Origin of the sequence: Paraburkholderia sartisoli (assembly GCF_900107685.1) — a bacterium.
Classification (GTDB): domain Bacteria; phylum Pseudomonadota; class Gammaproteobacteria; order Burkholderiales; family Burkholderiaceae; genus Paraburkholderia; species Paraburkholderia sartisoli.
Genome location: NZ_FNRQ01000005.1, coordinates 229,662 through 287,332, shown reverse-complemented (window position 1 = coordinate 287,332; position 57,671 = coordinate 229,662). Strand labels below are relative to the sequence as shown.

Genomic DNA, 57,671 nt, shown 5'->3' with positions numbered 1-57,671 from the left:
TTTTTTTTCGTCCCGATGAAATCGCGGCTTCAGCCATGATTTCATCGGGCGTGGCCGGGCAGGAATTGAATTATCTGGCTGACGTGCCTGAGGCGTACGCATCCCACATCGCCTCGAAGGCATCTTCGAGGTTGCGCGCGAAGCGGGGCGCGTCGCACAGCGGCGAGGCCAGAACCTGTTGACGCAGGCCTGCGCGCAAGGCGCCCAGGCCTGTACGGTCTGCCGCAAATGCGGCGGCCTTCGCGACGTAGTCGTCATCATCTACCGCCACCCACGCCGGCAGACCCGCCGTGTTGACGATGCTTTCGCCGACATGCGAAAGAAACCGGTCGCCGCGTCGCGTCAGCACCGGTACGCCCATCCATAATCCTTCGACGCTCGTCGTGCCACCCGGATAAGGGAAAGGATCGAGCGCAATATCGACCTGGTTGAACGCGTCGAGATGCGCGTCCCGCGTCGTGCGTCCGATGAGTATCAGGCGTTCCGCTGCAATGCCGTGGCGCAGGAAACGATCTGCGATCCCGGTGCGAAGAACTGTCTGATCAAGCTGCGGCGCTTTCAGCAGCAGACGTGAATCAGGTACTGCATGCAGCACGCGCGACCAGAGCGCGACCACGTCATCGCCGATCTTGCCGATATTGTTCAGGCAGCCGAAGGTCACCACGCCGTTCGCCACCATGGGCAACGGGCCGATTATGATCTCGGGTTGTGGCGGCGTGAAGCAGAGATAGCTGTCGAGCAGTCGCCACGGCTTTTCGATGAAGTGAGCTTCTTCTTCAACCGGGAGCACGTGCCGGTCGCCGAGAACGTAGTCAATGGCGTCGATACCGGTCGTTGCGAAAAAGCCCAGCCAGGTCACTTGCACCGGTGCGGGTTTCCAGGCAAAAACGGGCAACCGGTTGTACAGCGTATGTCCTGACAGATCCACCAGAATGTGAACGCCATCCGCGTGGATCCTGCTCGCGGCTGCCTCGTCGCTCATACCGGTCGTATCGCACCAACTGGCGAAGTACTGCTTGATGTGCGCGGTCATTGCATCCTCGACTGGCTGCGTCGAGTAAGCGAACAGTTCGACGCGTGCCGGGTCGAGTTGCGCCACGACACTTTCCAGAAACGCTGAAACTGAATGCGCCCTGAAGTCGCCGGAAACGAAACCCACCCGTAATGGACCGGTGACCTGCTCCGGTGCCGCGCGATGCCGGTAAGGCCGTGCGCGGGCAGCCACCAGCCGGCCATATTGCCGTGCATCCGCGACGAGCATCGTAACGTCACAATACACGGAGCCAGCTGTTGTGAAGATCACGCACTGACAGGCCGCCTCCAGGCCCGGATTGAGTTCAAGCGCCCGACGATAGGCCGCGATTCCCTCTCCGTGATCGCCGAGCGCACGCAGCACGTCGGCAAGTGCGAGATGCATCCGCGCGTCGTTTTCCGCCAGCGCAACTGCACGGCGACAGCTGACCAGCGCTTCGGCGGGCCTCTCGCAGGCCATGAATACGCAGGCGAGATTGTTATGCGCAGCCGCGTTGTCGGGATCGAGTTCGATCGCGTACTGGTGGCTCAGAATAGCGGCGTCGAAATTCTTCAGTCCAAGGTAGGCGATGCCAAGGACGTTGTAGGCCTCGGCGAATGTCGGCGCGAGTTCAATTGCCCGGACACAGCTTTCCACCGACTCCTCGAAACGGTTCAGGCGCCGCATCACACCGCCACGATTGCAGTGTGCCTCCGCAAAGTCCGGTTTTAACGCAATCGCCGTGTCGAAGTGCTTCAGCGCAGCATCCAGATCGTTGATGTCGCACAGCGCGGTGCCGATGCTGTTGTGCGCATTCGCGTCCGTCGGATCCAGTGCGCGGCGCAGGCTCGCGATCGCCTCAGTCGTCTCACCGCGCATCCGCAACATCAGGCCCAGACTCTGATGTGCCGTCCGCAATTCAGGCTTGAGCGCGATCGCCGTCCGAAAACTCGCGATCGCTGCATCCGCTTTATCCAGCACGCGCAACACGTTGCCGAGGTTATTGTGTGCCTCTGCGTAGTCGGAACGGAATTCGATCGCCCTGTTGTAGCTCGCGACCGCAGCGTCGAGATCGCCCATGTCGTGCAGCGCGTTACCAAGGTTGTTGTACGCCTCGGCATATCCCGGATACAAGGCGATCGCCTGCGCGCAACTGCGCATCGCGGCGTCTGGTTGCTTCGCCTCGCGTTGCGCGTTGCCCAGGTTGTTCCAGGCCTCGGCATATCCGGGCGACAGCGCAACGGCGTGCCGGTAGCCATCGATCGCTTCGGCAAGCCGCCCTTTCTCGCGCAGCATGTTGCCGAAGTTGTTGTAGTAGATCGCGCTCGGATGCGCGGCGATCGACTGCTCGATCAATGCAAGACCCGCATCGTGCTGATCGAGTTGACACGCGAGCAGCCCCAGAAAATGTAGCGCGTCCGGGTTTCCCGGCTCGCTCTGCAGAATCTGCGCATACAGTACCCGGGCTTCAGCCAGTTGGCCTGCCTGATGATGTGCAAGTGCCGCCGCGATCAACGAGGCGTTGCTCTGCGTCGTCGGTTCAATCTGCATCATGTGTCACGCTTTCCACGCTTTCGACATATCGCGCCCACATTCCATGAAACGCGTCCTCAAGATTCTTCGCGAAACGCGGCGCATCGCACAGCGGCGACGCCAGCACATGCTCGCGAAGACCCGCGCGCAGGGCGGCCAGCTTCGTCGGATCGGATGCGAACGCGATGGCTTTGGCGAGATAGTCTTCCTCATCGACGGCAATCCAGTCAGCAAGGTTCGCGGTCTGCAGCAGGCTTTCGCAGATGTGCGTGAGGAAGCGGTCGCCCTTCATGCACAGCACCGGCACGCCCATCCACAAACCTTCCGCCGTCGTCGTGCCCCCCGGATATGGAAACGGACTCAGCACAATGTCGACGCGGTTATACGTCGCGAGATACTCGGGACGAAGCGACGCGCCTTCAAGAATCAGCCGTGAACTGTCGATACCGTGTGCCGCGAACCGCTTGTGCGTGGTCAGTTGCGCACCCTTCGTGTCCAGACCATGCGACTTCAGGAACAACCGCGAACCTGGCACGGCATGCAGCAGACGCGACCATAGCGCGACGACGTCGTCGCTGATCTTCATCAGTTTGCCGAAGCAGCCGAACGTGACCGCGCCGCCGTTTGCCAGCATGGGCAGCGGACCGACCTTCACGTCATCGACAGGCGGCGTGAAGCACAGATAGCTGTCCGGCAGGCGCCACGGCTTTTCGACGAATTGTGCCTCTTCGCCCGGCGGCAGCACGTAGCGGTCGCCAACAAAGTAATCGATCGACTCGCTGCCCGTCGACGCAAAAAAGCCGAGGTAGCTGACCTGAACCGGCGCCGGCTTCCACGCAAAAATCGGCAGACCCGTGTACGCCGTGTGACCCGACAGGTCGACCAGCACGTCGATGTTATCGTCGCGGATCACGCGTGCCGCTTCTTCGGTCTTCAACCCGTCGAGCATGCGCCACGTGCTGAAGTGCGGCTTGAGGCGCGCGGTGACGTCGTCTTCGAGCGTATAGGTCGCGTAGGCGACCAGCTCCACGTGCGCCGGGTTCACATACCGGAACACGCTCTCCAGGAAAATGCCCGCCGGGTGCGCGCGCAGATCGCCTGACACGATACCGACACGCAGACGCGAGCCGTCATGCGACGGTGCGTGTGCATACGGCTTCACGCCCATCGACATCAATTCGCCGAAGCGGCGCGCATGTATCAGATACGCGTCGGTATCGAACTTCGCGGAACCCGCCAGACTGAATAGCAGGCGGTTGTATGTCTGCACCGGATCGGGATCGAGCGGCAACGCCTTCAGGTACGCGTCGATGGCGCCGTCGAGATCGCCAAGCGCACGCAGGATATCGCCGAGACTGATGTACATCGGCGCGGAGACGTCGGCGAGCTCGAGCGCCTTGTGGCAGCTTTCCAGCGCCTCATACGGCTTGTCGTGCTTCAGGAGAACAACGCCGAGATTGTGATACGCGTCCGCATTGTTCGGGTCGAGTTCGATGGCGTGCTGGTGGCTTAGCGTCGCCGCTTCCAGCCGGTCGAGACCGTAGTACGCGATGCCGAGGCTGTTGTACGCCTCGGCGAGCGTCGGCGCGAGTTCGATCGCCCGGATGCAGCTCGCCACCGATTCCTCGAACCGGCCCTGTCGCCGCAGCACGCTGCCACGGTTGCAGTGCGCTTCGGCAAAGTCCGGCCGCAGCGCGATCGCGGTGTCGAAATGCGCGAGGGCGTCGTCCAGATCGCCGATGTCGCGCAACACCGCGCCGATGCTGTTGTGCGCGTTTGCATCGGCTGGGTCGAGCGCGTGACGCAAGCTCCTGATCGCAGCCTCCAGTTCACCGCGCGCTTTCAATAACAGACCGAGACTGTGATGCGCAATCCGAAGATCGGGTTTAAGTGCCACGGCCGCGCGAAAACTGGCGATCGCCTCATCCACCTTGCCCTGCGCGCGCAGCACGTTGCCGAGGTTGTTGTGTGCTTCTGCATAGTGCGGGCTCAGGCGGATCGCCTCGCGGTAGCTCGCGGCGGCCGCCACCAGTTCACCCACATCCTGCTGCGCGTTGCCGAGATTGTTGTGCGCTTCCGCGTAGCCCGGACGCTGCGCAATAGCCCGTGCGCAGCTCTCTATCGCCGCCTCGGGCTGCTTCGCCTCGCGCAGCGCGTTGCCGAGGTTGTTGTGCGCCTCGGGGTAGTCCGGCTTGAGCGCGACCGCGCGACGATAGGCTTCGATTGCGTCCTCAAGGCGGCCCTTCTGCCCCAGCATGTTGCCGATGTTGTTGTAGTAGATCGCGTTCGGATGCGCCGCGATCGACTTTTCCATCAGCCCAAGACCCGCATCGTGCTGGCCCAGCTGACACGCGAGCAGCCCCAGAAAATGCAGCGCATCCGGATTGCCCGGCTCGGTTTGCAGGATCTGTCCGTACAGCGCCCGCGCTTCGGCGAGCCGGCCCGCCTGATGATGCGCCAGCGCGTTCGCAAGAAATTGGGAGTTGTTCTGCATGGGTCTGGACTCGTGCGTCAGCAGGGGCGACGCATCGCGCGCCGCCCGGTTCAATCAATACGGATGCGATTCGGCGCCGAAATCCACCAGCGCGCCGTTGTGCTCGATCATCACGCTTTGCGCCGCGATGCCTTCGCGGGACATTTCCGCGATGATGTCGCGCGCGCGCCATTGCGTCGGAATCACGATGACGTCGACGCCGGATGCCTTCAGCACGTCGCGGAATTCGATCTTCTGGCCGGTGCCGGGCACGTAAGTGCCGGCTTTGTGCGGATCGGAGTCCACCACCAGTGGAAAGCGCTTTGCATCCGCGCCGAACTGATGAATGAAGGCCGCCGCCTTGCCCGTGCCGCCCCAGATCGCCACACGCTTGCCCGACGCCGCGAGACCCGAGAGTTGCTGCGCGATCGTCTCGCGGCTCTCGACCGTGCGCGCGGCAAAACGCGTCGCTGCTTCGGCACGCTCGCGCACATGCGCCGGCACGCCGAGCTTCACGAGTGCATAGACCACTTCGCCGTCGTAGCCGTGTTCGAGCGCGACGACCTCACCCGCGCGCGACATCAGCGCACGGAACGATTCCGTCGTGAAGTGCGACACGTGTTCGTAGAAGAAATCGGCCAGACGGTTCGTTTCAAAGACGCGGTCGATACACGGCACTTCGGCGAACAGCCAGCAATCCTTGCCCTTTTCACCTTGCATCGCGGCGCCCCACGCGAACTGCTCGATCAGCTTCGCGGGTTCGGTGAGATGTTCCAGGACGTGGCGGATCACAACCGCGTCCGGCGCGAATGCATTCATATCGACAAGCGGATCGAACAGACGCGCATGAAACTCGACGCCCTTGCCCGTCTCCGGGCTCGCGTTCGGATCGAAGCCGATAAAGCGGCCCGCTTCGCGCGCCTGCGCGAGGCCGCGCACGAAGTGACCTTCACCGCAGCCAATCTCGACGACGAGCGGCGCCGCGGGCAAATGATCCAGCAGCACGTCGCGCGTATCGGCAAGGTGGCCTTTCCAGATGCCGCCGCTGTTGAACATGCGGTTCGGGTTGCTTTCGTAGGGAATCGCGTCGTAACGGAACTTGTGGTTCCACACATGCGAGCACGACGGGCACTGCACGAAATCCTGCGCGTGACGCGGCAGCGCGCGCGCGGCTTCGGCCGATGCGGGCCACGCGAGCGTCGCGAGCGTCTGTTCGCCTGCCGGAAAGAAGCGCGCCGCGACCGAGTGGGCGCAAACGGGACAGGTCGTCCCCACAAGATCAAGACTCATGATTTCACCAGGTGTTTGAAGTACGCGATGGTCTCTTTCAGACCGTCTTCAAGGCCGACGCCAGGCTGCCAGTCGAGATGCTGGCGTGCCTTCGTGATATCGGGCCTGCGTTGGATGGGATCATCCTTCGGCAGCGGACGATACTCGACGCGACTCTTCGAACCCGTCAGCCGCAGCACCGTTTCCGCGAGATCGCGGATCGTGATTTCAAACGGATTGCCGATGTTGACCGGGCCGGTTTCGTCGTTCTGGTCCATCATCCGCAGCAGACCTTCGACGAGGTCGTCGACATAGCAGAACGAGCGCGTCTGGCTGCCGTCGCCGTATAGCGTGATCGGGTCACCGCGCAACGCCTGCATGATGAAGTTCGACACGACGCGGCCGTCATCCGGGCGCATCCGCGGGCCGTACGTGTTGAAGATCCGCACGACGCGAATATCCACGCCGTGCTGGCGGTGGTAATCGAAAAAGAGCGTTTCGGCGCAGCGCTTGCCTTCGTCGTAACAGGCGCGCGGGCCGGTCGGGTTCACGTTGCCCCAGTAGCTTTCCTGCTGCGGATGCTGCTGCGCGTCGCCGTAGACTTCGCTCGTGGATGCCTGCAGGATGCGCGCGCCGCAGCGCTTCGCGAGACCGAGCATGTTGATCGCGCCGAGCACGGCCGTCTTCACGGTCGAGACCGGATCGCTCTGGTAATGCACCGGGCTCGCGGGACACGCCATGTTGAAAACGCGGTCCGCTTCCACGTAGAGCGGCAGCCACACGTCGTGACGGATCAACTCGAAGTTCACGCGGCCGATCAGATGCTGGATGTTCTGCTTGCTGCCCGTGTGAAAGTTGTCGACGCACATCACGTCGTACCCCGATGCGACAAGGCGATCGCACAGATGCGAGCCCACGAAGCCGGCGCCGCCGGTAATCAGGGCGGACTGGTTGTTCATTCTGCGACCTCCTGGACAGCGGTAACGTGTTGCGCCCACATGTCATGCAAGGCGGCTTCGAGATTCCGGGCAAAGCGTGGCGCATCGCATAGTGGCGACGCGACCACCTGCTCGCGCAGGCCGGCGCGCAGCGCGGCGAGGCCCGCGCGGTCAGCGGCAAATGCAATCGCGCGGGCGAGATAGTCTTCGTCGTCGGTGGCGATCCATGTGTCGAGGCCGGCCGAATGCAGGAAGCTTTCACAGATATGCGACAGGAAACGGTCGCCGCGACGGCACAGCACGGGCACGCCCATCCACAGCGCTTCGGCTGTCGTCGTGCCGCCGGGATACGGAAACGGACTCAGCGCGATATCGACGCGGTTGTATGCGGCCAGATACTCCGCGCGCGGCGAGCGGCCTTCGAGAATCAGACGCGACGCGTCAATACGATGTGCTGCGAAGCGACGCAACGTGGTTTCACGAACATGAGCCGTATCGAGTTGCTCCGCCTTCAAAAACAGTTTCGCGTTCGGCACCGCATGCAGCAGACGCGCCCACAACGCGACGACCTGATCCGTCATCTTCGCCAACTGGCCGAAATAGCCGAACGTGACGTGGTCGTTGGTCAGCATCGGCAGCGGGCTAACCTGCGCGTCGTCCTGTGGCGGTGTAAAGCACAGATAGCTGTCCGGCAGCCGCCACGGTTTTTCGATGAAATGCGATTCTTCTTCAACGGGCAGGACATGACGATCGCCGAGCACGTAGTCGATCGTATCCAGACCCGTACACGCGAAAAAGCCAGGCCAGCTCACCTGCACCGGCGCGGGCTTCCACGCGAAAAGCGGCAGGCGGTTGTAGATCGTATGCCCGGCCCCATCGAGGAGCACATCGATACGATCGTTGCGGATGTGCTGCGCGGCGGCTTCGTCGCTCATGCCGGCAATGCTCGTCCACGCGCTGAAACACGGCTTGATGCGCGCGGTCAGATCGTCTTCGAGCGTGCGCGTCGGATACGCGATGAGTTCGATCCGCGTCGGATCGAGTTCGGCTACGACGCTTTCGATGAAGTAACCCACCGGATGCCTTTTCAGATCACCCGATACGATGCCGACGCGCAGTGGACGACCCGTGCGCGGCACGTCGTCGACGAGCCAGTCCTTCCACGGTTTCGCCCGTGTGCGGATTTGCGCTGCGAACCGGAGCGCTTCGTCCAGGTATTGTTGCGGCGTCGTGCTGGCGAGGTAGTTCAGCGCGAACAGCAGGTTGCTGTGCGGCTCGGCGAAGTCCGGACGCAGCGCGATTGCGCTTCGATACGCCTCGATGGCCGCGTCGAGTTCGTCGAGTTCCATCAGCGTATTCGCGAGATTGTTGTATGCCTGCGCGTGCTCCGGCGCCAGATTGATCGCGTTGCAGAACGACTGCATCGCCGCCTCGTGTTTTTTTAGCGCGCGCAACGCGTTACCGAGGTTGTTGTGCGCGTCGACGTGATCCGGCTGCATCGCGATGGCCTGCCGGAAGCACTCGGCGGCGGCAGCCGGCCGGTTGTTCGACTGCATCACGTTGCCGAGGTTGAAGTAATACAGCGCCTGCGGCTTGCGCGTGATCGCCGCCATGATCAGCTCGGTGGCCGTCTCGTACTGCCCTTGACGATTCGCGACGAGGCCAAGCAGGTGCATCGCATCGGTGTGCTCCGGATCGATTGCGAGCACGCGACGAAGGCGCGTCTGCGCTTCGGCCAGACGATCCGCCTCGTAGTGCGCGAGCGCTTCGGCCAGGGTGAGTTCGAGCGTCTGCGGCGTCGGCGTGAGTTGTCCGGAAACGCGCGCGTTTTCGGACATGGACAGGCCCTGGTTACCGGGGTCGTTCATGGGGCGATGCGTCCCGCGTGATTCGGGACGTTCTCAAGTGGATTTCGATGTGGGTTGACGGCAGATGGCGTGCCGGCTCCGGCGAGCGAATGCGCCTGTACATCGGCGACGTACTGCTGCCACATGCCGCGGAATGCCGCTTCGAGATTCCGCGCAAAGCGCGGCGCATCACAGAACGGCGAGGCGAGAAGTTGCTGGCGCAAACCGGCTCTCAAGCGCTTCAAATGATCGAGACCGGCGGCAAAGACGACAGCTTTCGCGACATAATCATCATCGTCGGCGGCGATCCATTGGGGCAGGCCTGCAGTGTGCAAAATGCTTTCGACGATATGTGGAAGGAAGCGGTTGCCGCGGCGGCACAACACCGGCACGCCCATCCACAACGCTTCTGCTGTCGTAGTGCCGCCTGGATAGGGGTAAGGGCTCAGCGCGATGTCGACGCTGTTGTATACGGACAGATAGTCGGCATGTGTTGACTGGCCTTCCAGCTTCAACCGCTCGGGGTCGATGCCGTGCACGGCAAACCGCACGCGGGTAGCCTGCTGGACGGACGGATCGCCGAGTTGCCTTGTCTTCATCAGCAACCGCGAGCCCGGTACCCCGTGCAGCACGCGGGCCCACAGCGCGACGACGTCGTCGTTGATCTTCACGAGATGGTTGAAGCTGCCAAATGTCACAACACCATTCGTAGCCATCGGTAGCGGACCGACTGCGACTTCCTGCGGTGGCGTGTAGCAGAGAAAGCTGTCCGGGAGTCGCCATGGACGCTCGACGAAATGCGACGCCTCGCTCTCCGGTAACACGTACCGATCGCCGATCACATAGTCGATCGCCGCCAGACCCGTCGTCGCGAAGTAGCCCAGCCAGCTCACCTGAATGGGCGCCGGTTTCCACGCAAACACCGGCAGCCTGTTGCGGGTCGTATGTCCTGAAAAATCGATCAGAATGTCAATGCCATCCGCGTGGATCCTGTGTGCGCAGGCTTCGTCCGTCAGATTCGCGAGCGAATGCCACGCGCTGAAATGCGGCTTGAGCCGTGCCGTTACTGCATCTTCATCCCGCCCGGTCGCGTAGGCGACCAGTTCGAGTCGCGCCGCATCGAGTTGCACGACGACGCTTTCGAGAAAGAATCCGACTGGATGGGCTCTCAGATCGCCGGAAACAAAACCGATTTTCAGACGCCGCCCCTTCTCGCTCACATCCGGTACACGGTGCGTAAGCGGCCGTGCGTGCGCGGCCAGTCGCTCGCCAAAACGACGAGCCTCGTCGATCTGCGCCTCGAGCGGCACCTGCAACGTGAAGTTGAGCTGCAACAGCAGATTGCTGCGCGCCGCGTGCAGGTCGTGATCGAGCGCGAACGCGCGACGAAAGCTGTCTACCGCGGCATCGAGATCGCACTGGTCCCGCAGTACGTTGCCCAGGTTGTTGTGGATCGTCGCGATGTCCGGCTTCAGTGTGAGAGCCTTGCGATAGCAGGCCGTCGCCTCGGCCAGCCGGTTCTGCTTCTCGTAGACGTTGCCAAGGTTGTTGTACGCTTCGGCGTAGTCCGGCCGAAGACTGAGCGCCTTCGTGTAGCTCTTCAGCGCGGCGTCTTCGTTGCCGTCATCCTTGAATGCGTTGCCCAGGTTGTTCCACGCTTCCACGTATTCGGGCGCGAGTGCGAGCGCGTTCGCGCAACTGTCGACGGCGGCGGCGTATTCGCCCGCCTCGCGCAGCGCATTGCCCAGATTGTTGTGGGCTTCGGCGTAGTCCGGCTTCAGCGCGAGCGCCTCACGATAGGAGGCGATCGCCGCATGATGCTCGCCCCGGCGGATCAGCACATTGCCGAGGTTGTTGTAGTAGATCGCGTTGGGATGCAGCTGGATCGACCGCCTGATCCATTCGACGCCAGTAGCAATGTCACCCGTATCGCAGACAAGCAATCCAGCAAAATGCACCGCGTCCGCGTGATCGGGCTCGCGGGAAAGAATCTGCTGATAGTGGGCAGCGGCATCGGTAAAGCGTCCCGCCTGATGGTGCGCGAAAGCCGCCTGCAGCGTGTCGCCGATGGAAAAAAGCGAAGATCCATCGGCGAGACCCGCCGCAGGAACGCGCACGTTCAGCGCCCCCCGGTTTCCGCCCTCCCCCGCTCGCTGCTCTTCGTCGCTCGCTTGTTTCATTGCGTTTTTTGAACTCTCTCCCCGATTCACTGCCACGTCCCGCTCATGGCACTCGCATGACGAGCGCAGTCCGTGTCGCTGGTCTAGCTCTGGTATTTCTGCAGATAGCGCTCGTAACCCTCGCGCCAGGTCGGCGTGCCGAACGCACCGCCACTCTCGTGGACCACGCTGATGGGATACGTGCCCATCGTCAGGCCCTTAAGCTCGGCCTGACGGCAGAAGTCCATGTCGTAGAAATGGAACATGAACTGCTCGTCGAAACGCACGCCAGCGGCATGCAGGCGTTCGCTATCCGCGATGAGCATCAGTCCGTCGAGTAGCTTGCATTCGCGTTCCGAGGGGCCGAACACACTGATGTTGTCGCAAGGAAAGCCCTTGCCGTGGCCGACGACGCCGCTCAGGTACTGCCGCTCATCCCACTGGAACTGCGCGTTGACGAATGCCCACGCCGGCTGGAACGGCACGCGACGCGTGTTGCCCGCGAGGCCGGCGATGTCGAACTTTGCCGCGGCTTCGTATATGCGCTCGACCCAGTAGAAGTCGACGAGCGAAATGTCGTCGTGGATGAAGACGAGGATTGCCGGGCTGTCTTTAGCGTGGTCGATCGCGGAGTTGTAGACGGTCGAGAGGCCGTATGAATTTTTCTCGTAGAGCAGGAATTCGGGCGGGGTTGCGTGTCTATAGATCGACAGCGAACGCCCGAGGGCCGACTCCGTGGCGAACTGCTCGCGCGAGTGCCGGGTGGCGCAGACGAGTCGGATGGGTTTCATGGCGTGTCGGAATTCAGGTGTTGAGGCAACGCAGCGCAACCACGCTCAGGCCACGAATGCCGGCGTCGTCTCTTTCGCGCGCAGCGCGGTCGCGCGAGCGTGGGCGAGGTCGGCCTGAAAGCGCGGTGAGTCGAAAAGTTCGTGAGCGGGAAGCTGCGTCAGCTCGTCCAGATTGCCCGGCCGCGTGGCGAACCCCGGAAAACTGTCCGCCCAGTTCGCATAGAGCGTGGCCAGCCGCTGCTTTGCGGCGTCGAGCGAGTCGGTGCTCAGGTGACCGGCCGCGGCTTCGCCGCGCACCATCATTTCCCATTCGATCAGACCCGCGCCGACGCCGGCGCCGACGAGAGCCGGTTTTTGCCACGCGTGCTGGCGGAACGCGCTCAGGTATCCGCCGACGGCGATGACCGGCGCCGATTCGGCGAGATTAAGATACATCGCCACGTTGGCGAGGAAATGCAGTTCGAACGCGCGATAGTTGAACGCGCCGGCGAAATCCGTCCGTTCGCGGTTCAACATGATGTTGCTCGGTTCGCCGATGAAGTTGTGCTGATGCGCGACCATCTGCTCGGCGAGAAACGCGCGGTCGAGAAGCACGCGTTCACCATCCTTGATCAGCGCGGGCGGGACCTGCGTCACCTGATCGTTTTCATCGATGATCACGCGATCATGAAAGGCCAGCGAGGATTCCGGATGGTCGCGCAGTGCCGCCGCCAGCGCCTCGACCGAGGTCGGCATCAGGACGTCGTCGCCGAACAGCCACTTCACGTATTTGCCAGCCGCGCGCGCCCACAACTGGCGGGCATTGTCCGAATCGCTCTTGAAACCGTGAAGAAAGTACTGCACGCGAGAATCGCCGACGCGGCGAACGATCGCTTCCAGATTCCCGCCTGGCGTGTTGTCGCCAACGAGGATCTCGATGTCAGCGAACGTTTGCTGCTGCGCGCTGATCAGCGCGCGCGCGAGGTACTGTGCATTGTTCGCCGGAATCAGAATACTGACAGTAGCCATTGACGCGAATCCTTTCTGTGATTGACCAGCCACCAACGCGACTCCCCAGCCAATGCGTTCGCTCAGCATCCGGATGGCGCGACGGGTCGTGGGCATTGCGGGCTCAGGCGCAACGCGGACTTTCGATGGCAGGATCGTAGCGTCCGGAGCGGCACTTCAATCAGGGGAACAAGGGCGCATTTAGGGGTTATTTCTCCCGCGGAGCCGCCACATGTCGGGATAAGGCATGGAGACAAAGGAGATCGGTGCGAAAGATGCCTGGATATCGATCTTGTGCGCTCAGCGGCACTGACCTTGTTCCTCAAAGCCGCATTGAACGTGGCATTGCGCGATCGATTGGTCGCAACTGACACAGGCTGAAAGTTCGCGAAGGACCGCGCACATGCGGTGGATTGACAGACGACTGCCCGATGTAATCTTGCGGGATCGCGATGACGGATGGCTTCCGTCGACGCATCAGGCTGTGCGTCTGGACGCTGGAACGTCAGTGAACACGCTCATGACCCGGGGCATGCGAAGGTACTCCGCGGGCCGTGCGAAACCTTCTCGCGAGTCCTTCGTTAGCTGGTGGCCGCGCTATGCCCCGGCACCGCAACCCACACCGCGACACCGCTCCCCTCACGCCCCAGAAGGCTTGTCAAGACCAAGCTTCTCCAAAGCCTCCTGCGCATCGATCACCATCATCGCAACCTCACCCACAGTCGCGCGCAGTTTGGTCGCACGCGAACGGATATGTTCATAAGCTTCGCTCTCGCTTAGCCGGTGCGTGTCGATCAGAATGCGCATCGCGCGCTCGATATGGCGGCGCGCCTTGATCGCGTCTTCCAGCTTGCCGATCTTGCTTTGCAGCCTCTGCTGATACCCCGACGAAGCACGCGCGAGCACCAGCGTGCTGAGGATGCCGGTCGAACGATACGGTTTCGTGATCACGCCATGCGCCTGGGTATCGACGAGCATCTTGAGCGCGGTCGGATTCTCATAGTTCGACAGCGCGATCAGCGTCGCCTGCGTATCGGCCGCGCACCAGTTCCCCGCGCTGCGCGTTTCCGGGCCGACCAGAAAAAAGACCGCATCCGCGTCGGCCGGCAATTGCGACGGAAACGGCCACAGCACATTGACGGGACAACCGATCCGGCGCAGCTGCTCGACGAGCACGTTGCGGTCGTCCCCCGGCGGATGAATCACCAGCACGCGCAGCGTGCGCAGATCATCGAAGAGCCGGTGCGCCCACGTGGTCATGCCTGTTCTCCGTCGAGCCAGAATTCCGCGAGTCCATACGAGATGAGGTAAGGATCCGGTTTGATCGGGTTGCGTCCTTCCCACACGATGTCGAACGCGCCGTCCGGCCGGCAGACCGCGATGCGGGGCGTGAGGATCGCGTGATTGTTTTCGCGGTCGATGCGCAGCACGCCTTCGGGCGAATCGAACTCGACTTCATGGACCGCTTCGACGAGCTTCGCGGTGTCGAGGTTCTGGGTGCGCGCCAACGCAAGCGCGAACAGGTGGACCTGGTTGTACGCCATCTCCGACCACATGCTCGCGGGCTGATCGCCGAAACGCGCGCGCCATGATTTCAAAAACCGCTTGTTGCCGTCGAGATTCAGCGTGTTCAGATAGCTGGCCGAGACGATATGGCTGCCGCACAGCTCGGGGCCGATCATATGTGTTTCGCCCTCGGTCATCGTCAGGCTCGCGATCGGAATGCGCGCGGGATCGATGCCGCGCTCGCGGTACAACTGATAGAACTTGCGCGCGCCGCGCCCGATCAGCGTCGAGAACACGACATCGGGCTGCGCGGCGCTGATCTGCCGCACGACTTCGTCGAGCGCGTCCGGCTCCGCATCGCTCGGCAAATAAACTTCATCGACGATTTCGCCGCCGTGCTGCTCGACCATGTCGCGCATGATCCGGTTCGACTCGCGCGGATAGATGTAATCGGCGCCAACCAGAAAGAAACGCCGGCCGTGGTTGCGCAGCAGATACGCGGCGAGCTGCATGCTGTTCTGATTCGGCACCGCGCCGGTATAGATCACGTTCGGCGAATACTCGAAGCCTTCGTAGATCGAGCAATACCAGAGCAGCGCGTTGTAGCGCTCGATCACGGGCAGCACCGCCTTGCGGCTCGACGACGTGGAGCAGCCGAAGATCACCGTCACGTCGTCGTCCTGCAGCATGCGCGACGCGAGCCGGTGATACTCGTCGGGATCGCTGCGCGCGTCGTAGGCAACCGGGTCGAGCAGGCGTCCGGCCACGCCGCCCGCTGCGTTGACTTCCTCGATCGCGAGCACGGTGCCGTAGAAATGTTCGGAGCCGGTCGCGGCCGTCACGCCCGTGCGCGAGTACAGCACGCCCACTCGCCATCCGGCTTCCGCGCCCGACTGTCTCGCCGGCTGGCGTGAATTCGACTGCATGGCGCTATCTCCTTTGATTTTGGTGGTTCGCTACGTGGCGAACGCGCGCCCGCTTGCGGCCGCGATCGCGCGCTCGACGAATGCAGCCGCGGCGAGGCAGCGCGCATCGTCCCCGTGCCGGCCGATCACCTGCACGCCGAGCGGCGCGCCGCGCGCGCCGAGCAGCCCCGGCACGTTCACGCAAGGTACACCGAGCAGGGTCCAGTTGCGGTTGAAAGCGGGGTCACCGGTCGACTCGAGGCCGTCGGGCGCTTCGTCCGGCGCGCCCGGCGTGAGCAGCGCGGTGATGCCGTCGAACCACCCGGGCAGCCGCTCGCGTGCGTGCTGCAGCGCGGCCAATGCATCGACGTAACGCGCCGTGCCGATGGTCCCCGCGCGCTCGAGAAACGCCGCGAGCATCGGCGTCAGCGCGGCTCGATGTCGATCGTACTCGAAACCCAGCGTCCGGTACGCTTCGTAGCTCTGGATCGTATCGTGCGCCGCGATCATCCGCGCCATCCACGGCGCGAAGCGCACGCGGCGAATCCGGCCGCCCGCCCGCTCGATCGCGCGAATCGCCGTCTCGAGGACCGCGTTCGCATTGTCCGTCGGCGCCGTCCACGGATAATCCTCCGGCACGCCGAACACCGGGGCTTCGAGCGCGTGCGCCCCGGACACCGCCAGTTCGCGGCCCGACAACGCCGCGCCGAAATACGCGGCGTCGCGCACCGTCGCGGCGAACAGGCCCACCGTGTCGATAGACCACGAGAAGCATTTCATGCCCGCCGTCGGCAGCATGCCGAAGGTCGGTTTATAGCCGGCGATCCCGCAAAACGACGCCGGGCGAATCGTCGAGCCGCCTGTCTGCGTGCCGATCGCAAATGGCGCAAAGCCCGCGGCGACCGCGGCGGCCGAGCCCGACGACGAACCGCCCGGCGTGCGCCCGAGGTCGCATGGGTTACGCGTGACGGTCGGAGCCATGTAGGCGAATTCGCACGTCACGGTCTTGCCGATCACGACACCGCCGAGACGCCGAAGCATCGTGACGATCGCCGCATCGCAGCCCGGGCGGTGTTGCGCGTAGATCGGCGAGCCATAGGAGGTCGCGAATTCGCTCGTGTCGAAAATGTCCTTGACCGCGACGGCGAGACCGGCGAGCGGTCCCGTCGCCGAGTCGGCCGCGGACAATGCCGCGTCGCGCGGCGCGAGTGCCGTCATCGCGCGCACCTGCGGCTCGGCCTCGTCGATCCGGTCGAGCGATTCGCGCATCGCGCGGCCTCGCTCGCGCGCGTCGCGCTCGATGGACGCGAGCAGATCGAGCGCTGCGCGCGGACGGTAAAAGCTGGGTTCGTTTTTCATGCGTCTGCCTTTGCGAAGATCCTGGCCTAAACGCGCAAATGCGAGAAGATCGATGTGGCCGCCGCTGCCTGCTTCGCGTCGCCCTCGTCGATGATCCCGCCTTGCTTGAGCACCGCATAGCGGTCGGCAACCTTCAGCGCGAACGGCACGTTCTGCTCGATCAGCAGCAGCGTCGTGCCGTGGCGCTGCCGCTCCCACAGCAGCGCGTCGGCGAGCCGGTCGATCACCGACGGCTGCAGGCCCTCGGTGATCTCATCGAGCAGGATCATCGACGGCCGCATCATCAGCGCACGCGCGACCAGCAGCATTTTCTGCTCGCCGCCGGACAGCGTACCCGCATACTGACGCAAACGGCTCTTGAACACCGGAAAGACGGGTTCGATTTCGGCAAAACGTTCGTCGAACGTCGACGCCTTCTCGAGCCCGAGCCGCAGGTTGTCGCGAATGCTCAGGTCGTGGAACAGCGCGTGTTCCTGCGGCGCGTACGCGATACCGGCGCGCGCGATCCGGTGCGGCGGCAGGCGCGTGATGTCCTGCCCCCGCGCGTGGATCGCGCCGCTCTTTTTCGGCAGATACCCCATGATGGTCTTGAGCAGGGTCGTCTTGCCCATGCCGTTCTTGCCGAGCAGCGCGACGGCTTCGCCGGCCGCGATGGTCATCGACAGCTTGCGCAACACGATCGAGTCCTTGTAGCCGCTCGTCACATCGCGCACGTCCAGTGCGATTCCGCTCATGTCGCCTCCCGCTGCGCGGTGGCCGCGTCGCCGTGCGCGCTGCCCGCATAGATCGTCTTCACCAGTTCCGAATTGACGACCTCGTCGAAATTGCCCTGCATGACGATGCGCCCTTGATGCAGCACGACGATGCGCGTCGCGACCTCGGCGACGAAATCGAGGTCGTGCTCGACCAGCAGGCAGCACAGGCCATACTCATGCGCGAGCGCGGCGAGCACGTTGCCGATCTGAGTGCGCTCGACTTTCGTCAGACCCGCGGTCGGCTCGTCGAGCAGCACGATGCGCGGCTCGAGCGCGAGCACCATCGCGAGTTCGAGCGCCTGCTGCTCGCCGTGCGACAGGTCCTTCGTCACCGCACCGAGCTTGCTGTCCAGATGCGTCGTGCGCACCACCTCCAGCGCGTACGGCGGCAACGAGAGCGTGGTCGCGCGCCGGAAAAACGACGGCCGCTCGACGATCGTGCCGGCGATTCGCAGGCATTCGGCCACCGTCAGCGTCTCGAACACGTTCGCGTTCTGGAACTTGCGGCCAAGACCGAGCCGCACGCACCGGTCGGGCGGAAATTCGCCGATGTCGCTGCCGCACAGCGCGACCGTCCCGGCCGAACGCTCGGCGCCGTCGCTCATGCAGCGCATCAGCGTCGTCTTGCCCGCGCCGTTCGGCCCGATCAGCCCGACGAGCTCGCCGCCGTTCGCGGTCAGGTCGATGCCCTGCAGCACCTTCAGGCTGCCGAAGTGCCGCGCGACGCCGCTCATTTGCAGCGCGGGCTCGTCGACGGCGAGTTCGTGCGACGCGCGCACCGCACGTTCGACCAGCATGGGTGCGGCGGCCGTGCCCGTGGTGAAACGCCTGAACGGCCTGATCAGCAGCGGCACGAGACCCTGCGGCAACAGCACGATCACGACGACAAACGCCGCGCCAAGAATCAGCTGCCACGCGAACGGCATGCTGCTGCTCAGATACGCGCTGGCGACATTGATCAGCAACGAGCCGATCACGGGCCCCCACAACGTGCCACGTCCGCCAAGCGCGACCCAGACGATCAACTGCGTGCCGAGCACGAAGCCCGACAGTTCGGGCGCGACCACGCCGCTGAACGATCCATAGCCGAAGCCCGCGAGGCCCGCGATCACTGCCGTCACAACCAGCAGCACGATCTTGATCAGCGACGTGTTGATGCCGAGATACGAGCAACGCGCTTCGTTGTCACGAATCGCGGCGAGCAGGCGGCCGCCGTCGCTGCGCACGAACAGCCACGCGAGCGTCGCGACGATCAGCAACGCCGCGCCCGCGATCCAGTACCACGCGTTCAGCGGCAGATCGAACGTGTCGAAACCGGTCAGCCCCGAACTCGAGCCGGTCCATGCGCCGCCCGACAGCAGCAGTTGGCTCAGCACGATCGGCAGCACGAGCGACATCACGGTCGCAAAAAACGGCGACGCGCCGCGGTAGAACGACAGCCAGCCAACGAGCCCACCGACCGCCGCGGTCGAGACGATCGCCACGCCGACTGCAAGCGCGACGCTCGCCGCCGAAAACCCGCCGTGCGTAAACACCAGGCCGGCCGCATAGGCGCCGAGGCCGAAGAACGCCGACTGGCCGAACGTCAGATAGCCGGTGTAGCCCCACAGGATGTCGACCGTGACGACGACGATCGAAAAGAAAAACGCCTGGATCAGGATGTTCAGCAGATACGAGCCGAATATAAACGGCCCGGCCGCGAGCAACACGACCGCGAGTCCGATAACCGTCGCGAAATCGCGCCACGGGTGCCTGCGCACGGCGATCCCGGCTGAACCGGCGTCGTGATGATCGAGCGACATGTTGACTTTAGCCACGAGCGAACCCCTCTGGACGAATCCGCAGCGTCAGCGCCGCGAGCACCGCGATCGTCAGGCCGCCGAGCACCGGGCTCACGAACGTGCTGACGAGCACCTGGCACGCGCCGAACACGATGCACGTGAGCAGCAGGCTGACCATCGAGTAGCCGGAGACCATCACCAGCATGAATGCGCTGATGATCCACGCGACGCCCATGTCTGGATCGACGCTCGAGAGCGGCGTGATCAGCGTGCCGGCAAGCGACCCTAGCGCGGCGCCGAGGCTGAACGTGATGAAGCGGATACGGCCCGAATGGATGCCGAGACCGCGCGCGAGGTCTTCGTTCATGATCACGGCGCGCGTCTTCACGCCGAAACGCGTACCCGACAACAGCAGCGTCATCGCCGCGCACAGTCCGAGCGCGACCGGCACCAGCAGCAGACGGTACGCGGAATATTCGGTGCCCACTATCGAGACCGCGCCCTTGACCGACGTCTGAACGAACTGCACTTCGCGGCCGAACGCCATCGTGATGATCTGGCCGATCACGATACCGAGGCCCCAGGTCGCGAGAATCGCATCGAGCGGCCGCTTGTAAAGCGGCTTGACGATGACCTGCTCGACGAGCATGCCGACCGCCGTGCCGACCACGATCGCGAGCGGCACGCTAAACCACGGATTGAGGTGGAGCTGCGTGACGACGAAGCTCGCGTACGCGCCGATCGTCAACAATGCGCCGTGTGCGAAGTTGACGATTTTCATCACGCCGAAAATCACCATCAGGCCCGCGGTCACGATGAACAGCACGGCCGCCGTTGTGAAAATATCCAGTGTCAGTACCATGTCTTCTCCATGCTCGTCTGCCCTGTGCCCTCTGCCTGCTGTCGCCGGCGGGCGGGCACAGCGGTGTTGCCGGCGACGACTACTTGATGTTCGGGCACTGCATCCCAGGGTCGACGTCCGGGAACGTCTGCAGCACCTTCACCGAGCCGTCTTTCTGGATCTGCCCGAGGCGCATCGCGAGCGGCGCGTGGCGGCTTTTGTTCATACTGACCGGGCCGCGCGGGCCGTCGAACGATACCTCGTCGAGCGCCTTGACGACCTTCGCCGAATCGGTCGAGCCCGCCTTCTCGACGGCCGCCTTGTACAGGAAGAACGCTTCGTACTGCGGCTCGGACAATTCATTGGGCGTCTTCACGTCCTTGCCGAATTTCCTGTCGAGCGATGCGATGAATTTTTTGTTCTCCGGCGAATCGATGCTGGTGAGGTATGAGGCCGTCATGTAGACGCCCGTCGCGACGTCGCCCATGCCCTTCGCCGTGCCTTCGTCGATCGCGAGGTTGCCGTACGGCAGCGTGAGGCCGCTGCTCTTCAGCTGCTTCACGAGCGCGACGTTCGGCGCGCCGCCGGCCGTCGCGCTGATCAGCGCATCGGGCCTCGCCGAGCGGATCTTCGAGAGTATCGGTGTCCAGTCGCTGCCGTCGATCGGCAGATACTCCTCGCCGATCACCTTGCCGCCGTGCTGCTCGATGTACTTCTTCGTGAAGTCGAGCATGCCGCGGCCAAATGCATAGTCGTTGCCGACAAGGTAGAACGTCTTCGCACCCTTGCTCTTGTCGAAGTAGTCGACGATCGGCGCGACGACCTGCTCGGGCACCCAGCCGTTCACGTGCATCCACGGGCTGCACGAGCGGCCTTCATAGAACGACGTGTAGATGAACGGCTTCTTGCCGCGCGCGATGATCGGCAGCGCGGCGTTGCGCGCGGCGCTGGTTTCCATCGAGATGATCGCGTCGACGTTCTTCTGGAACACGAGCGTGTCGTAGGCCTTCTGCGCGCCGACTGCGCCCGATGCATCGTCGGCGATTTCGAGTTCGACCTGACGGCCGAGGATGCCGCCCGCGGCGTTGATCTCGGCGACCGCGAGTTGCGATGACTGAACCACCGCCGGCGCGACGACGCTGTTGGCGCCCGACAAGCCGACTGCGACGCCGATCCGGATCGGTTCCGCCGCCGACGCGGTCATGCAGGCGCCGAAGCTGGCGGCGGCCGCCGCGACGGTGACAGCGGCGATTGTTTTATTGAATGGCCTCATGATGCTTCCTCGCAGTTGTGGTGAGTTCATGGAACAAGTGGGACAACGCAGCCGGCACGAACGGCACGGTCCGCTTCACGATCGCGACGCCGGCCAGCCGGTGCCGAGCATCGGGTCGTACACATCCGCGCGCCGGTCGCGCAGCACGTGATTGTGCTGATTCAGCGCGCGCCCCGAGCGCGTGCGGTGAATATCGATCACGCCGTACAGGATCTCTTCGCGATCGACGCTTGCCGGGCCTGCGAGCGGCCAGCCGTCGCCGCCGACGATCAGGCTCTGGCCGATGAACGGCTGGCCGCGCTCGATGCCGACACGGTCCGCACAGGCAATCGCGATGCCGTTGCTGTGCGCGGCCGCCATCGTCAGCGTCGTGGCCATGCCCGGACGGTCGTCGGGCTGCGACGGCATCGGCACCCAGTTGGTCGGCACACAGACAAGATCGGCGCCTTGCATCGCCGCGAGGCGGAAGGTTTCGGGGAACCATGCGTCGTAGCAGATCGCGACCCCGATGCGTCCGAGCGGCGTGTCGAACACGGGAACACCCAGATCGCCGGGCTCGAAGAAGCGCTTTTCGTTGTCCCACAGATGCAGCTTGCGATAGACGCCGATGTGGCCGTCTGGTCCCGTAAAAAGCGCCGAGTTATAGAGGCGCTCGCCCGCGCGCTCGGCGATGCCGGTCACGATGTGGACGTTCAGACGGCGCGCGAGCGCGTTGAATGTCTGCGCCGTTGCGCCGTCGGGCAATGCGTCGGCGAGCGCGAAGGCTTCGTCGCGGTCCGCGAACACATAACCGCTACTTGCGAGCTCCGGCAGCACGATCAGCGATGCACCGTTGCTCGCCGCCGTCTCGATCCGCGCGATGGCGCGGGCGACGTTGTCGCGCGCTGCGCCAATGCGCGGTTCCATCTGCACACAGGCGACGACGAAGCCGCCGGGGCTTTGTTCTGCGAGGTCGTACTGCAACATCGTTTTGATCTCCTGAAAACAAAAAGCCCCCGAATCGGCGTTCATAAACGCAAATTCGGGGGCTACATAGCCATCCATATGTTGCACGGCAACGTTGCCGTGGAGACGTCATTCAGTCATTCAACATGACGCCTCAGTCGAAGCGACTCTACGAAGCCAAATTGGGCGTGTCAAGCGAATCGTTGATTTCATGGCGCGAGGGAAAGCTTTGCGCTTGCGTGGCGCGGCGCGCGGCAAGCACAGCGGGTGTTGCGTCGCGCTGTGCTTGCGTAGCGCCTGCAGGATTTGCTGACAGATCGGCGATTTCTTCGATACCGTTGCAGATGCTGAAGGAGCCTCGAGAATGCGGAACGATGGAGATAGTGCAGTGGTATGCGAACCCAGTCGCAGATCACCTGGCGCCACTGACTGCAATTGCATCACCGAAGCTGGCTGATATCTGGCTGCAACGAGAAGGCGGGTGAGAGAGGACGAATTGCCGAAATCCTTGTCAGGGTTGGTACGCCCGGCTGGGATCGAACCAGCAACCCCTGCTTTCGGCAGTTTTACCGACGCACTACATCCCTTTACAAATCAATACCGTGCGAAGCTCACGATCTGCAAAACCAAGGCTAAACAACGTTCATCAAGGCCAGTCACACCAAAACTGCAATTTAGCTGCACCCGCAAACAGGCACCAATCGCGCTGCACTGGCATCCGGGCGCCTCAGATGGCGTCGCGCCAGCGAACGAGCGGACTGCCTCGCAAAACGGATCTATAATCCCTCATTTGCCGAAGATTCCGACTATGTTAGTTACCAAGAATTCGCGACGGGCTTGGGAATCGGTCCGCGACGCCCGACACGATGCAGTCATTCGCGTCGGCGATAGCATGGGCCTAGTTCGCTCCATTCCAGATAGGTCGATCCATCTGACAGTTACCTCGCCCCCTTACTGCATGGGCAAGGAGTACGAAGGCAACAACGAGGTGGAAAGCTTCGTCGACGCTCATCTTGCGATGTTGCCCGAGATTGTCCGAGTGACAGCGCCGGGAGGCAGCATCTGCTGGCAAGTGGGTAATTACGTGCGCAAAAACGAGGTGATTCCACTGGACTATCTTGTCTACGACGTCATGCGAGCATTTCCAGACATGAAGCTGCGTAACCGAATAGTATGGATGTTTGGTCATGGTCTGCACTGTCAGACACGTTTCAGCGGCCGGCACGAGACGATCCTGTGGTTCACCAAAGGGGACGACTACCTGTTTGATCTTGATGCGGTGCGCGTGCGCCAGAAGTACCCTGGGAAGCGTTCGTCCAAGGGGCCGAATAAGGGTGAGCTGAGCGGAAACCCCAAGGGGAAAAACCCGTCTGACATCTGGGATATTCCGAACGTGAAGGCCAACCATATAGAGAAAACGGAACACCCGTGTCAGTTCCCGGTCGCGTTGGTTCAGCGCTTGGTGAAAGCGTTGTGCCCCGTCGACGGAATATTGCTGGATCCATATTGTGGTGTCGGCTCATCCGGAGTCGCAGCCATGCTTGAGAAGCGAAGATTTTTAGGCGGCGAGCTGTCGGAAAAATATGCGGACGTCGCGAAGGACAGAATTACAGAGGCGGTTTCGGGAATAGCCCGTGTTCGGCCATTGGACATGCCAGTGTATGAGCCAAGTCCAAACGAGAAGGTCGCGAAACGCCCAGATCATTTCTGGCAGCAAACTACCGACGACATTCTTGGATAACAATCGAGAACAGACATGACGACCAAGGTCAAAGAACACAGCTACGACTGCCTTGAGGCAGAGCAAAACGGACACAAGCTGCACCTCTTCTTCGCGTCAGCAAAGGAGATTTACGAATTTGTCTCGATCAATCAAAAGGAAGAGGATGCGAGCGAAGGATACCAACGCGCCGCATCACCTGCGCGGACGACGGCGATTTCAAAGTTCGTCGATGCGGGAAATGTCATCCCGCTCAGCATTCTGATCACATTGGAAAAGAAGGCTGCAACGTTTGACGGGAAACATATCAAAGTTAAGGTGGGAAAGAAGTCCGGCTGGGTGATTGATGGTCAGCATCGATTGATCGGTGCAATGAAAGCCCAGAAGGATGTGTTGTTGCCCGTTGTGGCCTTCATCGGCTTATCTCTTGACGAGCAGATTCAGCAATTCGTCACTGTCAACAAAGAGGCGAAAGGAGTTCCGACTTCGCTCTATTATTCGTTGCTAAAGAAGCTTCCGGCGAAACTATCCGCTGCGGAGTTAGCTAAGGAAAGAGCCGCGGATGTAGCATTGATGCTTCGCTCGGACGAAAACTCTCCGTTTGCTGGCCGTATCGTCTCGACCACCTCACCAAAGAACGGCCAACTATCACTAGTGAATTTTGTTCGAAAAGTCGCACCGCTTGTTCGGGAAGACACTGGTCTGCTTGGCACGTACAGTCTCGAAGACCAAGTTAAGATTATCGATAATTTTTATCTCGCTGTACGAAATGTCTTCCCCAAGGATTTTGCGGGCGCGGATCCAGTGTTTTTCCAAACTATTGGTTTCGGCGGCTTGTTCAACTTTTTCCCAACTTTGTTTAGCTATACATTGGGAGAGAAGCAATCCTTTACAGTCGCGGACGTCACCGATGTGTTGAGCACAATCGGCCACTTCGATGTTTCGCAGTGGAAAAAGGGAGGCACCGGCAGCGCGGCCGAATTGCAAGTCGGGAAGGACCTCGTCGAAGAGTTCCGTCAATACGCCACTGTTACAGGAAGCCATAGCGGTCTTAAGCTTTCCTGAGGCGTACATGTCCGCAAAACAAAAAAACCTCTCTCCTGCAAAAGCGCGGGAAGCAGCTGCTAAAAGCGCCCTCGCCGCGGCAAACGTCGAGGCAAAGGAGCCCAGTTGGTCGAAGTGGGAAAGCAAAATAGACCGGATACGCGGTCGAAGTTCCGACCACGTTCTGCGTGGTTGGCTGGCACATGTTCCCGATATTGATCCGCCCGGTAGCCCGCCCCGCGAGGGAATAAGTTCGATCTCCGCAATTGACGCGATACTTCCCCGTGTTCCGCGGACAGGCGAGATCGTTGAACCGATCTCCGGTGCCCGCAGCGGAGTACTGCACGAGGCTTATTACCTAGCACACAAGGCTGTGCATGTTGAAATTACATGCGCTAACTTTGTAAGTAGTGGTCGGCATACTTGGGCTGTTGTCGACGCTTATCAAGCATCACTGTTTGCGCTGGCAAGCATAATGTGCTTTCTTGGGATGACCGTTGAGCGTGCTGATAACGACTTCGTTCTCGTTGACGTTTGGGGAGCGACCCAAGATGAAGTCAACGGCAAACGCGGCCCCGCTAATCGCGAAACGGAAGCTTATCAGTTCTTGCGCTTCAAGACGTTAGACCACTTCCATAAGTGGGCAATTTTAAAACGCGTTCTCAGAACACTGGACACCGCCTCACCTCTGGTCGTTCTGCTTCGTGACGCTTTGAATGAACACGATGACAAGGAATTCGCGCGATATCGCAACACAGTCAATTATCAATCTGCTGGATGGATTGCAAATGATCTGTTGGAGGTGGATTTTCAAGGCCCGATTAAACAGGCTCAATCGTCCCAGGATCTCTTCAACGAGATATTTTCGGGAACTGCGTCGGGAGCTGTTTACCTCATGTGCGCACTGATCGAGCTGGTTTGTCAGTTTGCAACCGAGTTGGCGAAATCGGGAATGTTGGCGCCGGAACTTGCGCTCCTAGATCGCAGGTTACCTGCGCTGAAAACACTTACGAATTTCGACTGGAATACCCTCTGATAGGTGAGCCGAAGCGCCGCCTCGTTGCCGACAACCCGGCGGCCAAATTCAGCGCCGGACGAAGAAGCAAGGCAACAGTCCTGCCGCATTAGAATGCATCACTTTCATCGCACCAAAATCGCTCGTAACCCCGTGCAGTCAATTGGTTCGACCGGGTGCCCACAACTGCATCAAAAGCGTCGACCCAAGCAAAGCGCAGGCGCAGCAGGCAGCAAGCCCATGGCCATACCGCAACCGCCGACAGCTCTCGCGAAGGCAAATTCTTGCCTTCGCTTCGCGCCTTCCCGCGCAAAAAACGACAGATAATACGATTGTCCAGATTCGTGAACCTGGGCTGCCAACTACCAAAACACATCGAGAGAAAAATCATGGCGAGACCAACGGGCCCCATCACCGTCTGCGTAATCAACCTGAAAGGAGGCGTCGGGAAGTCAACTATCTCAACGCTTCTTGCCCGACACGCATTCAATTTCAAGAGAAGTGACGTCCTTGCGATCGATCTCGATCCGCAAGCGAATCTCAGCCAGGCTCTGATGCGAAACGGATATGGGGCCTTCCTCCGAGGAAAACGGCCATCGATTGTTGAGATATTTAATGGCTATCTACCACCGCACGCGGGTGCATCGAAGCCTGGCGCTTTGCCCGGTGCGGCCGCCATCGAAACGATCATAGAGGTAGATGGCCGCTCTCTACAACTGGTGCCTTCTCGCTTTGATTTTGCTGACAATCTGACGAATGCGTTGCGACCAGATCCGCGGGTGCTCGCCAAGTACCTAGCCGGGAATTTTGCTAACAAGGATCTAATCATCATCGATTGCGCCCCAACCGAATCTATTCTTACTCGGGCTGCATATCATGCCAGCGGAAAGGTGCTCGTCCCGGTGAAGCCGGAATTTTTCGCCACAATCGGATTTCCTTTGCTGAACCGCTCGCTTGAGGATTTCCGGCGGCAGAATTTAGGGCAAACCATTGAGGTTGCAGGCGTCGTTATCAACAACGCGTTTTACGATGGAGGAAATGGTGGAGGTCCCGAAAAAGGGGCCGCGATGGCCGACATAAAAACGGAGGCTGCAAAGAACAGTTGGCCCATCTTCAAAAACGAACTACCCTTTTCTCGAGGTTTCCCGAAGATGATGAGAGGGGATTACAGCTATCGAGGAAATTCCACTCAATTCAAATACTTTGCCGAAGAATTTTTTAACACTATCGGACTTTGACTGACGGCATGAATGCAGCGAACAATCGGCGCAATAAATTCTTGATGCAGCGGCTTCAGCTGCTAATCGACGAGTACGGCTTCGATACCGCTCTGTCGGCACTAGAAGGGCTCGCGCCAGAGCACAGTGTAGTGACCCGCTACGACAATCAGAAAAGAGAGAAAACCCCAAGTCGCAAGTCGCGACGTCCTGCTGGCATGGTTGGTTTGGTTGATGCCCTTGAGGGCAACGACAAAAAAAAGGCCTTACTGCTCGCACTGGCCTCGCGTTTCGACGAAAAGGCGTTTTTGCCCTCTGTAAGTGACGTTCGACTATTCATGGAAACGCGCGGCGAACATCCGCAGATGAAGCAACGGTCAGACGCAATGCGACCAATTTTGCAGTTGCTAGCGGAGATGTCGACGGAGAGCCTGGAGAAACTCAAGTCAACGGATACTAGTTGGGGGCTGTCGCGGCTCGGCCCGCTGGCAGACGCAATAAGGGAGAGGGGCGCGGAGATGAGATCTGACAGGCCCAAAAAGGACATCGTTTCCCAAACCGGGTCAGAGGATGGAAAAGAGAGTGATGGTGAGCCCAGAAATCGAAGCGACGCCTCTCCGGATAGTGATGCCGGCGCAATCAAGGAACCAGAAGGCGGCGGGACCGTTGGAGCTAATGGCTCACCCACAGCTCGCGATTGATCCCTCTTGACTCGAAAAAACTGCAACGCTGTGGACGTTCCGTGCGTCGGAACGTCCAGCATCGACACCAACGATTGCTATCGTTTCAATGACGATTTCGAAGAAAGCGGATCAACCGTTCAGGGTCGATCAGCGACATGCGAACGCATGCTTGGCGGCGTGTCTGGGGCGCCCAACTGCTGCCCTTTCCATGCACCCTTGGGACGAATCTTCTGTCACTTACACGGCGGCCTTCGGCGTCTTGATCGAACAGGTATTGAAGCGCACAACCTCGTCACCGAACCACTCATTGAGCTACGAGAATCGTCGTTGCAACTGCTCGATTTCCTTGCGGCCGAATACCTCGGCGGCCGTGTCGGCCGCCCCAAGCCCGCCAGTATTGCTCGGCGCGATTCCCATGAGCCGAGGCGGGATGCGATGCGTCGCGAGCAAATCGTCGCGCGTCACATTCTTGATGTTGAAAAGCTCATCTTTCGCCGTGACCTCGGAAACGGGAATGAGCTGGATACCGTCTTTCTTGCCGTTCGGCGCGTACATAAACAGGATTCGGAAATTGTCTGGGCCCTTGCTGTTTTTCAGCGCTGCTCGCATGTCGTCGACATCGGTTTGCGACTGCGCCGCATCCATCATGTACAGGATGAAACCCGCGTGCGCGCCATTCTCGTGATATCGCTGGCGAAAGAGCGTCGCCGACTCGTTCAACCATGCCGCGTGCAGGGCGCCGAGATATTCGGGCAAGCCGTACACCTCCTGATTAATGTCTGGTTCCATCAAGTGGTGCATGGTTCCGGTCGCGAACTCGTACGACGCCTGCCACCCATTGACCTGATAGAAGCGCTGCAGGTCCGTCGCGCGGCGCATGTACTTGGCCGGCTGCATGCTCGAACGCGAGCGGCCCGCCTAGCCGGTTCTTTCGCAGCTCAAGATACCCATTGCCGAACGTGGGGAAATCGAGCGCCTATCTATCGAACACCTCGCGCGTGAGCAACCTTTGCGGAATGAACGTGGCCGATAACACGTTGCGTTTGAAGTAGATCGCGAAGCCGTGATGGACGCTGGCGCGGAATGTCTTAGCCAGGCACGACCAGGACACCGGCGGTGCGGCGTGCATGTTGCGGTTTCGCTTGCTCAATTTGAGAACTCCATAAAGCCGGTATTGTTGGCGGTGACGCCCTCTAGCGGTTCATTGCCGAGCGCGTGCAGGCACGCCCGTGCAAGGTCCGCGTGTCCTGTTTCCTCGTTACGGCTCGCCTCATAGGTGACTCTCTTTCCGCTCGCCGTCATGGCTTTACGAATCGCCATGAACGATTGCGCCAGGTCAGTCCATTCGGCATCGAATTCGAGCCGGCCCTTGTCGATAACCGACAAGCCTTTGAGCACCAGGCGGTCTTTAACCTCTGGCGAATAGTTGAGCGCGATCGCGTTCGGATAAAACTGCCTGACGAGCTGATAGACGCCCTGGTCGATGCCTGTCGTATTAATCGCCATATAGACGACGTTGTATTGCTTTGTGATCGTGGGTATCGCCTCGGCCTGTGCATCGAAATCCATGCCGCGCCATTGGCACTTCTGCAGCACGCGAAACTTGCCACCAGGCACCGCCGGCGGTGCGACGACGATCAAGCCGGCCGAGTCACCGGATAGTGCAGGGTCATAGCCGACCCAAACAGCCCGAAAACCGAAAGGGCGGGGCGCGAGCGGTTTGAAATCGTCGGCCCATTCTTCCCACGAGTCGACCATGCAGCGCTGTAAATCCGCGAGCGGGAATATCGACGCCGTATCGTCGATAAACTGACACATCAAGAGATTCGTGTATTCCTGCGCTCTGTATTCAAGGCGCAGCTCGTCGATACCAGACGGTGACCGCCGCACGGACCAAAGCGCTCAAACGCGCCAAAATCCGCGATTTCCGCTGGCACGATCTGCGCCATACGTGGGCAAGCTGGCATGTGCAGCGCGGCACGCTGTTACAGGTGCTCAAAGAACTGGGAGGCTGGGGAAACGCTACGCGCATCTGTTGGCCGATCACCTGGCGCGCTGGGTTCAACCGCGTACACAAGTCGTCGACACGCGGACGGCCGCCGGCTGACTGTATTTTCAATGTACTGGGAGGAACGGATGAAGCAGAGAAACCGCTGAAAGCCATATGGCTATTGGTGCGCCCGGCTGGGATCGAACCAGCAACCCCTGCCTTCGGAGGGCAGTACTCTATCCATTGAGCTACGGGCGCATTTCACGAAAAACGCCGCAAAATCAACGAAAGCGGCGCCAAAGCGAGACCGAGAGCATACCCGGTTTCAGATGACCCGTCCACCGCGCCACCCGCCGCAAGCCCGTCCAGCGGCCTTCGACATGCCTTCGCGACATCCCGGCGCGGCACGGAAGATTCGCGTAAACGCCTACTGAAGAGCGTCCGCCGCGCTCGCCGCCGCCGAAACGTTGCGTCTATAATCGTCCTCGTAATAAAAGAACAGGTCGTTGCCGTCACGTTGTACCGCTCACAATATCCCCGGAGACGAGACAAGCATGAGCGAAGCACCCCACGGAAATCCGATCAAAACCCCCGGGCAGCTCTTCGCTGCGGTCATCGCCGGATTTGCAGTCCCGATCGTCATCATCGTTCTACTGGCCTATTACGTCGACAACGGCACGCGCACCGGCGCCGGCACCGACGGGCTCACCGAGGCCGCCGTCAGCCAGCGGATCGCCCCGCTGGCCCAGGTCGACATTCGCGACGCCAACGCGCCGCGCGTCTACAAAACCGGCGAGGAAGTCTACAAGGCCGTCTGTTTCGCCTGTCACGCCGCAGGCACTGCGGGCGCACCGAAATTCACCAACGCCGCCGACTGGGCGCCGCGCATCGCGCAGGGCTTCGACACGCTGTGGCACACGGCGCTGACCGGCAAGGGCGCGATGCCCGCGCGCGGCGGCACGAGCCCGGACGACTACAGCGATTACGAAATCGGCCGCGCCGTCGCCTACATGGCGAACAACGCAGGCGCGAACTTCGCCGATCCGCCCGTGCCGGCGGCCGGTGCTGCCGCAGGCGCATCGGGTGCAGCAGCCGCTTCGGGCGCAGCGGCGGCAGGTGCTTCAGATGCCGGCGCCGCGCAGGCCGCCGCGGCAATGGCCGCCATGGCGAGCGTCCCGCAGGCGGCGCCCGCTCCGGCGGCGCAGAGCGCGGATGCCTCGCAGGCCGGCAAGGCGCTCTACACGCAGGTCTGCCAGGCCTGCCACGCGGCCGGCGTGCTCAACGCGCCGAAGTACGGCGACAAGGAAGCGTGGGCGCCGCGTCTGAAGGAGTCGATGGATACGGTCTACAACTACGCGCTCCACGGCAAGGGCGCGATGCCGCCGAAGGGTGGCTCGAACGCGTCCGACGCCGACGTGAAAGCCGCCGTCGACTACATGGTCAGCGCGGTGAAGTAACGCCGGGTTTCAGCCCGGCCCGGCAGGCAAAACAAAAATCCCTGCGAGCGCACCGAGCGTTCGCAGGGGGTTTTTTCGTCTGCTTCGGTTTACCGTTGTTAACCGGCAGCCGCCTTGAACCGCAAGAAATCGACCTTCAAGGCTTCTGCAGCAACGCCTTGAGACTGGCGAGCCGGTCTTTCGGCGACATCGGCGCTTCTTCGGGCGTCGGCGGCGGGCCTTCGTCGAGCGCCATCTCTGGAATAAAGCGCGACGGCTCGCACACCACCGTCTCCCGCGCGCGCTTGCGTTTCTTGCACCAGTTCAGATGCAGGCTGCGCTGCGCCCGCGTGATCGCGACGTACATCAGCCGGCGTTCTTCCTCGATGCGACCTTCGTCGACAGGGCCGTCGTCGGAGCCGCCGCGATGCGGCATGATGCCCTCCTCGACGCCCACCAGAAACACGTGCGGATATTCGAGCCCCTTCGACGCATGCACCGTCGAAAGACGCACCGCATCCGGGTCTTCGTCCTTGCCTTCGAGCATCGACATCAGCGCCACCGTCTGGATCAGGCCGAGCAGGTTCTTGCCGGTGTCAGCGAGGCCGTCGGCGTTATCGAAACCGGTCGTCTCGCTGCCCGCCTCGGGCTCGGGCTTCGTGCCCTTGCGCTTCAACCACTCCAGAAACTCCAGCACGTTCTGCCACTTCGACTGCGCCTGGCGCTCGTCGAACGCGTCGTACAGATACGCTTCGTAGTGGATCGCGTCCATCAGGTCGTTGAGGACGGTGGTCGCGGCGTCGCTGTCGGCGCGGTCCGTCAGGCGCTGCATGAAATCGCAGAACGTCCGCAGCGGCTCGACCTGACGCGCCGACAGCCGCGCCTCGATGCCGCCCATATACACCGCCTCGAACAGCGACACCTTCGCCTGGCCCGCGAACGCGCCGAGCGCTTCCAGCGTCGTGTTGCCGACGCCGCGGCGCGGCGTCGTGATCGCGCGGATGAACGCGGGATCGTCGTCGGCGTTGGCGATGAGGCGCAGGTACGCGCAGATATCCTTGATCTCGGCCTTGTCGAAGAACGACTGGCCGCCCGACAGCACGTACGGAATCCGCTCGCGCCGCAGCACCTGCTCGAAGATGCGCGCCTGGAAGTTGCCGCGATACAGGATCGCGTAGTCGCGGAACTGCGCGCGCCGCTCGAACTTGTGCGCGGACAGCCGGAACACGACCGACTCCGCCTCGTGCTCTTCGTCGTTGCAAGGCGTGACGCTAATGGTGTCGCCCATGCCGTGCTCGGACCACAGCTTCTTCTCGAAGAGCTTCGGATTGTTCGCAATCACGTTGTTCGCGGCGGTCAGGATGCGCACCGTCGAGCGGTAATTCTGCTCGAGCTTGACCACGTGCAGCTTCGGGAAATCCTTGCCGAGCTGCGCGAGGTTTTCCAGCGTGGCGCCGCGCCAGCCGTAGATCGCCTGATCGTCGTCGCCCACCGCGGTGAACGCGGCGCGCGGGCCGGCCAGTTGCTTCAGCAGCTCGTACTGGCACGCGTTGGTGTCCTGATACTCGTCGATCAGCAGATAGCGCAGCTTGTTCTGCCAGCGGTCGCGCACCGGTTCGTTCTTGGCGAAGAGTTCGGCGGGCAGACGGATCAGGTCGTCGAAATCGACGGCCTGGTACGCGTGCAGCGTCGCGACGTAATTGCGATAGACGATCGCGGCCTGGTGCTCGTCCTCGTTCGAGGCGAGCGTCATCGCCTCGTCGGGCATGATCAGGCCGTTTTTCCACAGCGAAATGATCGACTGGATCTTGCGGATGAAACCCTTGTCCGTCGAGCCGACCTGCTCCTGGATCATGCCGAAGCAGTCGTCGGAATCCATGATCGAAAACTGCGGCTTGAGCCCGACGTGTTCGGCCTCCTGGCGCAGGATCTGCACGCCGAGCGAGTGGAACGTACACACGGTCAGCTGGTTGACGGGCACCTTGCGGCCTTCCTTGCCGGGCGCCGTCAGCGTCTTGCCTTCGAGCAGCTTGCCGATGCGCTCGCGCATTTCCGCGGCGGCCTTGTTGGTGAACGTGAGGGCGGCGATGTGGCGCGGCTCGAACCCCTTGGCCTCGATCAGGTGCGCGATTTTCTGGGTGATCACGCGCGTCTTGCCGCTGCCCGCGCCGGCGAGCACGAGACAGGGACCATCGAGATAGCGCACCGCTTCGTTCTGGGCGGAGTTCAGGCCTGCGGACATCGTTGACTGGAAGGTAGTGCGGTTGAGGGCGAGTGGATGAAGACCCGCCCGGAGGCATGCGGCCTGGCGGGGCTCCGGGTGCGTGCGGGCGCTTGCCGCGCCACGTTTTTCCGGCTCGGGCCGCCAGCACGAGACCCGCGATGTTAACACGGATGAAAGCCCCGCTGACGCCGTGCGGGAGAACGCGAACAGCGGGCGCCGTGTCACAATTACAGCGTTGCGCGCCGCCCCCGCCGCGCGCCGCTCCTGCAGGAAGTTCGCATGTCTACATCACTGAAAACAGGGTTGATGGGCTACGGTTTTGCCGGCGCCACGTTCCATGCACCCGTGATCGACAACTGCGGCCGCGCAAGCGTCGCGGCGATCGCGACAGGCCAGCCCGCCAAAGCACTCGCCGACTATCCCGACGCGTCCGTCGTGCCGGACCTCGACGCGCTGCTCGCGCTCCCCGACATCGAATGCGTCGTCATCGCGACGCCGAACGACACGCACTTCGATCTCGCGAAGCGCGTGCTCGAAGCGGGCAGGCACGTGGTCGTCGACAAGCCGGTCACGCTTTCCGCCGCCGACGCCCGCACGCTCGCCGACCTCGCCCGCCAGAAGAAGCTCGTGTTCGCGCCCTTTCACAACCGCCGCTGGGACGGCGATTTCCTGACGGTGCACGATCTGGTCGCGAGCGGTGAGTTGGGCCGCATCACGCATTACGAATCGCATTTCGACCGCTTCCGGCCGCTCGTCAAGCCACGCTGGCGCGAGGAAGCGGCGCGCGGCGGCGGTCTGCTGTTCGATCTCGGGCCGCATCTGATCGACCAGGCACTGGTGCTGTTCGGCGTGCCGTCGACGATCATGGCCACGGTCGGCATTCATCGCGACGAAGGCACGGCGCCGGATTATGTCCATCTGCAACTCGGCTATCCGGACAAGGAAATCGTGCTGCACGCCACGGCGCTCGCGGCGATCGCGCCGGCGCGCTTCGCGATCCACGGCACGCGCGGCAGCTACGTGAAGTTCGGCCTCGACACGCAGGAAGACCAGTTGAAAGCCGGCCTGCATCCGGGCGACGTCGAATTCGGCGGCGGCAATGAGCCGGGACTGCTGCGCGAGCTGGATGGCGAGCTTGAAGTAGAGCGTCCGCTGCCGACACGCGACGGCGAATACGCGAACTTCTACCGGTCGCTCGCAGCCACGATCCACGACGGTGCGGCGTTCCCGATCTGTCCCGAAGAAGCGGTCGACGTCATGACGATCATCGAGCTGGCGGACCAGAGCGCGCGGGAAGGCCGTCGCCTGCCGTTCCAGCGTACCGGAGCGCGCGCCGCCTGACAGCGTCGAAAGGGAATAGCGGACCGGCCCATCATCGGATGACGCCGGCCGCAGCCAGTATTTTTGGCGCGTAAAACCGGCCCGCGCAGCGCCAGCGCGGGCCGCGCCGTCTCAATTTGACAAGGTAGAGGGGCTCGCGTACATTCGCCGCACGCGTCGGGAGAGCGTGCTGGCCGCAGGACATCGCAGGCCGCGCCGCCGAAGGGGCACACCCGCAAACTCTCAGGCAAAAGGACCGACTGCGTCGAAGAACCCGTTTCGTCAGATCTGATCAGTCAGATCATCGCAAACGGACGTTTTTCGCACTCTGGAGAGCGGCAGTAGCCATCGTTGCGATTCCATCGCGCGACCGGCAGGCTGCCCACCGAAGGGGCGCGCGTTCATCGTGACAGGTTCACTGATCCGGTAGCGCAATCTCTCAGGTATCGAGGACAGAGGGGTCATGCATCCGGTCGATCGCAGGCACACGGCCGCGAGCGACTGGATGCATGGCCTTTCCTGATTCGCGAGACGCCCGAGGCCCCATGACCGAACTCAAACACACCCCGCTCCACGCGACGCATCGCGCGCTCAACGCACGCATGGTCGACTTTGGCGGCTGGGACATGCCCGTCAACTACGGCTCGCAGATCGACGAGCACCGCGCCGTGCGCACCGACGCCGGCATGTTCGACGTCTCGCACATGTGCGTCGTCGATTTCACCGGCGACAAGGTTCGTCCCTTCTTCGAATTCGCACTGGCGAACAACGTCGCCAAACTGCAAACGCCCGGCCGCGCGCTCTACTCGTGCCTGCTGAACCCGCAAGGCGGCGTGATCGACGACCTGATCGTGTACTACTTCAGCGAGGATCATTTCCGCGTCGTCGTGAACGCCGGCACCGCCGACAAGGACATCGCCTGGTTCAACCAGCTGAACGCGGAACGCGGCTTCGGCCTGACAATCGCGCCGCGCCGCGACTACGCGATCGTCGCCGTACAGGGCCCGAACGCGCGCGAAAAGGTCTGGCAAACCGTGCCAGCCGCGCGCACCGCGACTGAAGCGCTGAAGCCGTTCAACGCCGCGCGCGTCGCGGATACGCCGTTTGGCGAACTGACCGTCGCGCGCACCGGCTATACGGGCGAAGACGGCTTCGAAATCATCGTCCCGGCCGTGCATGTCGAAGCGCTGTGGAACGCATTGCAGGCACAGGGCGTGCGCCCGTGCGGCCTGGGCGCGCGCGACACGCTGCGCCTCGAAGCGGGCATGAACCTGTACGGCCAGGATATGGACGACGGCGTCTCGCCGCTCGACGCCGGCCTCGCGTGGACGGTTGATCTCGTGAATGCGCGCGAATTCGTCGGACGCGCGAAACTGGAGGCAGACGGCTCGCGCTCGGCGTTCGTCGGCCTGATCCTGCAGAAGGAAAACGGCAAGGCGGGCGGCGTGCTGCGCGCGCACCAGAAAGTGGTCACGCCCCACGGCGACGGCGAAATCACAAGCGGCACGTTTTCGCCGACGATGCAGGAATCGATCGCCTTTGCGCGCGTGCCGAAGGGCGTGCAGCCGGGCGACGTCGTCCATGTGCAAATCCGCGACAAAGCCCTGCCCGCAAGCGTGGTAAAACTGCCGTTCGTGCGCAATGGCAAGGTGCTCGCCGTCTGAGCCACGGCCGCGCGCGCGTCCATCCTTCAAAGCCCAATCCAGCCAACACATACATACGCAACAGGAGCATCCGATGAGCATCCCGGCCGATCTGAAATACACCGAATCGCACGAATGGGTTCGCACCGAAGCCGACGGCACGCTGACGGTCGGTATCACCGACCACGCGCAGGAAGCGCTCGGCGATATCGTTTTTCTCGAACTGCCGGAAGCCGGCCGCACGGTGACGGCCGGTGACGCCGTCGCGGTGATCGAATCCGTGAAGGCGGCTTCGGACATCTACGCGCCGGTTTCGGGCGAGATCGTCGAATCGAACACGGCGCTCACCGACACGCCGGATTCCGTCAACAGCGCGCCGTACGACAGCTGGCTTTTCAAGATCAAGCCGGCCGCCGGCGCCGCGACCGACCGCCTGATCGACGCCGACGCGTATTCGAAGTCCATCGGCGAGTAATTTTTCAACCCGTCAGGTGCGGCGCCCGGCGCACGAAGCCGGATAGCCGCACCGCCAGGAACACCTCATGAAGCTCGAACACCCGGATCGTCTGATGAACCGCACTCCTCTCTCGCTCGCCGCGCTCGAAGTGCATGACGCCTTCGCCGAACGGCATATCGGCCCGGATTCCGCCGATCAGCAGGCGATGCTCGAAGCCCTCGGCTTCGCGTCGCGCGCCGCGCTGATGGACGCCGTGATTCCGAAGACGATCCGCCGCGGCGAAACGCTGCCGCTCGGCCCCTTCACCCAGCCGAAGAGCGAAGCCGAGGCGCTCGCCGCGCTGCGCGAACTCGCGGACAAGAACCAGGTGTTCCGCTCCTACATCGGCCAGGGCTACTACAACGCCCACACGCCGGCGGTGATCCTGCGCAACGTGCTGGAAAATCCGGCGTGGTACACGGCGTACACGCCGTATCAGCCGGAAATTTCGCAGGGCCGTCTCGAAGCGCTGCTGAACTTCCAGCAGATGGTGATCGACCTGACCGGCCTGTCGATTTCCAACGCATCGCTGCTCGACGAAGCCACTGCCGCGGCCGAAGCCATGACGCTGCTGCAACGCGTCGGCAAGCCGAAGTCGAACGTGTTCTACATCGCCGACGACGTCCTGCCGCAAACCATCGAAGTCGTGCAGACCCGCGCGAAGCCGGTCGGCATCGAAGTGAAGGTGGGCCCGGCGGCCGATGCCGCCAGCACCAACGCGTTCGGCGTGCTGCTGCAATATCCAGGTGTGAATGGCGACGTGCGCGATTACCGCGCGCTGGCTGACGCGATCCACGCCGCGGGCGGCCACGTGGTGGTCGCCGCCGACCTGCTCGCGCTGACCGTCCTGACGCCGCCGGGCGAATGGGGCGCGGACGTGGCCGTCGGCAACACGCAGCGCTTTGGCGTGCCGGTGGGCTTCGGCGGTCCGCACGCCGCGTATCTCGCCGTGCGCGACGAGTTCAAGCGTCAGATGCCGGGGCGTCTCGTCGGCGTGACCGTCGATGCGCAGGGCAACCCGGCGCTGCGTCTCGCGCTGCAAACCCGCGAACAACATATTCGCCGTGAGAAAGCCACGTCGAACGTGTGTACCGCGCAGGCGCTGCTCGCGATCATGGCGAGCATGTACGCGGTCTATCACGGCCCGCGCGGCCTGAAGACGATCGCGCTGCGGGTGAACCGCATCGCCGCGCTGCTCGCCGAAGGTGCGAAACAGCTCGGCTACACGCTCGTCAACGACACGTTCTTCGACACGCTCACGTTCGAAACCGGCGCGCGCACGCAGGCGCTGCACGACGCGGCGACGGCGAAGGGCATCAACCTGCGCCGCGTGAGCGAAACGCGCGTCGGCGTTTCCGTCGACGAAACCACGAAGCGCGGCGATCTCGCCGATCTCCTCGCCGCGTTCGCGCAGGCGGCGTTCGTAGACGACGTGCCACAGGTCGACGCGCTGGACGCGGCGCTGGGCGCGGCGGATTCGTTCCCGGCGTCGCTGGAACGCACGAGCGCGTACCTCACGCATCACGTGTTCAACCGTCACCATTCGGAGACGGAAATGCTGCGCTACCTGCGCACCCTGTCGGACAAGGACCTCGCGCTCGACCGCTCGATGATACCGCTCGGCTCGTGCACGATGAAGCTGAACGCGACGTCGGAAATGTTGCCGGTCACGTGGCCGGAGTTCGGCCAGATCCATCCGTTCGCGCCGGCCGAGCAGACCGTCGGCTACCGCGAAATGATCGACCAGCTCGAACAGATGCTGGTCGCCGCGACCGGCTACGCGGCCGTTTCGCTGCAACCGAACGCCGGCTCGCAGGGCGAATATGCGGGCTTGCTGATCATCCACGCGTACCACGCGTCGCGCGGCGAAGGCCATCGCAACGTCTGCCTGATTCCGGCTTCGGCGCACGGCACGAACCCGGCTTCGGCGCAGATGGCCGGCATGCAGGTGGTCGTCGTCGCGTGCGACGCGCAGGGCAACGTCGATATCGAAGACCTGAAGAAGAAGGCCGCGCAGCACGCCGACAAGCTCGCCGCGATCATGATCACGTATCCGTCGACGCACGGCGTGTTCGAGGCGAACATCCGCGAAATCTGCGAGATCGTGCATGCGCACGGCGGCCAGGTGTACGTGGACGGCGCGAACATGAACGCGATGGTCGGCCTCACGGCGCCGGGCCAGTTCGGCGGCGACGTCTCGCACCTGAACCTGCACAAGACGTTCTGCATTCCGCACGGCGGCGGCGGACCGGGCGTCGGCCCTGTCGCGGTCGGTGCGCATCTGGCGAAATTCCTGCCGAACCAGGCGTCGTCGGGTTACGAGCGCGACGCGAGCGGCATCGGCGCCGTGTCGGCCGCGCCGTATGGCTCCGCCTCGATCCTGCCGATCTCGTGGATGTACATCGCGATGATGGGCGCGAAGAACCTCACCGCCGCCACCGAAGTCGCGATCCTCAACGCGAACTACGTCGCGAACCGGCTCGCGCCGCACTACCCGGTGCTGTATTCGGGCCCGGGCGGACTCGTCGCGCACGAATGCATCCTGGATCTGCGGCCGATCAAGGATTCGAGCGGCATCAGCGTGGACGACGTCGCCAAGCGTCTGATGGACTACGGTTTCCACGCACCGACGATGAGCTTCCCGGTCCCGGGCACGCTGATGGTCGAGCCGACGGAATCGGAGTCGAAGGAAGAACTGGATCGCTTCATCGAAGCGATGATCGCGATCCGCGACGAAATCCGCGCCGTCGAGGAAGGCCGCGCCGATCGCGAGGACAATCCGTTGAAGCACGCGCCGCACACCGCGCAGGTCGTCGTCGCCGACGACTGGAAGCATGCGTATGCGCGCGAGGCCGCGGCGTATCCGCTGAAGTCGCTGATCGCGCAGAAGTACTGGCCGCCGGTTGGCCGCGCGGACAACGTCTATGGCGACCGCAACCTGTTCTGCTCGTGCGTGCCGGTGGCGGACTACGCGTAACCCGCCTCTCGTAGCGTCGGGTGCGGAGGCTCCGTCGGGACCTCCGCACCGCCCATCCTGGCCGGCCCACGCCCCTGCCCTGTGCGTTCTGGCGGTTAAAAGCCGGTAATTCCCGCGCATCCGTTCCCTTCTCCGCAAAGCCCACGCGCCCTGTCCGCCGCGCGCCTTCGGGCCGCCGATCGCCGCGAATTAGCGCGAATTTCGGCCCCTTTTCCCCGAAATGCTCCGCCAGGCTCCCCGTACACTTCGTATCAGGTTTCTACAGTTGCGATTGCTATCTAGAAGGCGCGGACCCTTTCATGCCCCACATTGCCTTAACCGGCGCGACCGGCTTCATTGGCCGGCACGTGCTCGCCGAGCTGACCGCACGTGGTTTTGACGTGGTCGCGGCGACGCGTGGTGACGGGACCGCGCTTCCGCAGTACGAAAACGTCCGGTGGGTGACGCTCGACATCGCTTCAGCGCCCGAGCAGGCCTTCGAGCGACTCGGCATGCCCGACACGCTGATTCACCTGGCGTGGGGCGGACTGCCGCACTACCGCGCCCGGCATCATTTCGAGACCGAACTGCCGGCGCATTACAGTTTTCTCCGACAGATGGTTCGGGCCGGGGTCAAGTCCGTGCTGGTGTCAGGCACGTGCCTCGAATACGGATTGCGCTCCGGCGCGCTTCGCGAGGACGACCCAACCGCTCCTGTCACACCTTACGGATTCGCAAAAGACGCGCTGCGGCGGCAACTGGAATTTCTACAGCGCGACTCCGGCTTCAATCTGACATGGGCACGCCTCTTCTTCATGCATGGCGAGGGGCAGGCCGCGACATCGCTGCTTCCGCAACTTCAGCAGGCCGTCGAGCGCGGCGATCCGACGTTCGGCATGTCCCGCGGCGATCAGCTGCGCGATTACCTGAGCGTCGCTGAGGTCGCACGACATCTCGTGACGCTCGCGTTGAGCGGGAAAAACCCTGGGCCGGTAAACGTCTGCTCGGGCGTGCCCCGGTCCGTGCGCGGTCTCGTCGAACAATGGCTGAGCGACAACGACCGCGAGATTGCGCTGGATCTCGGCCGGTATCCGTATCCGGACTATGAGCCGATGGCGTTCTGGGGCGCACGAAACAAGCTTGATAGCGTGCTGGAGAGGCAATGACCGCACTTCGGGAACTCTATCGCGCGAACAACCTGCCGGTTTTTCAGAACCGGATGTACGACACCGAAGCCGAAGCGCGCAGCGCGCCGGTAGGAGACGTCCATCTCGTGGAGGACCTGACGACCGGTCTCGTCTACAACAACGCGTTCCGGCCGGAACTGATCGTCTACGACGAGCATTATCAGAACGAGCAGGCCGTCAGCGCGCACTTTCGCAAGCATCTGGAAGCGGTTGCGGAGATCGTCACGCGGACACTCGGCACACGCTCGATCGTCGAAGTGGCGTGCGGCAAGGGCTATTTCCTGGAGATGCTCGCGGAACGCGGCTTCGACATCACCGGCTTCGATCCGGCGTATGAAGGTTCGAACCCGGCCATCGAGAAGCGCTATTTCGCATCCGACGCGGGCGTGGCCGGCGACGGTCTCGTGCTGCGTCACGTACTCGAACACGTCAAAGACCCGGTAGCCTTCCTCGAACGTATCCGCGACGCCAACGGCGGCCGCGGCCGTATCTACATCGAGGTGCCCTGCTTCGAGTGGATCTGCGAACACGCGGCCTGGTTCGATATCTTCTACGAGCATGTCAACTACTTCCGCCCCGTCGACTTCGAGCGGATGTTCGGCGTGGTCCACGAAAGCGGGCATCTGTTCGGCGGCCAGTATCAGTACGTCGTCGCCGATCTCGCGAGCCTGCGAACGCCGCGCTACGACGCAGGCACCGCAGTGCGCTTTCCGGCGGACCTTGGCGTGCAGAAATCACGCAATGTCACTGACGGAAGCCATTCGAATGGCGGCATCGTCTGGGGCGGCGCGTCAAAAGGTGTGATTTTTGCCCTCCAGTGCGCGCGCGAGGGCTTGCCAGTCTCGGCCGTCATCGACATCAATCCGGCCAAACAGGGCCGCTATCTGCCGACGACTGGCCTCAAGGTGAAGTCGCCCGACGAAGTACTGCCCGATCTCGCGCCGGGCGCCACGATCTACGTGATGAACTCGAACTACCTCGACGAAATCCGCGCGCAGGCAGGCGCTCAATTCAACTACATTGGCATCGACTCATGAATGACTTCCAGATGGAAACGCGTCAGCGCATCGACGCCAACGGTCGCGACCCTGCCCTGCGAGACGTGGGCCTGCAGTTCGTGACCGCCACGACGGCGCCGCGTTACTCGTACAACTTCACGTGGCTCGGACGTCCGATCATCCAGTATCCGCAGGACATGGTCGCGATGCAGGAACTGATCTGGGAAGTGCGTCCGGACATCATCATCGAAACCGGCATCGCGCACGGCGGATCGCTGATCATGAGCGCGTCGATGCTCGCGATGCTTGATCTGTGCGATGCAACAGAAAGCGGGCAGATGCTCGACCCGGCAAACCCGCGCCGCCGCGTAGTGGGCGTCGACATCGACATCCGGCCGCACAACCGCGAAGCCATCGAGCGCCACCCGCTCGCGAACCGGATCGATCTGATCCAGGGCTCGTCGGTCGCAGCGGACGTGGTCGAGCAGGTGTACCGCCACGCCGGGGGCTGCAAGAGCGTGCTGGTGTGCCTCGACTCCAACCACACGCATGAGCACGTGCTGGCCGAACTCGAAGCCTATGCCCCGCTCGTCACGCCCGGCAGTTACTGCGTCACGTTCGACACGGTCATCGAAGATCTGCCGCGCGGCAGCTTCCCGGATCGTCCCTGGGATCACGGCGACAACCCGAAGACCGCCGTGTGGGCCTATGTCGAAAAGCATCCGGAGTTCGAAATCGACCGGCAGATCGACAACAAGCTGCTGATTTCAGTGGCGCCTGAAGGCTATCTGAAGCGCGTACGTTGACCCGTGTGCGCAGTGGCTCCGGAATCGGAGCCACTGCGCACCGGTACACGATGCAGCGCGTCACGCTCACTGTTCACACTGCACGAAGCTAACCGACATGAAAGTTGTCATTCTCGCTGGCGGACTTGGCTCGCGCCTGTCCGAAGAAACCCAGGCCCGGCCCAAGCCGATGGTGACGGTCGGCGATCGTCCGATCCTGTGGCACATCATGAAGATCTATGCCGCCCACGGCATGACCGACTTCATCATCTGCTGCGGTTACAAGGGCTATGTGATCAAGGAGTACTTCGCCAACTACTTTCTGCACTCGTCCGACGTCACCTTCGACCTCGCGAAGAACAGCATGGAAGTGCACCAGCGCTACGCCGAACCGTGGCGCGTCACGCTGCTCGACACGGGTGAACACTCGATGACCGGCGGCCGGCTGAAGCGCGCATCGCATCTTCTGCGCGACGAGCAGGCGTTCTGCTTCACGTACGGGGACGGCGTCGGCAACGTCAACATCACCGAACTGATCCGGTTCCACAAGAGTCATGGCCGTCTCGCCACCGTCACTGGCGTGCAGCAACCCGGACGTTACGGCGTTCTGCAGATCGCCGATGATGAACGTACTGTCGTCGGCTTCGCGGAAAAGCCGCAGATGCAGACCTCGTGGATCAACGGCGGCTACTTCGTCGTATCGCCGCGCGTGCTCGACTTCATCGATGACGACAGCGTTCCATGGGAAAGCGAGCCGATGCAGAAGCTCGCCACCAGCGGTGAACTGCAGACGTACCACCACAACGGCTTCTGGCAACCGATGGATACGCTGCGCGACAAACATCAGCTCGATGCAATCTGGGCTAGCGGCGACGCGCCGTGGAAAACCTGGTGATGAACGCGGAGTTCTGGAACGGGCGGCGGGTTCTTGTCACCGGCCATACCGGTTTCAAGGGAAGCTGGCTGTGTCTCTGGCTGCAACGGCTGGGCGCGGAGATCACCGGCTTCGCGCTGGATGCGCCCACGCAGCCGTCGCTGTTTCAGGAAGCGGATGTTGCTGCCGGCCTGACCCACATCACCGGCGACGTCCGCGATGCCGCAGCGGTGCGCGACGCCATGCAGCGCGCGCAGCCGGAGGTCGTGTTTCATCTTGCCGCGCAGTCACTTGTCCGGCAATCGTATCTGGACCCGATCGAAACCTACGCGACGAACGTGATGGGCACCGTGCATGTGCTGGATGCCGTCCGGCACGTGAACAGCGTGCGTGCGGTCATCAACGTCACCAGCGACAAGTGTTACGAGAACCGGGAGATCGCGTGCGGCTACGTCGAAAGCGACGCGCTCGGCGGCCGGGATCCGTATAGCAACAGCAAGGGCTGCGCCGAGCTGGTGACATCGGCGTACCGGCAGTCGTTTTTTGAATCGAAAGGTGCGCAACAGCAGGTGGCACTCGCCAGTGCCCGCGCCGGCAATGTCATCGGCGGCGGCGACTGGGCAGCCGACCGGCTTGTGCCCGATCTGCTGCGCGCATTCGATCGCGGCGTTCCCGCGATCGTACGTCGTCCGCGTTCGGTGCGGCCCTGGCAGCATGTGCTCGAACCGCTCGCCGGCTATCTTGCGCTCGCGGAAGGTCTGCATGAGCACGGCGCGCGCTACGTGGGCGGATGGAATTTTGGACCGCTCGCCAGCGACATGCGTCGGGTTGACGAGATCGCAGCGTCACTCGTGTCCGCGCTCGGCGAAGGCGCATCATTTGTCGTGCAGGAAGACGAAAACACGCCGCATGAAGCCGGCCTGCTGATGCTCGACGCCAGCAAGGCGCGCCGCGAACTCGGCTGGGACACGCTGCTTGGCCTCGACGAAGCGTTGAACTGGATTGCCGGCTGGCACCGCGCGCAACGGTCGGGAACATACGCACGAAGCATAACGCTCGATCAGATTGAGCGTTATGAAGCACGAATCCGCGCGGCCGGTGCCGCGTGCATGTGAGGACAAAACTCTTGAACTGCCGCCACTGTGGTCATCCACTCACTCTATCGTTTCTGGATCTCGGATTCGCTCCGCCTTCCAATGCATATCTGAATCCGGCTGACCTCACGCAGCCTGAGCGGTATTACCCGCTCAAACTGTTCGTCTGTGACGAATGCTGGCTCGTGCAGACCGAAGACTATGCGTCGCGCGAAGCACTGTTCGACGCCGACTATGCCTATTTCTCGTCGGTATCGGAAAGCTGGCTTGAGCATGCGCGACGTTATGCGTCGTCGATCACTGATACGTTATCGCTCGACAACCGCTCGTTCGTGATCGAGGTGGCGTCAAACGACGGCTACCTGCTGCGCAACTTCGTGGCGGCCGACATTCCGTGTCTCGGCATCGAGCCGACTGCGAGCACAGCGGCCCGCGCGGAAGCGCAGGGTATTCCGGTGATACGCGAGTTTTTCGGTGAGCAGCTTGCCCGCACGCTGGCCGCCGAGGGAAAGCAGGCTGACCTCGTCATCGGCAACAACGTGTTCGCGCATGTACCCGATGTGACCGACTTTACGCTTGGGCTGAAGACGGTACTCAAGCCGGGCGGCACGGTGACGCTTGAGTTTCCGCATCTGGTCTGTCTGATCGACGAAGGGCAATTCGACACGGTCTACCACGAGCATTTTTCGTATTTCTCGCTGCACGCCGTGGAGCACATTTTTGCTGCGGCCGGGCTGCGAGCATACCGCGTCGAGCAACTGAAGACGCATGGAGGCAGCCTGCGTGTGTACGGCTGCCACGCGGAAGATACGCGCACGGACGACGCGTCGGTCGAGCGCATTCGCATGCTCGAACGCGAGCGCGGCATCGCGCAGCGTGAAACCTACGAAGGATTCCAGAGTCGCGTTAACACGACGAAGAACGGGTTGTTGCGCTTCCTGATCGAAAGCCAGGAAGCCGGTCTCGTAGTGGCCGCCTATGGCGCAGCGGCCAAAGGCAACACGCTGCTGAACTACGCGGGCGTGAAACCGGACCTGCTGCCTTTTGTGTGCGATTTCGCGCCGTCCAAACAAGGCAAGTTCATGCCGGGCAGCCATATTCCGATCGTCTCGCCGACTGAACTGGCGCGCGTCAAGCCGGACATCGTCCTGATCCTTCCGTGGAATATCTCCGACGAAATCATTGCGCAGCAGTCGGCCGCGCTGGGCCCGGATGTTCGCTTTGCGGTCGCGATGCCGGAGATCCGGTACCTGTAACGCACAGCCCGTCATAGCGATCTTCGCGCGATGACGGGTCCGCCGCTGTCAGTTTTGCTCGAAGTACGTCTTGACGGTCGGCAACGCGCGGTCTCGCGGCGAGAGTAACGTGACTTCGCGCGGCCACGCGATGGCCAGTTGCGAATCGTCGAATGCAATGCCGCGTTCGGCGGACGGCTGATAAAAAGCGGTGTGCAGATAGAGGAGCTTGCTGTCTGGCTCGATCGACTGAAAGCCGTGCGCACATCCTTCAGGGATGAAAACGGCACGATTATTTTCGGCCGACAGCTCGACCGCATGCCACTGCAGAAAAGTCGGTGAATCCTGCCTCAGGTCGACCATCACATCCCACACATGACCTTCGATGCAGCGCACCCACTTCGCGTCGGCGTCGGCGCCTGCCTGAAAATGCAGACCGCGCACGGTGCCTGCGGGCACCGTATGCGACCAGTTGATCTGCACGATCTCTCGCGTGCCATGCGCCTCGGCAAAATCCCGCGCGCAAAAGAGGCGCATGAAACTGCCCCGCTCGTCTCCTCGCGGGGTGCTCTGGGCGACAAAAGCGCCGGGAATCGGCAAGGCAGTGAGAGGATTGTTCGTCATCGGCGTGCTGGCTGTTTCTGTCGGGACGGGCAGGATGCGCGGGCTGATTATCTCTGACCGGTACCCGCGTAGATCGCGGTCTCTTCGTCGCTATACAGATTGAGTTGCCCCGTAAACTTTTTCTGCCAGTTATCGGCGCCATACCGGCCGACCAGATACTTCAGCAGCAGATAGCTGCCAAGGCGTTCCGCGCAGAAAGCCCACGAACGCGACTGGTAACCCTCACGCTTTTCAGGGTAACGCGTCACGCAGGCGCGCACGACCACCTCGATGGCCGACATCGCCTCCAGCCAGAAGTCCGCCGGAAACACGCCCATCTCGATCCCGCCCGGAACGAAGGCTGTCGCATTGAAGAATGCGAGCAGCTCGCCTCGCTCCAGAACGCCCAGCGCGATCGCTTCGGACGTGAAACGCAGCAGGTCTTCGACAGGATGGACGCTGTTGTACTGATCAAGATACCCGTTCGACAGCAAACCGTACTGCCCGAGCAGCAGATCGTCGCCTTCTGGAAGCATCACGGCCTGGAGGTCCGTCTGCCCGAGCGTTTGCGGGCTGATCACATCCATCATCCGGTAGTTTTCCGCGGGCACGCCGCCGATCTTCCCGATCGAGATGAACTTGCGGTACTGGCATATGCCGATCCGCCGCAGCTTCAGACCGCTTTTGACGATGTAATTCTTCAGCGCGAAACATCCCGCGAGCGAACCCAGTTGCGGATGGTACGGCTCCCACTCCGGCGCCAGATCCCGAAGGTTGGCCTTGCCTTCTCCCTGCGATTCACCGAGATACATCGGCGAGACAAAGGACGGGTATTCGAACGGCAGCGGCACGTGGGTGTAGCACACGTACAGCAGATCCGACAGGGTGAACGGCTCCGCCGGCGCCCGATCGGTACGGTCGCTCACGCAGATTTTCAGAATGGCATCGCGCAACTTGCGGAAGTTGTCCAGATAAGACGGGTCGGACGTCCGCACGTAGTCGGTCTTGAGCTGGATGAGAAACGTGAGCTGCTCTGCATACGGTTCAAAAGCGCGATTCGCCCACGGCATCGAGGACGTGTCGAACGCGCGTACCGCAATATCCGGACAGAACGCCAGCACCAGCGACGCAATGCATCTGACAAGCGGGCCCTTCATGTCGTCCGTCGCAAACCCAGCGAGCTGGGCACGCGTCTGCGGATCTGGAGTTTCGAAAAGCTCGAACAGCTTTTCGGAGAGCGCAAACCACGTTTGCCAGAAAGACGGCTTCGCGACGATGTCGTATCCGTCAACCGTGGAGCGGCTATCCGTCACCAGCGTGCGGAGATCGACGTCGAGGCCCATCCGCTTGCTGCAGTAGCTAGCCACGTCGATAAAACCAGGCAGCAGCGCATTGTTCTGCTCGAAGACGCTTGCATAACAGGCTGAGTCCCGGATCGCAGGCGAAAAGACGTAGACCTCCTGGCCCGGGTTATCGCGGATAAACGCGTGCACGTCCTCACTGCGGAGCGCCGTCCTGTCACGAAAGTCCGACGCGAAGAAGCCATATAGCTCATCTTCATTGACGGAATGACTCAAAAAGTAATTCCGGATGGCCCGGTATCCGCCCCACCGCGCGTCGCCGGCGACGTCGTCGAGCGCGACAAAGCCCGCGTCGTTCTGGCTGGACGTCCCGCTGCCGCAGGCAATCTGGAAGATGTTGGCTTTCATCGCTGCGTGCCTGTCAGGTTCGTGGTGTCGCCGGGCTGCCCTTCGACCGTGTGCTTCGTCGCACGGGCGGGCCCGGCATCAGCACAGTGTCAAACGTGGAAATAGCCGGTGCAGGCGTCGAACGGCAGACGCTTGAGTTCGACCTTGTTCAGGTCGAGCACTTCGCGCAACGCAACCGTCTCGCCAGGGAAATTCCGGTACGCCACTTCATCGAGCACGACGATCGCGCCCTTCGGCATGTACGGCAGGAACGTCTCCAGCGCCACCTTCGTCGACTCGTACAGATCGGTATCGAGGATCAGCATCGCCACGACGAGATCCGGGCGCGTCTTGACGAATTCCGGAGCAGTCTTCGCGATGTCGCCCTTCACCAGTTCGCAACGCGGAATCCGGTTGACCGGGCGGACCAGGTCATTCGCCTCGATCATCGATTCGATCAGCGACATGTCCGTGTCCGAGAACATCGTCGTGTTGATGTCGTCGGGATCGTGGACTGCATCGATGCCCGTGAAGCCGGAAAACGTGTCGAAGCCGATGATCGACCGGTTGATCGCGTACGGCTCGAGAATCGTCGACAGATGCATATAGAGCATCAGCGAGTTCGCCTTGTACACGCCGCATTCGATGATCGCGCCCGGAATATCCAGCACTTTCTTGAAGAGCTCCATTCGCGACAGCGCGGCGGTCACGGTGATGCGGTCCGCGAACACAAACGGCGCGCTTGCGACGTATTGCGCGTCGACGCGGTCCAGCACGTCGGCGCGTTTGGCCGCGAATGCCTTTTCGGCTTCGGTGAGTCGGCGCTTGGTCATGCGGTTATCTCCTGAAAACGATCGAAACTGTGCGCGTAGAAATAGTCCTTGAATCCGGCCTCGGGATCGGGGCAGCCGTTGTCGACGTTGTTCGCCCCGCGGCCGGATTTCAGGTCTTCGAGATGCATCAGCCGGAAATCAACGCTAAAGCGCGTCTCTTCCGTCCGGTTGGGCACCGTGCCGTGAAGATGGGCACCGGAGAACATCATCATTTCACCGCCGTTCAGTCCGATACGCAGTTCGTTGGCCGACGGTACGTCTTCCAGTGGAATGGGATGCACGCGGGTTTCTTCGGTCAGCGCCTGCGACGCTTTCCAGCGCTCGTTGTTGATCCACTCCGTCAGTTGCCAGTCCACCGATGAGTTCTTCACCGGCAGGCTGAAATACTCCGGGTTGATCAGCATGGTCTGTTCAGGCGTGACGCCGTAGACCGGCATCCACGTATTCAGCTGGCATTGAACAGAGCCGTACCAGGTATCGCGGTGCAGCTTGTAGGCATAGCTGACGCCAGCGTGCAGATAGTCGTAATGCGGCACGACGCGCAGGCGCGGCACGTCGAACAAGTATTCGGCGGGATCTTCGCCAAGCTCGACAATGAATGCGCGGATGATTTCCTTCACTTCGTCGCTATTGGTGAAGCGGCCTTTGATGCCCGAAACGATCTCGACAAACTCCTTCACCGGCACCTGCGTATGAAGCGTCAGAGGATCTCCGTCCGCGCCCAGCACTTGCGAAATGCTCTGTGCCGCGAACGCGCGCAGGTCCTGCGCAGCCTTCAATTGCGTTTCCAGGAAGATCGCGCCAAAGTAAATGGCATCCCTTAGATTGAGGTGGTTTCGAGCTTGGTTAACATGTAGATTCATCGTTCTCCCCGGACCCGTCGACTGACAACTACTGAGCGTTGCCGCCATCCGGCGCCCTCGCCGGCAGCAGTGCGCAAACAATTTGCATGATCCAGAAGTATCAGCTAGCTTTGCGAGTCGTCACGCACCAAACTAACGCCTGAACAGGGTCCAATTTCCTGGATGGAGCGACAATCGCAGGTGCTACCGGTTGCATCGGGCAGGTTGCAGACACCGGCTGACGTGTCACTCAGGTCACGTGCGCGGCTCGTCTGGGAACCGCTAATATCACTCACCGAACCCCCAAAAGGAGTTTCGCATTGTGCAACTGGTGCGAATGACGCAATCCTGCCGATATCCAACGCGCAAAATGCGCGAAAATGCCAGATTTTCACTGACCATCTTGCTCCTGACCTGCGGCGCGCTCGTGCTGACCGGGCGGCAGGCCCACGCGGCGATGAATTTCTGCGCCGCGCCGGCGCTGCAAACCAGCGAGCGCACCAACGCGGATCCCGGCGTCAAGGCGCTGGTCGGCAACGTGCTGTTACATCTGAACGACCCGCCCCACGCGCTCGCGAAACTGCATACCGAAGGCACGTTGCCACACGAAGGCATCTACGACCAGAGCGTGGAAGCCGAAAAGGATCTCGACCTGCTGCGCGACGCCGCGCTCGCGTGGCGCGCCACCAGCGACGAACGGTATCTGAAGCTCGTCGACCGCCTGCTGTACGCGTGGGTGACGACCTATCAGCCGACTTTCAATCCGGTCGACGAAACACACTTCGACGGCCTGATCCTCGCGTACGACATGACCGCCAGCGCGCTGCCCGTGAAAACGCGCAACGCCGCGATGGCGTTCCTCACGAAACTCGCGAACGGCTACATCGGACAGATCGACGCGCAGCCGCGCCCGCTCAAGGGTACGTTCCGGAACAACTGGCAAAGCCACCGGGTCAAACTGATAGCGATGGCGGCGTTCACGCTCGACAATCGCAAGATGATCAACGCGGCGCAGCGTCTGTATGTCGAGCACATCGGCGACAACATCGCGCCCGACGGCTCGACCGTCGATTTCGCCGAACGCGACGCGCTGCGTTACGTCACCTACGACCTGCAACCGCTCGTCATCGCCGCGCTGGCCGCGCGCCGCCACAACCGCAACTGGCTGCCCGAAAAAGGGGCAAACGGCGCGTCGCTCAATGCCGCGCTCGACTGGCTGAAGCCCTACGCGACCGGCGCGAAGACACACGAAGAATTCGTGCATACGGACGTGCCGTTCGACGCGAAACGTCGCGAGGCTGGCCTGCCCGGCTACTCGGGTCAATGGGATCCGAAGAACGCAACCGAACTGTTCCACCTCGCCGCGCGACTCGATGGCCGGTTCACGCCGGTCGCACGGCAACTGGCACCGATGCCGCCCGCGTGGCTCGCCGTGTGCCTGCCGCTCGCGGCACGCTAAAACGATCTTTATTTGCAGGAGCAGCAATGGCAGTCAGTGTGTTCGACCTCTTCAAGATCGGCATCGGTCCTTCCAGCTCGCATACGGTCGGTCCGATGCGCGCGGCGTTGATGTTCGCCCAGGGTCTTGAGCGCGACGGGCTGCTGGACGCCACGGCGTCCGTCAAGATCGATCTGTACGGCTCGCTCGGCGCAACGGGCAAAGGTCACGGCACCGATCGCGGCGTGATGCTCGGCCTGCTCGGCGACGCGCCCGATACCGTCAATCCGGACACCATCGCTGAACGTCTCGAAGCGGTACGCGAGAAGCGCACGCTGTCGCTGCTCGGCAAGCATGCGATTCCGTTCGTTCTGAAAGACCACATCTCGTTCTACCGGCAGGCGCTCGCCGAACATCCGAACGGCATGAAATTCCACGCGTTCGACGCAAACGGCGCAACGCTGCGCGAATCGACGTATCTGTCGGTGGGCGGCGGCTTTGTCGTGACGGCCGGCGCGCCGAATACGAAAGTGCTGAGCGCCGTCGAGCAACTGCCGCATCCGTTTCGCTCCGGCGACGAATTGCTGGCGATGTGCGCCTCGACAGGCAAATCGATTGCGCAACTGATGTGGGAAAACGAACGCGTGTGGCATACCGAAGCGGAAACGCGCGAGGGCCTGCTGAAGATCTGGGCGGTGATGCAATCGTCCGTCGCGCGCGGCTGCGGCATCGGTAATCCCGACGCGGATGGCACGTTGCCCGGTCCGTTCCAGGTGAAACGCCGCGCGCCGCAGCTGTACCGTGCGCTGTCGGGCAACCCGGAGCTGGCGCTGCGCGATCCTTTGTCGATGGTCGACTGGATCAATCTGTACGCGATCGCCGTCAACGAGGAAAACGCCGCGGGCGGGCGGGTCGTCACGGCGCCGACCAACGGCGCGGCGGGCATCATTCCGGCCGTGCTGCATTACTACACGCGCTTCATGCCCAGCTCGAACGAACAGGGCGTGGTCGACTTCCTGATGACGGCCGCCGCGATCGGCATCCTGTACAAACTGAACGCATCGATTTCGGGCGCGGAAGTGGGCTGCCAGGGCGAAGTGGGCGTCGCGTGTTCGATGGCGGCCGGCGCGCTCGCGGCCGTGATGGGCGGCACGCCGCTCCAGGTCGAAAATGCCGCCGAAATCGGCATGGAACACAATCTCGGCCTCACGTGCGACCCGGTCGGCGGCATGGTGCAGATTCCGTGCATCGAACGCAACGCGATGGCTTCGGTGAAAGCGGTCAACGCCGCGCGCATGGCGCTGCGCGGCGACGGCAGCCACTACGTGTCGCTCGATTCCGTCATCAAGACGATGCGCGAAACCGGCGCCGATATGAAGACCAAATATAAGGAAACGTCGCGTGGCGGCCTCGCGGTGAATATCGTCGAGTGCTGAGGCGCGTCGCTTGAATAAAGGCCGCGTGCGCATCGCGCTGATGCAGCGCGCGGCCGTCAACCGTGACACCGGTCAGCACCGCCCGCCTGAACAGGCCGGCGGTGCTGGCCCGAATGAACTGACTGGAGGGTTTCTAGCAATGTCGTTGCCGAACGTTTCTGCTGCTACTGATTCCGCTGGCGCCACCACCACCGGCGCACGCCTGATTGTCGACGCGTTGCTGACGCACGGCGTCGAGCGCGTGTTCTGCGTGCCGGGCGAGAGCTTTCTGGCGATTCTCGATTCGCTGCACGACGAGACCAGCAGTATCCAGACGATCGTCTGCCGTCACGAGGCAGCGGCGGCCAACATGGCCGAAGCCGTCGGCAAGCTGACCGGACGGCCGGGTGTCGCGCTCGTCACGCGTGGCCCGGGCGCGACGCACGCGTCGATCGGCGTGCATACCGCGTTCCAGGACTCGACGCCGATGATCCTGCTGATCGGCCAGTGCGCGCGCGAGCATCTCGACCGTGAGGCTTTCCAGGAGATCGACTACCGCCGCATGTTCGGCCAGATGACCAAATGGGTCGCGCAGATCGACGACGCGCGCCGCATTCCTGAATACCTGAGTCACGCGTTTCACATCGCGACGTCCGGCCGTCCCGGGCCCGTCGTGCTGTCGCTGCCGGAAGACGTGCTGAGCGACGCGTGTCCGGTCGTACCAGGCGCGCCGAAATATCAGCGCGTGGCGGCGTCGCCGTCGAAGGCGCAGATCGACCAGTTGCGCGTGCTGCTGGAAGCCGCGGAGCGGCCGATGGTGATCGCCGGCGGCAGCGGCTGGACGCCGCAGGCGTGCGCGGATTTCCGCCGCTTCATCGAAACCTGGCAGTTGCCGGTCGGTCTCGCGTTCCGCTATCAGGACACGCTCGACAACGAGCATCCGAACTACGCGGGCGACGTCGGTCTCGGCATCAATCCGGCGCTCGCCGCGCGCATCCGCGACGCCGACCTGCTGCTCGCGATCGGCCCGCGCCTCGGCGAAGCGACGACGAACGGCTACACGCTGCTCGATATCCCGAAGACGAAGCAGACGCTCGTGCACATCCATCAGGGCACCGAGGAACTCGGGCGTGTCTATGCAGCCGATCTGCCAATCGTCTCGGGCATGCCGGAACTCGCGGCGCTGCTCGCAGAACTGACGCCGTCGTCCACGCCGCGCTGGGCCGGTTCGGCGCAAGCCGCGCACGCGGCGTATCTCGACTGGCGCAAGCCGCGCACCATTCCCGGCGACGTGCAGATGGGCGAAATCATGCAGCAGCTGCGCGCCCATCTGCCCGACGATGCGATTCTCACGAACGGCGCCGGCAACTACGCGACGTGGCTGCATCGGCATTTTTCATACCGTCACTTCCGCTCGCAGCTCGCGCCGACCAGCGGCGCGATGGGCTACGGCGTGCCGGCGGCGATCGCGGCGAAATCGATGTATCGGGATCGCGCGGTCGTCGCGCTCGCCGGCGACGGCTGCTTCATGATGGCCGCGCCGGAACTCGCGACGGCGATGCAGTACGACCTGCACGTGATCTTCATCGTCGTGAACAACAGCCACTTCGGCACGATCCGGATGCACCAGGAAAAGCACTATCCGAACCGCGTGCATGGCACCGGTCTGACGAATCCGGATTTCGCGGCGTTCGCGCGATCGTTCGGTGCGCATGGTGAACTCGTCGAGCGGACGGAAGATTTTCTGCCGGCGCTCGAGCGTGCGCAGGCGGCGAAGCGCCCGGCGCTCATCGAAATCCGCATGCCGCAGGAAGCGAGCACGCCCGGCGCGACGCTCGAGCAGATTCGCGAGCAGGGAAGGAAGATGCGCGGCGAGGTGTAGCAGGCGCCCGGATGCCACGAAACCCGTGACCTCAAGACGGCGGGCGGTCTCGGGTCCGCTGCAATGCGGATCAGGCAGCGTGCGCCTGCCAGAAGCGCGCGCCGGCTCCGATCACCAGCGCAACTGTCGCAAGCACGTCGATCAGCACGACGCGCCACAGTTGCGCGGTGAGATGTCCGGTCGAGCACGCCAGATAGAGAAAGGCGCCGACGCTGACGAAGCCCGCGATATAACCCAGCGCCTGCAATCGGGTGTCGAATGCGGCATAGATCAAGAACGCGCCGAGCAATCCAAACAGTACCGCACGGTGACGCATCAGTATCGTGAGATTGGGTTCGTCGAGTGCGATGCCGTAAAGCCCGGCAAGACTACGAGCACCCGACACGCCCGAGACGGGCAACAGGTGAATGATGCCGACGATAATCAGCGGCACGGCGATCAGGTATTTCATGTTTTTCCTGCTTCCCCAGGTGATGAGACGGCTGAGGGGCCGCCGGTCTGCGCCGCGGCCCCTCGCATAGGCAATGCGGCTAGTCCCGCGAAACGGATGCACCAGACGAAGCGTCGATCCCGGCGGCCTGATCCAGCCATGCGGCCAGCATCGGCTGCGCCGCCTTGCGGCCAATCGGGTGGAACGCGAGGCAGCGGCTTGCGGCAAGCAATGTCATGATTTCGCCGTCGCGGATGTAGGCAAGACCGCCCGCCAGTTCCGCCGCGTGCATCGCACATCGCTCGAGGGTTCGCTGAACACCGAAGCGGATCATCAGTACACGGGCAAGCAACGCCTCGTCGGGCGGACAGGTCTGCATCAGGTGAATGGCACCGTCCAGCGCCGCCTGGGCGCATTCCAGCTCACCGGCGAGCAACACGCGCTCCGAATCCTCGACGCGACGATCCGTGACCACCCGCTCGGCCATTGCGCTCACCACGCCCAGGTAACTCGCCGAAGCGACGATCTCGAACCAGCACAGTCCCATTGCTTCCGCGACCGCGACGATCCCGGCGGTCTCCATGTCGCCTTCGGCGGCAAGCAGTACCTGGTCGGCCGGAACCCTGACGTTGTCGAAGCGCAACTCCTCGTTATCCGCGGCGGCGAGCAGCGGAACATGCCAGAACCTGTGCCGGGTGACGCCCGGCGTGCTCGCCGGCAGGATCGCCATCCCGGTGTGTTTGGTGCCGTCGGATCCCTGCACGGCGACGCCGACCGTGATGATGTCCATGCTGTTCGCCATCGTGCATGGCTTCTTGCTACCGGTGATCCGAAAACCGTCGCCGTCCGGCACCATGTACACGGTCGAGTCCAGGATGCCCGCGCCACGCCGCCCTTCGGCGAACGCGGACGCCACCAGCAGATTGTCGTGTGCGACATCGTGCAGCATCCGTGCGCATGACGGCACGTGGTCGGCCAGCGCACCGCAGAAGCTGACCGTGAAGTTGTGCATGGTCAGCATGAGCGCCATCGATGGCGCACGGGCGCCAATGGCCCGCTGCATGCGAATGCCGTCGTACGGCGAAATCGTCGCGCCGCCGTGCGACGCCGGGACCCAGAGTCGCGGCAGCCGGTACCGGCGGATCAATGCCGTGATCTCTCGCGGGTCCTTCGATTCCATTGCCAGCAGGCCCTGCCCGGCGAGTTCGGCTTCAAGGCCTGGCGCGTATTGCTCCAGCACAGCACGTGAATCCTGCAAGAACATGAGTCGTTACCTCTTTTCAGATGGTGATTCGGCTCGAATGGCGAAGCCATCCGAGATACAGCGGAAGAGCCGTACGGACAACCGCACGCGGCAGGCCAGTGGCATGCGGGCACGCCCAGGGAACGGACGGGATAGCGACGTGACCCGCCATGGCATGCGCGAGATCGCGGCCGGCCGCAATGGCGAGCGCAACGCCGTGCCCGTTCCACGCGCCGACATGCCAGAAGCGGCGATCAGCATCGAGCGCCTTGACGACGGGCCATTCGTTCAGCGTGCAGCCGAGCAGCCCGTGCCATACGGCATCGGCCGTCAGCGAGGGCAGAGACGGAAAGAAGAGCGCCAGTTGTCCGGGAAGATCCGGCGCGCTCTGTGCGCGCAGATCGAGGTCGATCTTTTCGTCGCGCGCGTAGCGATAACCGCCGCCGATCAACACGCGGCCATCAGCCAGAGGCCGCAGAAAGTTGAACATCGGCCGCGCGTCGTACAAACCGTGACCCTGACGCCAGCCGATGACGTCACGCTCGGCGGCAGAGAGCGGACGCGTCACCGCGGCAAACGCCGCGACGGGCAGAACGCTCCGTCGAAACGCGCCCAGACCCTCGATCCCGCCGATGCCGCCGTCGACCGCGAACACAACCCGCGAAGCGCCGATCGTGCCCGTACGAACATGCAGCGTGCCGGTGTCACGCGCAAAACGCGAAACCCGCGTGTTTTCGAAGATACGCACGCCGCGCTCGAGCGCGGCGCGCTTCAGGCCGATGCACAGCCGCCCGGGATTCAGCAACCGGGCCGGGAACGCAATCGCGTTGCGTATCCGTCGCGAATCCGGCAGTGATGCGCGGATCTCATCCGCGCCGAGCAACGGCACGTCGAAGCCGAGCGCGCGATAGGCTGCGGCGCGCCTTTCGAGTGTCATCGCGTCGGCGTCACGCAGGGCGACCTGCCACTGGCCCGCAGTGTGCATATCGCAGTCGATGGCGCAGGT

43 protein-coding genes, 1 tRNA gene, 3 pseudogenes and 2 riboswitches (1 of these 49 only partly in view) are annotated in these 57,671 nt (G+C 62.6%); of the genes and pseudogenes, 20 read left to right on the top strand and 27 right to left on the bottom strand.

Going from position 1 to position 57,671, the window contains the following annotated elements; genetic code table 11:
• Positions 1–70: 70 nt before the first annotated feature.
• From BLV45_RS17135 to BLV45_RS17060, 16 genes are all read right to left on the bottom strand, one after another.
• The gene (locus tag BLV45_RS17135; protein WP_245753345.1) at positions 71–2,566 is read right to left on the bottom strand and encodes a tetratricopeptide repeat protein; all 2,496 of its coding nucleotides are present in this window, start codon (positions 2,564–2,566) and stop codon (positions 71–73) included.
• Entirely contained in the window at positions 2,553–5,039 is a 2,487-nt protein-coding gene (locus tag BLV45_RS17130; RefSeq protein ID WP_090535139.1) for a tetratricopeptide repeat protein, read from the bottom strand. The genes BLV45_RS17135 and BLV45_RS17130 overlap by 14 nt, the downstream gene beginning before the upstream one ends.
• 54 nt (positions 5,040–5,093) lie before the next feature.
• A complete protein-coding gene (locus BLV45_RS17125) occupies positions 5,094–6,308 on the bottom strand; it encodes a class I SAM-dependent methyltransferase (protein WP_090535138.1) in 1,215 nt (404 codons plus the stop codon).
• Entirely contained in the window at positions 6,305–7,246 is a 942-nt protein-coding gene (locus BLV45_RS17120) for a UDP-glucuronic acid decarboxylase family protein (protein ID WP_090535137.1), read from the bottom strand. The genes BLV45_RS17125 and BLV45_RS17120 overlap by 4 nt, the downstream gene beginning before the upstream one ends.
• Complete coding sequence (locus BLV45_RS17115; RefSeq protein WP_245753371.1) at positions 7,243–9,063, bottom strand: O-linked N-acetylglucosamine transferase, SPINDLY family protein; 1,821 nt, start codon at positions 9,061–9,063, stop codon at positions 7,243–7,245. The genes BLV45_RS17120 and BLV45_RS17115 overlap by 4 nt, the downstream gene beginning before the upstream one ends.
• Positions 9,064–9,089: 26 nt before the next feature.
• Complete coding sequence (locus BLV45_RS17110; protein ID WP_090535135.1) at positions 9,090–11,252, bottom strand: O-linked N-acetylglucosamine transferase, SPINDLY family protein; 2,163 nt, start codon at positions 11,250–11,252, stop codon at positions 9,090–9,092.
• Positions 11,253–11,335: 83 nt separating this feature from the next.
• Positions 11,336–12,022: a glycosyltransferase family 2 protein gene (locus BLV45_RS17105; RefSeq protein WP_090535134.1), complete on the bottom strand. Its 687-nt coding sequence runs from the start codon at positions 12,020–12,022 to the stop codon at positions 11,336–11,338.
• A gap of 45 nt (positions 12,023–12,067) precedes the next feature.
• Positions 12,068–13,030 (bottom strand): glycosyltransferase family 2 protein, encoded by a 963-nt coding sequence (locus BLV45_RS17100; RefSeq protein WP_176954187.1) that lies wholly within the window; start codon positions 13,028–13,030, stop codon positions 12,068–12,070.
• Between the two features lie 618 nt (positions 13,031–13,648).
• The gene (locus tag BLV45_RS17095; protein ID WP_090535132.1) at positions 13,649–14,269 is read right to left on the bottom strand and encodes an ANTAR domain-containing response regulator; all 621 of its coding nucleotides are present in this window, start codon (positions 14,267–14,269) and stop codon (positions 13,649–13,651) included.
• Positions 14,266–15,441 carry a transporter substrate-binding domain-containing protein gene (locus BLV45_RS17090; RefSeq protein WP_090535131.1) on the bottom strand — a complete coding sequence of 392 codons (1,176 nt, stop codon included), beginning with the start codon at positions 15,439–15,441 and terminating at the stop codon, positions 14,266–14,268. The genes BLV45_RS17095 and BLV45_RS17090 overlap by 4 nt, the downstream gene beginning before the upstream one ends.
• A gap of 30 nt (positions 15,442–15,471) precedes the next feature.
• Positions 15,472–16,779, bottom strand: coding sequence for an amidase (locus BLV45_RS17085; RefSeq protein WP_090535130.1), 1,308 nt, complete (start codon positions 16,777–16,779; stop codon positions 15,472–15,474).
• 26 nt (positions 16,780–16,805) lie between these two features.
• Positions 16,806–17,513 carry a branched-chain amino acid ABC transporter ATP-binding protein gene (locus tag BLV45_RS17080; protein ID WP_090535129.1) on the bottom strand — a complete coding sequence of 236 codons (708 nt, stop codon included), beginning with the start codon at positions 17,511–17,513 and terminating at the stop codon, positions 16,806–16,808.
• Complete coding sequence (locus tag BLV45_RS17075) at positions 17,510–19,351, bottom strand: ABC transporter permease subunit (protein ID WP_245753342.1); 1,842 nt, start codon at positions 19,349–19,351, stop codon at positions 17,510–17,512. The genes BLV45_RS17080 and BLV45_RS17075 overlap by 4 nt, the downstream gene beginning before the upstream one ends.
• Positions 19,344–20,177, bottom strand: coding sequence for a branched-chain amino acid ABC transporter permease (locus BLV45_RS17070; protein WP_090535127.1), 834 nt, complete (start codon positions 20,175–20,177; stop codon positions 19,344–19,346). Before BLV45_RS17070 ends, BLV45_RS17075 begins: the two co-directional genes overlap by 8 nt.
• Before the next feature lie 79 nt (positions 20,178–20,256).
• Entirely contained in the window at positions 20,257–21,429 is a 1,173-nt protein-coding gene (locus BLV45_RS17065; protein WP_090535126.1) for a substrate-binding protein, read from the bottom strand.
• A 75-nt stretch (positions 21,430–21,504) separates the two neighbouring features.
• Positions 21,505–22,395 (bottom strand): nitrilase family protein, encoded by an 891-nt coding sequence (locus BLV45_RS17060; RefSeq protein ID WP_090535300.1) that lies wholly within the window; start codon positions 22,393–22,395, stop codon positions 21,505–21,507.
• A gap of 460 nt (positions 22,396–22,855) precedes the next feature.
• On the opposite strand from BLV45_RS17060, the gene BLV45_RS17055 reads away from it, so the two are divergent.
• The 5 genes from BLV45_RS17055 to BLV45_RS17035 all read left to right on the top strand — a co-directional run bounded on the left by BLV45_RS17055 (position 22,856) and on the right by BLV45_RS17035 (position 28,071).
• Entirely contained in the window at positions 22,856–24,115 is a 1,260-nt protein-coding gene (locus tag BLV45_RS17055; protein WP_218133545.1) for a DNA-methyltransferase, read from the top strand.
• A 15-nt stretch (positions 24,116–24,130) separates the two neighbouring features.
• Positions 24,131–25,159, top strand: a complete 1,029-nt coding sequence (locus BLV45_RS17050) for a DGQHR domain-containing protein (RefSeq protein ID WP_090535124.1) — start codon at positions 24,131–24,133, stop codon at positions 25,157–25,159.
• Positions 25,160–25,166: 7 nt separating this feature from the next.
• On the top strand, positions 25,167–26,174 hold the full coding sequence (locus BLV45_RS27155; protein ID WP_143130439.1) for a hypothetical protein: 1,008 nt from the start codon (positions 25,167–25,169) through the stop codon (positions 26,172–26,174).
• Positions 26,175–26,329: 155 nt separating this feature from the next.
• Positions 26,330–27,391, top strand: a complete 1,062-nt coding sequence (locus BLV45_RS17040) for a ParA family protein (RefSeq protein ID WP_245753339.1) — start codon at positions 26,330–26,332, stop codon at positions 27,389–27,391.
• 8 nt (positions 27,392–27,399) lie between these two features.
• Positions 27,400–28,071 (top strand): hypothetical protein, encoded by a 672-nt coding sequence (locus BLV45_RS17035; RefSeq protein WP_143130438.1) that lies wholly within the window; start codon positions 27,400–27,402, stop codon positions 28,069–28,071.
• Between the two features lie 297 nt (positions 28,072–28,368).
• Here BLV45_RS17035 and BLV45_RS17030 read toward each other — a convergent pair.
• A pseudogene (locus BLV45_RS17030) lies at positions 28,369–29,182 on the bottom strand (phage portal protein); the annotation flags it as partial.
• Positions 29,183–29,199: 17 nt separating this feature from the next.
• Positions 29,200–29,922 (bottom strand): annotated as a pseudogene (locus tag BLV45_RS17025) (phage terminase large subunit family protein); the annotation flags it as partial.
• Between BLV45_RS17025 and BLV45_RS17020 the strand changes: the two are divergent.
• Positions 29,922–30,160: pseudogene (locus BLV45_RS17020) on the top strand (tyrosine-type recombinase/integrase); the annotation flags it as partial. The pseudogenes BLV45_RS17025 and BLV45_RS17020 overlap by 1 nt on opposite strands.
• A 65-nt stretch (positions 30,161–30,225) precedes the next feature.
• Here the strand turns inward: BLV45_RS17020 and BLV45_RS17015 are convergent.
• Positions 30,226–30,301: transfer RNA gene (locus BLV45_RS17015), tRNA-Arg, on the bottom strand.
• 296 nt (positions 30,302–30,597) lie between these two features.
• On the opposite strand from BLV45_RS17015, the gene BLV45_RS17010 reads away from it, so the two are divergent.
• Positions 30,598–31,500 (top strand): c-type cytochrome, encoded by a 903-nt coding sequence (locus BLV45_RS17010; RefSeq protein ID WP_090535120.1) that lies wholly within the window; start codon positions 30,598–30,600, stop codon positions 31,498–31,500.
• Between the two features lie 136 nt (positions 31,501–31,636).
• Here BLV45_RS17010 and BLV45_RS17005 read toward each other — a convergent pair whose 3' ends face one another.
• Entirely contained in the window at positions 31,637–33,721 is a 2,085-nt protein-coding gene (locus BLV45_RS17005) for a UvrD-helicase domain-containing protein (RefSeq protein ID WP_090535119.1), read from the bottom strand.
• Between the two features lie 261 nt (positions 33,722–33,982).
• Between BLV45_RS17005 and BLV45_RS17000 the strand changes: the two genes are divergently transcribed.
• From BLV45_RS17000 to BLV45_RS16955, 10 genes are all read left to right on the top strand, one after another.
• On the top strand, positions 33,983–35,044 hold the full coding sequence (locus tag BLV45_RS17000; protein ID WP_090535118.1) for an oxidoreductase: 1,062 nt from the start codon (positions 33,983–33,985) through the stop codon (positions 35,042–35,044).
• A 147-nt stretch (positions 35,045–35,191) separates the two neighbouring features.
• Positions 35,192–35,292, top strand: a riboswitch (glycine riboswitch).
• Between the two features lie 49 nt (positions 35,293–35,341).
• A riboswitch (glycine riboswitch) is annotated at positions 35,342–35,489 on the top strand.
• 79 nt (positions 35,490–35,568) lie between these two features.
• Positions 35,569–36,687: a glycine cleavage system aminomethyltransferase GcvT gene (gene gcvT, locus BLV45_RS16995; protein ID WP_090535117.1), complete on the top strand. Its 1,119-nt coding sequence runs from the start codon at positions 35,569–35,571 to the stop codon at positions 36,685–36,687.
• Positions 36,688–36,760: 73 nt separating this feature from the next.
• A complete protein-coding gene (gcvH, locus tag BLV45_RS16990; RefSeq protein WP_090535116.1) occupies positions 36,761–37,141 on the top strand; it encodes a glycine cleavage system protein GcvH in 381 nt (126 codons plus the stop codon).
• A 67-nt stretch (positions 37,142–37,208) separates the two neighbouring features.
• Positions 37,209–40,139, top strand: a complete 2,931-nt coding sequence (gcvP, locus tag BLV45_RS16985; RefSeq protein ID WP_090535115.1) for an aminomethyl-transferring glycine dehydrogenase — start codon at positions 37,209–37,211, stop codon at positions 40,137–40,139.
• A 299-nt stretch (positions 40,140–40,438) separates the two neighbouring features.
• The gene (locus tag BLV45_RS16980) at positions 40,439–41,284 is read left to right on the top strand and encodes an NAD-dependent epimerase/dehydratase family protein (RefSeq protein WP_090535114.1); all 846 of its coding nucleotides are present in this window, start codon (positions 40,439–40,441) and stop codon (positions 41,282–41,284) included.
• A complete protein-coding gene (locus BLV45_RS16975; RefSeq protein ID WP_090535113.1) occupies positions 41,281–42,342 on the top strand; it encodes a class I SAM-dependent methyltransferase in 1,062 nt (353 codons plus the stop codon). Before BLV45_RS16980 ends, BLV45_RS16975 begins: the two co-directional genes overlap by 4 nt.
• Positions 42,339–43,109: a cephalosporin hydroxylase family protein gene (locus BLV45_RS16970; protein ID WP_090535112.1), complete on the top strand. Its 771-nt coding sequence runs from the start codon at positions 42,339–42,341 to the stop codon at positions 43,107–43,109. The genes BLV45_RS16975 and BLV45_RS16970 overlap by 4 nt, the downstream gene beginning before the upstream one ends.
• Before the next feature lie 97 nt (positions 43,110–43,206).
• Positions 43,207–43,983 (top strand): glucose-1-phosphate cytidylyltransferase, encoded by a 777-nt coding sequence (gene rfbF / locus BLV45_RS16965; protein ID WP_090535111.1) that lies wholly within the window; start codon positions 43,207–43,209, stop codon positions 43,981–43,983.
• On the top strand, positions 43,968–45,077 hold the full coding sequence (rfbG, locus tag BLV45_RS16960) for a CDP-glucose 4,6-dehydratase (protein WP_245753334.1): 1,110 nt from the start codon (positions 43,968–43,970) through the stop codon (positions 45,075–45,077). The genes rfbF and rfbG overlap by 16 nt, the downstream gene beginning before the upstream one ends.
• 11 nt (positions 45,078–45,088) lie before the next feature.
• Positions 45,089–46,312 carry a class I SAM-dependent methyltransferase gene (locus BLV45_RS16955; protein WP_090535110.1) on the top strand — a complete coding sequence of 408 codons (1,224 nt, stop codon included), beginning with the start codon at positions 45,089–45,091 and terminating at the stop codon, positions 46,310–46,312.
• A gap of 48 nt (positions 46,313–46,360) precedes the next feature.
• Here the strand turns inward: BLV45_RS16955 and rfbC are convergent, their stop codons facing one another.
• From rfbC to BLV45_RS16935, 4 genes are all read right to left on the bottom strand, one after another.
• On the bottom strand, positions 46,361–46,915 hold the full coding sequence (gene rfbC / locus BLV45_RS16950) for a dTDP-4-dehydrorhamnose 3,5-epimerase (protein ID WP_090535109.1): 555 nt from the start codon (positions 46,913–46,915) through the stop codon (positions 46,361–46,363).
• Between the two features lie 47 nt (positions 46,916–46,962).
• A complete protein-coding gene (locus BLV45_RS16945) occupies positions 46,963–48,603 on the bottom strand; it encodes a hypothetical protein (protein WP_090535108.1) in 1,641 nt (546 codons plus the stop codon).
• Positions 48,604–48,692: 89 nt separating this feature from the next.
• Positions 48,693–49,415, bottom strand: a complete 723-nt coding sequence (locus tag BLV45_RS16940; RefSeq protein ID WP_090535107.1) for a TylF/MycF/NovP-related O-methyltransferase — start codon at positions 49,413–49,415, stop codon at positions 48,693–48,695.
• Positions 49,412–50,278: a hypothetical protein gene (locus tag BLV45_RS16935; protein WP_090535106.1), complete on the bottom strand. Its 867-nt coding sequence runs from the start codon at positions 50,276–50,278 to the stop codon at positions 49,412–49,414. Before BLV45_RS16935 ends, BLV45_RS16940 begins: the two co-directional genes overlap by 4 nt.
• A gap of 349 nt (positions 50,279–50,627) precedes the next feature.
• Here BLV45_RS16935 and BLV45_RS16930 point away from each other — a divergent pair, with 349 nt between their 5' ends.
• The 3 genes from BLV45_RS16930 (at position 50,628) to BLV45_RS16920 (ending at position 54,992) form a co-directional block, all read left to right on the top strand.
• A complete protein-coding gene (locus BLV45_RS16930) occupies positions 50,628–51,716 on the top strand; it encodes an alginate lyase family protein (protein ID WP_176954185.1) in 1,089 nt (362 codons plus the stop codon).
• A 26-nt stretch (positions 51,717–51,742) separates the two neighbouring features.
• A complete protein-coding gene (locus BLV45_RS16925; RefSeq protein ID WP_090535104.1) occupies positions 51,743–53,131 on the top strand; it encodes an L-serine ammonia-lyase in 1,389 nt (462 codons plus the stop codon).
• A gap of 139 nt (positions 53,132–53,270) precedes the next feature.
• Positions 53,271–54,992 (top strand): thiamine pyrophosphate-binding protein, encoded by a 1,722-nt coding sequence (locus BLV45_RS16920; RefSeq protein WP_090535298.1) that lies wholly within the window; start codon positions 53,271–53,273, stop codon positions 54,990–54,992.
• Positions 54,993–55,062: 70 nt separating this feature from the next.
• Here BLV45_RS16920 and BLV45_RS16915 read toward each other — a convergent pair whose 3' ends face one another.
• The 3 genes from BLV45_RS16915 to BLV45_RS16905 form a co-directional block, all read right to left on the bottom strand.
• Positions 55,063–55,443 carry a phosphopantetheine adenylyltransferase gene (locus BLV45_RS16915; protein ID WP_090535103.1) on the bottom strand — a complete coding sequence of 127 codons (381 nt, stop codon included), beginning with the start codon at positions 55,441–55,443 and terminating at the stop codon, positions 55,063–55,065.
• A gap of 79 nt (positions 55,444–55,522) precedes the next feature.
• Positions 55,523–56,686 carry an acyl-CoA dehydrogenase family protein gene (locus BLV45_RS16910; RefSeq protein ID WP_090535102.1) on the bottom strand — a complete coding sequence of 388 codons (1,164 nt, stop codon included), beginning with the start codon at positions 56,684–56,686 and terminating at the stop codon, positions 55,523–55,525.
• Between the two features lie 16 nt (positions 56,687–56,702).
• Positions 56,703–57,671, bottom strand: partial view of an NAD(P)/FAD-dependent oxidoreductase gene (locus tag BLV45_RS16905; protein ID WP_245753332.1) — the 3' portion only. The gene runs 372 nt beyond the window's last position; only the last 969 of its 1,341 coding nucleotides appear in the window; its start codon lies beyond the right edge, outside the window; it ends in the stop codon at positions 56,703–56,705.

What these genes read in the sequence shown, in the direction of transcription:
- BLV45_RS16945 (WP_090535108.1), bottom strand. Translation starts at nt 48,603, where the DNA reads ATGAAAGCCAACATCTTCCAGATTGCCTGCGGCAGCGGGACGTCCAGC.
- gcvP (WP_090535115.1), top strand. Translation starts at nt 37,209, where the DNA reads ATGAAGCTCGAACACCCGGATCGTCTGATGAACCGCACTCCTCTCTCG.
- rfbF (WP_090535111.1), top strand. Translation starts at nt 43,207, where the DNA reads ATGAAAGTTGTCATTCTCGCTGGCGGACTTGGCTCGCGCCTGTCCGAA.
- BLV45_RS17080 (WP_090535129.1), bottom strand. Translation starts at nt 17,513, where the DNA reads ATGAGCGGAATCGCACTGGACGTGCGCGATGTGACGAGCGGCTACAAG.
- BLV45_RS16930 (WP_176954185.1), top strand. Translation starts at nt 50,628, where the DNA reads ATGCGCGAAAATGCCAGATTTTCACTGACCATCTTGCTCCTGACCTGC.
- BLV45_RS16925 (WP_090535104.1), top strand. Translation starts at nt 51,743, where the DNA reads ATGGCAGTCAGTGTGTTCGACCTCTTCAAGATCGGCATCGGTCCTTCC.
- BLV45_RS17120 (WP_090535137.1), bottom strand. Translation starts at nt 7,246, where the DNA reads ATGAACAACCAGTCCGCCCTGATTACCGGCGGCGCCGGCTTCGTGGGC.
- BLV45_RS17110 (WP_090535135.1), bottom strand. Translation starts at nt 11,252, where the DNA reads ATGAAACAAGCGAGCGACGAAGAGCAGCGAGCGGGGGAGGGCGGAAAC.
- BLV45_RS27155 (WP_143130439.1), top strand. Translation starts at nt 25,167, where the DNA reads ATGTCCGCAAAACAAAAAAACCTCTCTCCTGCAAAAGCGCGGGAAGCA.
- BLV45_RS17115 (WP_245753371.1), bottom strand. Translation starts at nt 9,063, where the DNA reads ATGTCCGAAAACGCGCGCGTTTCCGGACAACTCACGCCGACGCCGCAG.
- BLV45_RS17065 (WP_090535126.1), bottom strand. Translation starts at nt 21,429, where the DNA reads ATGAGGCCATTCAATAAAACAATCGCCGCTGTCACCGTCGCGGCGGCC.
- BLV45_RS17000 (WP_090535118.1), top strand. Translation starts at nt 33,983, where the DNA reads ATGTCTACATCACTGAAAACAGGGTTGATGGGCTACGGTTTTGCCGGC.
- BLV45_RS17095 (WP_090535132.1), bottom strand. Translation starts at nt 14,269, where the DNA reads ATGACCACGTGGGCGCACCGGCTCTTCGATGATCTGCGCACGCTGCGC.
- BLV45_RS17060 (WP_090535300.1), bottom strand. Translation starts at nt 22,395, where the DNA reads ATGTTGCAGTACGACCTCGCAGAACAAAGCCCCGGCGGCTTCGTCGTC.
- rfbC (WP_090535109.1), bottom strand. Translation starts at nt 46,915, where the DNA reads ATGACGAACAATCCTCTCACTGCCTTGCCGATTCCCGGCGCTTTTGTC.
- BLV45_RS16970 (WP_090535112.1), top strand. Translation starts at nt 42,339, where the DNA reads ATGAATGACTTCCAGATGGAAACGCGTCAGCGCATCGACGCCAACGGT.
- BLV45_RS17130 (WP_090535139.1), bottom strand. Translation starts at nt 5,039, where the DNA reads ATGCAGAACAACTCCCAATTTCTTGCGAACGCGCTGGCGCATCATCAG.
- BLV45_RS16940 (WP_090535107.1), bottom strand. Translation starts at nt 49,415, where the DNA reads ATGACCAAGCGCCGACTCACCGAAGCCGAAAAGGCATTCGCGGCCAAA.
- BLV45_RS17035 (WP_143130438.1), top strand. Translation starts at nt 27,400, where the DNA reads ATGAATGCAGCGAACAATCGGCGCAATAAATTCTTGATGCAGCGGCTT.
- BLV45_RS17050 (WP_090535124.1), top strand. Translation starts at nt 24,131, where the DNA reads ATGACGACCAAGGTCAAAGAACACAGCTACGACTGCCTTGAGGCAGAG.
- BLV45_RS17005 (WP_090535119.1), bottom strand. Translation starts at nt 33,721, where the DNA reads ATGTCCGCAGGCCTGAACTCCGCCCAGAACGAAGCGGTGCGCTATCTC.
- BLV45_RS17100 (WP_176954187.1), bottom strand. Translation starts at nt 13,030, where the DNA reads ATGGCTACTGTCAGTATTCTGATTCCGGCGAACAATGCACAGTACCTC.
- BLV45_RS17125 (WP_090535138.1), bottom strand. Translation starts at nt 6,308, where the DNA reads ATGAGTCTTGATCTTGTGGGGACGACCTGTCCCGTTTGCGCCCACTCG.
- BLV45_RS16935 (WP_090535106.1), bottom strand. Translation starts at nt 50,278, where the DNA reads ATGAATCTACATGTTAACCAAGCTCGAAACCACCTCAATCTAAGGGAT.
- BLV45_RS16920 (WP_090535298.1), top strand. Translation starts at nt 53,271, where the DNA reads ATGTCGTTGCCGAACGTTTCTGCTGCTACTGATTCCGCTGGCGCCACC.
- BLV45_RS16915 (WP_090535103.1), bottom strand. Translation starts at nt 55,443, where the DNA reads ATGAAATACCTGATCGCCGTGCCGCTGATTATCGTCGGCATCATTCAC.
- BLV45_RS16910 (WP_090535102.1), bottom strand. Translation starts at nt 56,686, where the DNA reads ATGTTCTTGCAGGATTCACGTGCTGTGCTGGAGCAATACGCGCCAGGC.
- BLV45_RS16975 (WP_090535113.1), top strand. Translation starts at nt 41,281, where the DNA reads ATGACCGCACTTCGGGAACTCTATCGCGCGAACAACCTGCCGGTTTTT.
- BLV45_RS17070 (WP_090535127.1), bottom strand. Translation starts at nt 20,177, where the DNA reads ATGGTACTGACACTGGATATTTTCACAACGGCGGCCGTGCTGTTCATC.
- BLV45_RS17105 (WP_090535134.1), bottom strand. Translation starts at nt 12,022, where the DNA reads ATGAAACCCATCCGACTCGTCTGCGCCACCCGGCACTCGCGCGAGCAG.
- BLV45_RS16980 (WP_090535114.1), top strand. Translation starts at nt 40,439, where the DNA reads ATGCCCCACATTGCCTTAACCGGCGCGACCGGCTTCATTGGCCGGCAC.
- BLV45_RS17090 (WP_090535131.1), bottom strand. Translation starts at nt 15,441, where the DNA reads ATGCAGTCGAATTCACGCCAGCCGGCGAGACAGTCGGGCGCGGAAGCC.
- BLV45_RS17010 (WP_090535120.1), top strand. Translation starts at nt 30,598, where the DNA reads ATGAGCGAAGCACCCCACGGAAATCCGATCAAAACCCCCGGGCAGCTC.
- BLV45_RS17135 (WP_245753345.1), bottom strand. Translation starts at nt 2,566, where the DNA reads ATGATGCAGATTGAACCGACGACGCAGAGCAACGCCTCGTTGATCGCG.
- gcvT (WP_090535117.1), top strand. Translation starts at nt 35,569, where the DNA reads ATGACCGAACTCAAACACACCCCGCTCCACGCGACGCATCGCGCGCTC.
- gcvH (WP_090535116.1), top strand. Translation starts at nt 36,761, where the DNA reads ATGAGCATCCCGGCCGATCTGAAATACACCGAATCGCACGAATGGGTT.
- BLV45_RS17085 (WP_090535130.1), bottom strand. Translation starts at nt 16,779, where the DNA reads ATGAAAAACGAACCCAGCTTTTACCGTCCGCGCGCAGCGCTCGATCTG.